This window comes from Hymenobacter endophyticus (assembly GCF_032464715.1).
In the GTDB taxonomy this organism is placed as follows: Bacteria; Bacteroidota; Bacteroidia; order Cytophagales; family Hymenobacteraceae; genus Hymenobacter; species Hymenobacter endophyticus.
Genome location: NZ_JAWDJT010000003.1, coordinates 1 through 56182, shown reverse-complemented (window position 1 = coordinate 56182; position 56182 = coordinate 1). Strand labels below are relative to the sequence as shown.

Below are 56182 nucleotides of genomic sequence, written 5' to 3'. Positions count from 1 at the left end.
ATACACCGGGGCCAGGTGGGCCGAGCTGAAATACTCCCCGGCCAGTTGCCCGTTGGCATCGAGCACACTGCGCAGGGGCCGGGAAATGCCGTCGGCCTCGGAGCCCGTGCTGGCCCAGCGCCAGCCCAGCAGCCCCAGCACGGCGGCCGTGCCCCCCACCAGGAATGAGCGGCGGGAACGGCGGCGTACTTCAGCCAGAGCGGCGTCATCGGCGGGGATAAGCGGTTTTTCGGGCATGTTAGCGGACATGGGGAGTAGTAGCAGTGGGGTCAGCAACAGGCGCAACGGGAGCGGCGGAAGGTGGAATGTCGACGACCTCCACACCGGCCACCATGGAACGGAAATTGTTCCAGCCGGCCCGCGCTACCTGGGCCACGTGCACCAGGAAAAACAGCACGTAGCCAATAGTGAGAATGAAATGTTCGGCCCGGGCCCACTCGTAGCCCCCGAGGGCGGTGGTCAGCCAGGCCAGCTGCGTGGGTTTGTAGATGACGGCCCCCGTCAGCAAAGAGCCAGCCCCCATCAGCACGACGGCGGTATAGGCAATTTGCTGGGCAGCGTTGTACTTGCGCGCCGGCAGCGGCTGCTTGCGCAAACCCAGGTCGTGGAGGACTACCTGCCCGGCTTCCCGCCAGGCGTGGCGGCCCGGCACCAGGGCCCGCCACTCCCCCGAAACCAGCGTGTAGCCCACGTACAGCAGGCCGTTGAGCATGAACACCCACATCAGCACGAAGTGCCAGGCCATGCCCTTGGCCAGCTTGTAGGGCATGTCGAAGGCCTCGTAAAACGACTGGGGAAAAAACTTCAGCAGCGTAGTGCTGCCCCAGCCCACCCGGTACACGTCGTTGGCCCAGTAAATCCAGAGGCCGCTCCAAATCATCAGGGCCAGCACCGGAAAATTGATCCAGTGAAACCAGCGGATGGCCAGCGGGTGCTTTTCGTACAAATACTTCATGAGGCTACCTACGAGAGAATGAGGGTGAGCAGGTTGACGGGCGAGGGCGGCAGCTGGTAAACAAGCTAACGGGCCCGTGGGTTGGCGGGCCCGTCTATGTTACCGTAGTATTACGTCTTTATCTTGCGAGGCCTAATAAGGGCCCTATCGTTCTGCTTTTTACTACTGCCATGACTTCCTTTCTACCTGCTACTGTTGGTTTTGTGCGCCGCCACGCGCTTGTTGCTCTGCTGAGCATGAGCTCCGCCCTGCCCCTGGCCGCTCAGGTACAACCCGCCGCGCCTACTGCCCCAGCCGATACAACCCGCAAGTACGAAAACCCCGGCGACCTACCCACCATCGTAAAAAAGCCCTGGTATAAGGGCAAGCTGGTGACGGCCACCATCGTACCGGCCGTGCTTATTGGCTACGGGGTTTCCACCATCAACGGCAACGGCTTTTACAGCAGCTACGACGCCCGCCGCGACATCCAGCGCAACTTTTCTGGCTTTCATACCAAGGTTGATGACTACCTGATTCTGGCCCCCTACGCGGAATTGGGCCTAGTGGCCCTGGCCGGCGTAGAGTCGCGCAACGACCGGCTGAACACGCTGCTGGTTATCGGCAAGTCGGAGCTGATTTTCGGGGCCCTGACTTACGCGCTCAAAAACACGACCAAGGTGCTCCGGCCCGATGGCAGCACCCGCAACTCCTTCCCTTCGGGCCACACGGCCCAGGCGTTTCTGGCCGCCAGCATCGTGCACACCGAGTTTCGGGATAAAAGCCAGTGGTACGGCGTGGGGGCTTACACCATTGCTACCAGTGTAGCCGCCCTGCGCATGCTCAACGACCGGCACTGGCAGTCGGATGTTGTGGCCGGGGCGGGAATTGGCATTCTGTCGGCTCACCTGGGCTACCTGTCCCACCGTAACCGCTGGGGCCGCAAACCGCGCCTCAAGGGTGTCAGCGCCGCCCCCATGGCCTGGCCCGGGGGCACTGCCGGCCTCACTGTTACCTGGCGGCCCGAGTAGCCCTGTTGGCCCAGATGGTGCCCCTCAGTGGCCCCGGGCCAGCAAAGCAATGCCGACCACTATGCACAGCAGCCCCAGCGCCTGCGGCCAGGCCAGCGTTTCGCGCAGGATTACCAGGCCCAGCACGGCCGTGAGCAGCACCGAGCCGCCCACGATGACCGGCGTACCCACCGACGACGACACGCCCCGGCTGAATACCACGAACGTTAGGATTTCGGCCAGGCCCACGCCGGCTCCGGCCAGCATGGCCAGCCCTACCCCTTTAGAGCTGAGTTCCAGGGGCTGCCCTTTCAGGCGCAGCAGCAGCAGCCACACACCGCCCAGGGCTGCCGCCACCAGCTGCAGAATCACCGCTCCCGCCGCCGCCGAGATATGACCGGCGGCCAGCTTGATAAAGAAATTGTAGCCCGCCAGGCAGAGCGCCGTTAGCAGGGCCAAGGCCAGCCAGTGCATTTTTATTCGGCTGCTAAGCGGGCCAGCAGATCCTCCTGCAGCTGTTGCCACTGCGGATAATCGGTCAGCTTGGCCCGCTCCTCCTGCAGCTCCGACTTGCGCACCACGGCTTCCACGGCTTCCACCGCCAGGTCGGCTAGGTCGTCGTCCACTTCCATGCCGTTCACGGCCAGCAGCAGGCCCGGCAGAAAATCAGCGGCCGGATGGCCCAAGATGGCGGCCACGATTTCGGCGGCGGCTAAAGCTTCGGCGGCTTCGGGTAGCTCCAGGTGGTCCTCCGATTCGGCGGCGGTGGCCAAGGCCTCATACAGGATGGCCTCGTTGGGGTCTTGGCGGAAGTTTTCGGCGAAATCCGCCGCGTCGTCATTGTCGAAGTTATGGTAGTCCCAGGTGCTCATGTGGTGTGGGGTGATGGTGAGAGGGTGAGTAGCAGACGCAGAAACGGCTGATTTGTTTGGTAGCAACGCCGCGCACCGGCTACCGGCCAGCGCCGGGAGTTGAATCCGGCGAGATATGCTGCAGTTTCCGTAGCAGTTGTTCTTCGGTGTCGCGCAGGTAGCGGGCGGCATACACGTTGCCACCCACTTGCACCAGCAATGGCAGCAGCAGCAGCAACGACCACCAGAACCAGCGAGCTGAGCCCGGGGCTACAGCGCGTTGGCGCTGCCGCCACGCCCAAAGCCAACCGCCCAGAAAAAGTCCGCCGCACACCGCCGGCACCAGCACTTCCCAAATGGTCGCATCGGCACCGGGAATACCGGGAGGTAAAGCAGACAAAGGGGGGTAAATAGTCCAGCCTATCTCTCCGTTCAGCAACAACAACCAATACGGCTTGCCCAGCACCAGCCAGGAAATTACCAGCAGCAGCAAACCGCACCAGCCCGCGCCCAACGCGAAACACCAGCTCCGGCGCCAGCTGTTCCCCGCTTGTATTACCTCCATCCTATTTAAACTTCTCCTTCAGCAGCTCAATCTCAATGGCCGGGGAAATCTTCTCGTAGAGGATGTGGTAGGCGGCAGAGGTGATGGGCATGGATACCTGCAGCTTGCGGTTAAGCTCGTAGATGCTTTTCACGGCGTAGTAGCCCTCGGCCACCATGTTCATTTCCAGCTGGGCCGATTTTACGGAGTAGCCCCGCCCCACCATGCTGCCGAAGGTGCGGTTGCGCGAGAACTGGGAATAGGCCGTTACCAGCAAATCACCCAGGTAGGCGGAGGCCGACAGGTCGCGGGGCTGGGGGTTGAGGGCGTGCACGAAGCGGCGCATTTCCTGCACGGCGTTGCTCACCAGCACCGCCTGAAAATTGTCGCCGTAGCCCAGGCCGTGGGCGATGCCGCCGGTGAGGGCAATGATGTTCTTCATCACGGCGCAGTACTCAATGCCGTCGAGGTCTTCGGCGGGGTTGGCTTTCACGTAGCGGTTGCGCAGCAGGCGACTGAATTCCTCGGCCAGGTCGGCATCCGGGGAGCCGATGGTCAGGTAGCTTTGCTTTTCCAGGGCCACCTCCTCGGCGTGGCAGGGCCCGGCCACTACGCCTAGGCGGGTGTGCGGGAGCCGGAACCGCTCGGCTACGTAGTCGGTCACCAGTACGTTTTTGCCCGGAATCATGCCTTTGATAGCCGAAATAACCCGCTTGTTCTTCAGCTCGTCGCGGCCCAGCTTATCCAGGGTACTTTGCACGAAGGCGGCGGGCACGGCCAGCACCAGCCAGTCGGCCTCGCGCACGGCCTCGTCCAGGTCGGTGGTGGGCAGCACCCGGCTCAGGTCGTGGGCCACGGAGCTGAGGTAGCGCGGGTTGTGGCGGGTGCGCAGCAGGTGCTGCACGTCGTCCTTGCTGCGCATCCACCAATGCACGCGGCTGCCGTTTTCGGAGAGGATTTTGGTTAGCGCGGTGGCCCAGGAGCCGCCGCCGAGCATGGCTATTTTTTCCAAGGGTGGGAAACGGTGAGGTAGTGAAGTGGTGAGATGGTGAGTCTGACGTTCAGATGGCGCTAACGGCACAGGTTTGCGTGGTGTCGGACCCTAGGTTCTCAACCACATCAAACTCACCATTTCACCACTTCACTAACTCGCCTTCCCGTCAATCTTAGCCAAAAAAAACGGAAGGCCGCCGCTAACGGGTGTTAGCGGCGGCCTTCCGGGCTGGTTAGCAACTCAAAATGAGCAACTAACTCAGGTGTAGTTATTCTTCCTCGGTGGGCGCGTCCTCCTTCATGGCGGCCTTGTCCAGGGTTTTGGCGTCTTTCACCACCACCAGGGCACCGTCCTTCAGGGTTTTGGAAACGGCCCGGAACGGCCCGCTCACCACCTGGTCGCCGGCCTGAATGCCGCTCAGGATTTCCATGTTCTGGAAGTCGCTGATGCCGGTTTTGACGGGCGTCATCACGGCCTTGCCGTTGCGGATCAGGAACACCACTTCCTGCACGGGGGCTTTAATGCCGGCAGCCTCGGGCTTATCGGGCTGGGCGCCGCTGCCCCGGCTCACGCGCACGGCGGGGGTGTTCTTCTTATCCTCGGTTTTGGTGCTGTCGGAGCGGGTGGTTACGGCGGCCAGGGGCACGCTCAGCACGTTGGCTTTGCGGTTGGTAATCACATCTACGGAGGCCGTCATGCCCGGGCGGAAGGGCACCACGCTGCGGCCCTGCACCGTGCGAATCAGCTGGCGGTACGACTCGGGCAGCAGGCGGATGCGCACCTCAAACTCGGTTACGGCTTCGGCCGTGAGGGCATCCTTGGCCGTGTTGGCAATGGCCGTTACCACGCCCCGGAACTTCTGGTCCTTGCTGGCGTAGCTGTCCACTTCCACGTCGGCCGAGTCGCCCAGGGTCACGTTGATGATGTCGTTTTCGTTCACACTCACCCGCACCTCCATGTTGTTGAGGTTGGCAATGCGCATGATTTCGGTGCCCGCCATCTGGGAAGTACCCACTACCCGCTCGCCCTTCTTCACGTTGAGCTTGCTCACGGTACCGCTTACCGGGGCGTAAATCGTGGTTTTATCGAGGTTGCGGCGGGCATCATCGAGGCCGGCCTGGGCGCTGCGCACGCTGCTCTGGGCTGCCCGGATACTCTGGCGGGCCGAGTTGATTTCCTCCTGGGAGGCATCGTAGGCGGCTTTGCTGGCCTCGTAATCTGACTGCGAAATCACCTTCTGCTTGTACAAAGAGGCGTTGCGGCGGTAGGTCAGCTCGGTCTGGCGGGCGCTGGCAATCAGCTGCTGGAGGCGGGCCTGGCTCTGGCCTACGTTGGCCTGCTGGGTACCCACCACGGCGCTTTGCTGGCTGACCACGGCTTGGTAGTTGTCGGGGCGGATGCGCAACAGCAGCTGGCCCTTCTTCACGGAGTCGCCTTCCTGCACGTACAGCTCGGTGATTTCGCCCGATACGTCGGGGGAAATCTTTACCTCGGTTTCGGGCTGCACCTTGCCCGAGGCGCTTACTTTCTCCACAATGGTAGCCGGCGTGGCCTTGGCCGCCAGCACCTCGGTGCCGGCCGGCTTACCTACCCATCCCTGTTTTTTGGCTACTACAAATCCAACCAGCAGCACCACCAGCAGGGCCAGCAGTATGTAGAGGGTACGGTTATTTTTCATGTTGGTCTGGTAACGTCTTATGCAACTAGAAGACAGCTTCTTAGTTACCGCTTCTTCACTCTCTCAATGAAGTAAAGATCGGCTAACTGAGACTGGAGAAACTACAAGGAAATGGGGCGACCCTGGTAAAAATCCAGCACTTTGCGGCGGAAGATAAACTCGTACTTGGCCTGTATCATGGTGGACTCGGCGGCGGTGAGGTTATTCTTGGCAATGTTGAACTCGGTGCCGTTGAGCAGGCCGTTGTTGAAGCGGATTTCGGCGTTGCGGTAGGCCGTGGTGAGGGCCTCCACCTGCCGCCGGGCCGAGAGGTAGCGCCGCTGGGCGGCAATGGCATCGGCGTAGGCCTGCTGAATGTTCTGGCGAACCGTCAGGCGGGTTTGCTCGGCGCGCAGCTCCTGCTGCTGAATGTTGATTTGGGCGCGTTGCACGGAAGTGCGTACCTGCAGGCCATTGAAAATGGGAATCTGCAGGGAAAATTGCAGATTTTTGCCTAGGTTATCCTTCAATTGGGAGGAGAAACCCGACGGCAGCAGCTCCGGAATAGCCTGCTTGGGCTGCAGCAAAAAGTACTGGGATGGAATAGGCTGCCCGCCCACGCCCGGCTGAAACACCGGCACGGCCACGGCCTCCGTAGAGTCGCCGTTGAATACCCGCGCTAAGCGGGAAGAAGAGAAACCCGTAAAAATCCCCGCCCCGAAGGCCAAACGCGGGTAGTAAGCGCCCCGGGCAATATCCAGGCTGCGGGAGGCCGAGCGCACGCGCAGGTCGGCGGCCTTGATTTCGGGCAGCAGGCTTTGGGCCGTTTGGTAGGTACCGTCGGGGTCAGCCGTCAGCAGGGGCTCGTCATCGGGGTCAGCCAGGGCCGGCACCTCAATGGTGAGGCCCGTGGGCGAAGGCAGATTCAATAGCTGAGCAAGCGAGAGGCGGGCCAGGTCGCGCTGGTTCTGGGCCGTAATAACGTTGAGCTCATCCGAAGCCTGTTGGGCCTGGATGTCCAGCAGGTTGCTTTCCGGAATAGAGCCGGCCTTCAGTAGCTTCTGGGTACGCTCCACCTGACTGCGCGTGCTGCTTACCCGCACCTCATTGGCCCGCACCAGCTCCTCGGATAGCACCAGCTGCAGAAACGCGGAGGCCACATTCAATGATAAATCGTTGCGGGACTTCTCGATATCCAGGAGGCTGGCTTCCGAATCGAGAATGTTGCGCTTGACCGTGTTACGCAGCTGAAACCCCGAAAACAGCGTCACCTGGGAGTTGGCCGAGAAGTTGTTGGACCGGATGGTCTGGCTCACAAAGTCGTTGGTGAGCGGGTCAAGGCTGGTGCCGTAGTTCCAGGCCTGGGTGCCCGAGAGGTTGGCCGAGGGCAGCAGGGCCGCCCGGCTCTGGCGCAGGGTGGCATTCTGGAGCTCCGCCGTGAGCTGCTGCCCGCGTACCGTCAGGTTGTTTTGCAGGGCATAGTCGATGGCGCGTTGCAGTGACCAGGGGCCGGAGGGCGCGGCGGCGGGCAAGGCGCCGGCCGGGGGTTGGGCCGGCGCCTGCTGGGCCCGTAGCGGCCCAGCCGCCAACAGGCCCACGCCAAGCAGCAGCCAAGATGTACACTTCATAGGGAAAGAGTTGAGGGCTGACGGACACTACCGGCGCACCGGGCATTTCAGCGGAGCGCGGTGGCCGAGGCCACCAAAGGTATCGGATGGCGCGAACCCGCAAAATCACAAATCAACAAACCGTGCAAAATCCGCCGTTAACCGGGCCGGTTCCGCCGTTAGTCGATGGTGGGAATGTAGGTAACCCGGTGTACCCAGCGCAACTGCCGCAGGTAATCCAGGGTAATATCGCGCAGGCCCGAGTCCACCTCAATGAATTGCCGGGCCGCGTCGTTTTTGCCTTTCCGCGACACGAACATGGTAGCAATGTTGCAGTCGTCGTGGGCAATTACGCTGGCAATGAAGGCAATGGAGCCCGGCACGTCGTCGGCATCAATGATGAGTGTGTGCAGGGAGGCCGAGAAATCGGCCGGAAAGCCGTCCACCTCCACAATGCGGATGACTCCCCCGCCCCGGCTCTGCCCGATTACCTCCACCGCCTGGCCCGTGCGCTCGTCGCGCAGCTGCAGCTTAATGGTGTTGGGGTGCATGGTGGAGGCATTGCCCACGCCCTGAAACGTGTACTGCAAACCGGCCTCCCTGGCGTGGTCGAAGGCTTCCCGGATGCGCACATCATCGGTGGGCATGCCCAACAGGCCGGCCACAATGGCGCGGTCGGAGCCGTGGCCCTCGTAGGTGCGGGCAAAGGAGTTGTAGAAGGTGATGGTGGCGTGGGTGGGCACGCTGCCCAGAATACGGATGGCGGCCCGCGCAATGCGGACTACCCCGGCCGTGTGCGAGGAGCTGGGCCCGATCATCACCGGCCCTATCATGTCGAAAATGCTGGATTTTTCTGCCATAAGCAGGGTAAAGGTAAGGAAAGTGGTGAGCTGAAAAATAGATGCTCATCGAAGCCAATTCGTTGCCTGAAGCAGCTTTATCCGCTTGCGGCTCTCCACTTGCGCCCCTTTTCCCATCTTTGCACCTTGTAGCACCCACTACCTTCCTTTCCGCCCCTGCCGCATGATAACTCCCGAATTTCAACCCTCGCCGGCCGTGCTGGAGCAGCTGCAGCGCCTGCAGCAGCGCTACGCCGCCGACGACCAGGACCTGGCCGCCTACCTGGAAGGCCTCTACCACACCCGCTACCTGGGCTACTGGGACTATATTCAGCTGGAAACCCTGCTGAGCCTGCAGCGCCCCCTTACCACCATCCCCGACGAGCGAATTTTCATCATCTACCACCAGATTACGGAGCTGTACTTCAAGCTCTGCCTCTGCGAGTATGAGCAGCTGGGCGACCTGGCCGCGCCCACCGTGGAGGAAGTCACGCGCCGGGTGGGCCGCATCAACCGCTACTTCGAAAACCTCATCGACTCGTTTGACGTGATGGTGGACGGCATGGACAAGCAGCAGTTTCTGGAGTTCCGGATGGCGCTGATGCCGGCCTCGGGGTTCCAGAGCGTGCAGTACCGCATGATTGAGCTGGCCAGTACGGCTCTCAGCAACCTGGTGCCCGAGGAGCAGCGCCGCCTGCTGGGCGAGGCCGCCGCCCACGATGAACTGTTGGGCTGCATCTACTGGAAATCGGGGGCCACGGTGGTAGAAACCGGGGCCAAAGCCCTTACCCTGACGGAATTCGAGAAGAAGTACGCCGACCGGCTGCTAGCCCACGCCCGCGAGTACGAGCACCGCAACCTCTGGGCCGTGGTGCAGCGCCTGCCCGCCGGCCCCGAGGGCCAGGAAAACCCGCGCCTGCTGCGCCAGCTCAAGCAACTGGATGTAAACGTGAACGTGAACTGGCCCCTGATGCACTACAAATCGGCGGTGCGCTACCTGGAGCGCCACCCCGATTCCATTGCCGCCACCGGGGGAACCAACTGGCAGCAGTACCTGCCTCCCAAGTTTCAGCGCCGCATCTTCTACCCCCAGCTCTGGACCGCGCAGGAACTGGCCGACTGGGGCAAAGGCTGGGTGGAAAGCGTGCTGGGCGGCGGGTAAGCGGCTAAGTGCCTATCGAATTACAGTGTATTAGCCGATTATGAAAATAGCATGGGTTGCGGCGGCCAGCAGCTTATTACTGCTGGCCCACACACCGGGTAGTGGGCAGGTACGGCCTTACAAAATTTACCAAGTCAAGCACGAGGATGGCCGAGTGTTTATTGTAGGGGAGAATTACGGTCCGGTTCCCTTTTCTGTTATTCTGCGGGTTAAGCTGGTATCCATGCGCAGCTCAGTGCCGCTGCCAGCCCGCGTAGCCTTGCCGCCTGATGCCGCGCCCCATGTTCTGGTTACTCTAACGCCGGAAAAGGCCGATTTTTCTTACCGCTACTCCACGCAAGGTGATGTTGGCGTGTATACCGGCCAGGTACCGGATAGCCTCCGAAACTGCCCGTTGCCATTCCAGGCGGCGGCCGATACCATCCGGCCCCGCGAGAAGGCCCCGCACCAGTACGCTTTTGCACTTCCCAACGGTACACCTATTGTGGCAGTCCGGGCCGGCACCGTGGCCTATGTGCGTCAGGACCAGAAGAATGCCCGATCCAACGAGAAGGGCAATACGGTCTTCATCTATCACTCCGATGGCACCTACGGCAGTTACTCCAACCTAGCCCAGCACGGCGCTACGGTACAGGTTGGGCAGGCCGTGCAACCCGGCCAAGTCATTGGCCGCTTCGGTGGCAATAAATACGAAACCAATTTCTGGTTTACGCTCGTGTACCTCACTCCAACCGGCGTAGCGGGCAGCCCAATCCTATTCCAGCGCCGTGAGACCCAGCCATGACGTTGCTGGCTATGAATGCTAACTGAATGATGTATTATAGCCAGCGGCTATCCTATTGAATTCTTCTGTCTCTTCCGGGACTATTTCACCACGAAGCTGACCTGCGTTTTTTCCCAGGCCAGGGTGACCTGCCCGGCATTAGTAGCGTTGATGGTAAACCGCTCTAACGGCTGGGGGCTAGAAGCGGGCATAGCCTTCACGCGCAGCACATCGTCGGCAGCCTCGTATTCATACGCTCCCCATTGGGTGGCCGTTTTGTTGAAAATGATGGTCCAGTCTTTTTCCGTGGGGATGGTGAACAGGGCGTACTTGCCGGCGGGTAGAGACTGGCCCTGCACGGTTACGGGCTGATTTACCTCAAACGTAGTAGCCTCGTTGGCCCCCGTGCGCCACACCTGCCCGTAGGGCACCAGGCCCCCAAATACTTTGCGTTCCTTGGCGGAGGGCCGACTGTAGCGGATAACCAGTTGTGCGCCACCGGGCAGCGAGGCCGCTACCGTGGCCGGTGGGCTGGGCCGCGTGGGAGCCTGCTGGGGTTTGTCCGGCTCTGAACAGGCGGCTAGTGGCACCAAAAGCGCCAGCAGCACACGAACAGAAAGCTGGCTAAGCCGAGTAAACAAAAAGGGCATATAGCGCGGTAAAGAGAGGAGGTACTTTTCTGCCCAGATAGGGGCAATAAACTTCTTCCTCAATAATTATACCCTAAGTTGCGCGTTAGGTTGCCTGTGGCCTGCAACTTTCACCCGGAGCTAGGGCTCCTGCTCGTGCACCTTCTACAGTATTGCCACCGAAACCGACTCTTTCTATGATGACTTCCAGGATTTTCACCCTTCGTTTGCTGCTGGCGGCTCCTTTGCTTGCCGGGTTAGGCGGCTGTCTTTCTCAAAGTGATGAGGCTGAATGCAGCCAGGAGGCGGTGGGCTCCGTTTCGCAGGTAACCGGCCCGAGAACCGGTACGGTAGGCACGCCGGTACCGGTTTCCTACACGGTAAGTATCCCCAGCAGCTGCGGAAAATTCAAGGAGCTGCGGGAGCAGAAAGACGGCAATAAAACCTTCCTGGTGCCCACGGTGCGCTACGAGGGCTGCGTATGTGCCCAAACAGTAGCTGATTACCAAGGCACCTATCAGTTTGTAGCCACGCAGCCCGGCACCTACGTGCTGCTGTTTCCCAATGCCACCAAAGCCCTGACCGATACCATTACTATTCAGTAGCGGCGTGGGCTTCTTCCTGGCTGATGCGCGAGGTTGTGCGCGTATCGGCCATGCGCCAGTACACCAGCAGGGAGGCGGCGGCGCAGGCCGTTACGTACCAGTAAAACCAATGCTCCACGCCCTTGTTCTTGGCCAGCAGCGCCAGGTACTCGGCCGTACCCCCGAATATAGCCACCGTGAGGGCATACGGCAGCCCCACCCCCAGCGCCCGGATTTCCGTGGGGAACAACTCGGCCTTCACCACGGCATTGATGGAGGTGTAGCCGCTCATAATGAGCATGGCCAGCAGCAGGTAGCCGAAGGCCGCCCCCACGCTGCCCGGCTGCGCCAGGGCCGTGAGCAGTGGCACGGTGGCCAGCGTGGCCCCCACTCCAAAAAACAGCAGCACCGGCCGCCGCCCAATCCGGTCCGATAAGGCGCCCATCAGCGGCTGCAGCAGCATGGCCACGCCCAGCGCCCCGAACGAGACGAGCGTAGCCTGGTCTTTGCTGAAGCCGGCCGTATTCACCAGAAACTTCTGCACGTAGGTAGTGAAGGTATAGAACACCACTGTGCCGCCCATGGTAAGGCCTACCACCGTGAGCACCTCACGCGGGTGCTGCAGCAAAATTCGCAGCTGGCTGGGTTTTTCGGCCGAGGGCGGCGTGGCTTCCTGGCGGTTGAAGGCATCGGTTTCCTCCATGGTGCGGCGCAGGTACAGGGCCACCAGCGCCGCCAGCGCCCCAATGGCAAACGGTATCCGCCAGCCCCATTCGGCCAGCTCCGCAGGGGTTAGGGCCTGCTGCAAACCCAGCTGCACCAGCAAAGCCAGCAGCTGCCCGGCAATGAGGGTTACGTACTGAAAGCTGGAAAAAAAGCCCCGGTTGCGGGCATCGGCCATTTCGCTGAGGTAGGTAGCGGAGGTACCGTACTCCCCGCCCACGCTCAGGCCCTGCAGCAGGCGGGCCAGCACCAGCAAGGCCGGTGCGGCCACCCCAATTTTGCTGTAGGGCGGCGTAAGGGCAATGAGCAAGGAGCCTCCGCACATGAGCAGCACCGAGGCCAGCAGCGCCGCCTTGCGCCCGGCCCGGTCGGCGTAAATACCCATCAGCCACCCGCCCAGGGGCCGCATCAGAAACCCCACCGCAAAAATGGCCGCCGAGTTGAGCAGTTGGGCCGTCAGGTCGCCTTTGGGGAAGAAGGCCGGCGCAAAGTACAAGGCAAAGGCCGAGTACACGTACCAGTCGTACCATTCCACCAGGTTGCCCACCGAGCCGCTGAAAATGGACCGGATGCGGGATGACATAGTGCGAGGCGCGGAGGGCTGGGGCATATACCGGGGCGTGAGAAAAGTAAGAGGATGAGGCCGCATCACCGGTTGGTTGGCCGGACAGGCAGCGCAGCCTAGGGCAAGACTGGCTCCTGTTTGGGCCCCAGTTGGGCAGTTTCGGCAGCAACTACCACAAAGCCGTACCCAAATACAAATAGGTTCAGGCTGATTTGCAGGCTCAGAATATCCACCACTAGCATGGCCACGGCCTGGGTAAAGATAAATACCACCACGTAGGGGTTTCGGCGGGCGGCGGGCGGCGCCAGCGGCCAGAGCAGCACCGCTAGCCACAGTGCCAGCCCTACCACTCCTCCGCCCACCAGGGTACTCAGGTACTGGTTGTGCACATTCACCCGGTTTTCGGGCCGCAGCCCAAAGTCTCGCCAGCTGTACTGGTCGAGCATAGCGGCGTATGCATCGGCCGGCCCCACGCCCAACAGCCAGTTTTCCCGGATGATGGTCCCGGCAGTTTCCACGGCGGCCAGCCGCTGGGCCAGGGAGTACTCATTAATGTCCTGGCCCTGGGTGTACTGCGCCACATCATGCAGCGTGGCGCCCACCCGCTGCTGCACCGAGTTGAGGGTGCGGTAGGCCAGCCAGGGCACCAGCGCCACGCCCGCCAGCAGCAGCAGGCCGCCCACCAGGTTGCGGCGGAGCAGCAAACGCCCGGCCCAGGCCAGCAGCCCCGCGTACAGCACCAGCAGCCCCGTTCGGTAGGCCAGCACGTGCAGCGTGAGCCCTATAGCCACCGCCGCCAGCAGCAACGCCCCCCGCAGTACGCGCCCCGCCAACGGGCTACGCCGCAGCAGCAGCCCCCAGAAAAACGCCTGGGCCAGCATAATTCCGAAGGCAATGTGAAACGTACCCGTCACGGCCTGCATGTTCTGCCCCATTCGGATGGCCTCGTTGGCATGGGTGGGGTTGAGCAGGTATTGCAGCGTAGTAAAAAGTCCCACCCCGGCCACACTCAGCACAAACAGCGCGCCCACGGCCAGCCGCTGCGGGCGGCTCAGGGGCACGGCCAGCGTGAAAGCCAGGGGCACCGCCAGCCACGTCAGGCTCCGGTACAGCTCGTGGCGCCAGGTAGCCCACTGGCTGGTGTACAGGCCGCTCAGCACCAGAAACGCCACCAGCACCGCCGCCCGCAGGGCCGCCCCGTTGCGCCAGTAGCGAGGCAGGGCCTGCCGCAGCCCAGGGTTGGCCAGCACCGCCGCCAGCCCCACCAGGGGGCTCAGGGCAATCAGGGCCCGGAACGCCAGTAACCCGGCCACTCCTGCCCCGCAGGCCAGCCACAGCAAGTGCTGCGACAACCGTCCCGAGCGGTAATACCGGCCGCTGTTGAAGTCCTCAATAACCTGTTGCATACCGCAATATGTGCTAAACCTGCTTGGAAGGGGTGGTTAGGTACGGGCCGTTTCCAGCACGAGTTTACCCGTCAGCTCCACTACGGCTTCCATGGTTTCCATCCGCTTTTCGTACTCCACTAGCAGGTGGCCGCCGGTCAGCACCGTCAGGCTCTGGTTGAGCTGAGCCAGCTCGGCATAGGCGGCGGGGCGGCGGGCCGAGGGGGTTCCTTTCCGCAGGCCCCGCTGCCGGGCCCGCCAGCCCGCCAGCAGCATCCAGGGGTAGTAGAACGGCAGCAGCAGCAACGATGTGTAATTGACCTTCGAGGGGTGCACCTCCACTATCCGCAGCCCCGACAGCGCCGCCAACGCGCGCTGCTTGGTGAGGTTGGCAAAGAAGATATGGCCCAGATACACGTCATGTATCGTGCGGGCATTTTCCGAAGCCCACACGGAATCAACCTCGTTGGGGGGCATGAGCTTGTAGCCCTCACTTTCCAGCAGCAGATAACTCAGGCGGGTGCGCAGGTTGGAGTAGTTGGGCGTGGTGATGATAGCCCGCCCCCCCGGCCGCAGTACCCGGTTCAGCTCCTGAAACAGGTGCAGCTGGTTGGGCATGTGCTCAATACCCTCCTGGCAGATTACCACATCAAAGCTGGCATCGGCGAAGGGCAGCACCCCGTTCAGGTTGGCCTTCACGCACTCAATGGCCGGATACCGAAAAAACTCCGGGTACAAATCGGAGGCAGTAACGTGGGCCCCCAACTCCAGCAGCAGCTGGGCCGTGTCGCCGTTGCCGGCCGGTACATCCAGCACCCGCTTGCCCGCCAGGCTGGCCTGCCGCCGCCGCAACAGGCCGGTTACCAGGTGCTTAATATCCTTACTGCCTGTAAAAAACGGCCGTGCAATACGAATCATTCGGAAGCTATATGTGAGAGAATAAGCCCTAGCAGGGCACAAATGTAGAAGCATTGCCCGGATACTCGCATGGCGCTTCATTCCCGCTCTGTGGTTGAATCAGGCAATCTGTGCGTACTTTGCGGCCACGTTCTTTGCCTGTGTATTTCAGTCAGACGAGCGGTGAGGTGGCTTTTTCCTTTCAAGGGACAAGCCGACACAGGGAACCGGGTGCAACTCCCGGACAGACGCGCTACTGTAAGTGCCAGCGGCCCCGTTACCGGGCCACGGCGGCAGCCCCACGCAGCCCATTGCTCGCTTTGGCGGGTGAGAAGGGCGGGAGGCCGGGCATAAGTCAGGATACCTGCCCACTGCTTTCCATGATGAGGCCTCTTCGCGACCTGAGAGCCTTGTTGGGTGCTGCCACACCGGGCCAGCCGTGCGCTGGCCGGTCCCGCCGTGCAGGCCGGGCGCGGCCGAGCCGTGGGCAGACGAATCAGCAGGGCAATTAGCCATACCAGCGGGAAAAGGCACTCCGAAAATGCGGGCCGGGAAGGTACTTCCTTCATCCTTTTCCCCAGCAGTATGCTTACCCTCGACGAGAAAATCAGCCAGGCCGAAACCCGCATCTTCAAGGCCGTTTTCCCCAACACCACCAACCACTACGACACCCTGTTCGGGGGCACCACCCTGCACATGATGGATGAGGTGGCTTTCATTACGGCCACCCGCTTCAGCCGCCTGAAAATGGTCACCGTTTCCTCCGACAAAGTAGACTTTACCCACCCCATTCCGGGGGGTACGCTGGTGGAACTGATTGGCCGCGTGGAGCATGTAGGCACAACCAGCCTGAAGGTGCGCGTGGAGCTGTTTGTGGAACAGATGTACTCCGAAGACCGCCACCGCGCCGTGTCCGGACTGTTCACCTTCGTGGCCGTCAACGACCAGAAAAAGCCCATCCGTATTCTGCCCGCCGCGGTGGCTTCGGCTTAGCGCGGCAGGCAGCAGCCCCGGAACCTGAGGGCTGGCGGGAGCGTATGGAGCAGAAGTAAATGGGATATAACCAATATTTTTTCGAGTTATCCCGAACTATTCCGGTGAGCTGAGCGGTTTGCTTGCCACTCCCCGTTTCTTCTACTCTGTATGCCCAACGAGCAGCCCTCACCTCACCCCCTCAATGAGCGCCTGGAACAGTCATTCCGGGATGCTGACCAGGCCCGGGAAGAACTCACTGAGTCTCTGGCCAATTCCGTAGCGGCCAACTGCGACCTGCTGCACCACGGCTTGGTTGGCGCCAAAGGCCTGGAAGTGACCACCGAAATGTACCGCCATTTGCTGGCCCGGCTGTTGCGCCACTCCTCCGGCGAAGTGCGCAACCAGACACTGGCTCAGTTCAACGAGTCCATAGAAAAGTTCTGGCCCCGGGCCAAAGGCAGCACAAGCTCCTTCACCGCCGCCGACGACCATTAGGTAGCTCTGCGCTTGTTTGCAAGCCTCCCTTGCTCCTGTCAGGTTTCTTGCCTGGGTTAGGCGGCAGCGGGAGGCTTGCTGCGTATCTTTGCGGCACCTTGAGTACCCGTTTCGGTTCAAAGGCTAACTCCCTTTCACCTGTTGTGTATGACTTCCTCCCAGGAAATTGAGCTGCTTCTGACCCCGGAAGTAGCCTACGATGAACTGGCCCGCTACCGGGCCCTTCTTGACGCCGCCGGCCTCGTGCCCGGCCAGGCCGATTTCGTGCATCTGCGCAAACGCTCCGTGGATGCCCGCGGCCGGCAACCCCTGGTGCGCCTCCGCGCCGACATTTACCGCTCCGCCCCGCCCGCCGACTTATTCGGCCCGTGGTTCAGCTACCCCAGCGTGCAGCAGGCCACCCGCTCGGTGTTGATTGTGGGTGCCGGCCCGGCCGGATTGTTTGCGGCGTTGCGGGCCATTGAGCTGGGCATCAAGCCCATTGTACTGGAGCGCGGCAAAGATGTGCGCACCCGCCGCCGCGACCTGGCGGCGCTTAACAAGGAACACCTGGTGAACCCCGACAGCAACTACTGCTTCGGGGAAGGCGGGGCCGGCACCTACTCCGACGGCAAGCTCTACACCCGCTCCACCAAGCGCGGCGACATCCAGCGCATCCTGCGGATTTTGGTGCAGCACGGTGCCACCCCCGATATTCTGGTGGATGCTCACCCCCACATCGGCACCAACAAGCTGCCCTACGTGGTGGCCACCCTGCGTGACAGCGTGTTGGCCGCGGGCGGGGAAGTGCGGTTTGACACCCGCGTGGATGATTTGCTGCTGACCGGCCAGCACCTGCGCGGCGTGGTTACCAACACCGGTGAGGAGCTGACCGCCGACGCGGTGATTCTGGCCACCGGCCACTCGGCCCGCGACATCTACGAGCTACTGCACCGGCGCGGCGTGCTCATTGAGGCCAAGCCCTTTGCCCTGGGCGTGCGCGTGGAGCACCCCCAGCAGCTCATCGACCAGGCCCAGTACCGCCGCCAGGACCGGGGGCAGCTGCCAGCCGCATCCTACTCTTTGGTACACCAGACGCAGTGGCAGCAGCGGCAGCGGGGCGTGTTTTCATTCTGCATGTGCCCCGGCGGCTTTATCGTGCCCGCCGCTACGGCTCCCGGCGAGGTGGTGGTGAACGGCATGAGCCCCAGCCGCCGTGACTCGCGCTTTGCCAACTCCGGCATTGTGGCCGCCGTGGAGCTGGAGGATATGGACGTGCGCCAGTACGGCGCGCTGGCCGGTTTGCGGTTCCAGCAGGAAATTGAGCAGCGCGCCTGCCAGCTGGCCGGCAACACCCAGGTAGCGCCCGCCCAGTTGTTGGGCGACTTCCTGAAGAAAAAAGTATCCGCCGAGCTGCTGGAAACCAGCTACCAGCCCGGTCTCGTGTCGGTGCCAATGGACCAAGTGCTGGGCGCCGGCCTCGCGGAGCGGCTGCGCCAGGGCTTCCAGAACTTCGGGCGCAAAATTCCGGGCTACGCCAGCAATATGGCCCAGATTGTGGGCGTGGAAAGCCGCACCTCCTCCCCCGTGCGCATCCCCCGCGACCGGGACACGCTGCAACACCCCGAGGTGCGCGGGCTGTTCCCCTGCGGCGAAGGCGCGGGCTACGCCGGCGGCATTGTGTCGGCGGCTATGGATGGGGAGCGGTGCGCGGAGGCCGTACTGGCACAAGTGGCCGCGGGTTTGTAGTTATCCGCCGGGCGGTTTTACCGTATACAACAGGCGTACAACATTCGACTCCCACCTTTTTGCGGTTGATTGCTCCGGTTGTCAGCTCCCCTCCTAATATGAAAAAGACCCTTGTGCTGGGCGCTACCGATAACCCCGCCCGCTACGCTTACCGCGCCGTACATCAGCTCAAAAACCACGGCCATGAGGTTGTACCCGTAGGCATCCGCAAAGGCTCGGTAGCGGGCCTGGAAATCCGCAACGACCGGCCCACCGCCGAGGATGTGGACACCGTGACGCTCTACGTAGGCCCCCAGAACCAGCCCGCCTGGTACGACTACATTCTGGACCTGAACCCCAAGCGCATCATCTTCAACCCCGGCACCGAAAACCCGGAGCTGGAGGAACTGGCTCACCAGCGCGGCATCAAAACCGAAGAAGCCTGCACGCTGGTAATGCTGAGCGTGGGCCAGTACTAGCCGATTCACCACACACACACGAAAAAAGCCGCCGCGCCTCAAGGCACGGCGGCTTTTTTCATTGAAGCTGATTAGAAAGTCAATTGGACGTCATACTGAGTTTGTCGAAGCATCTTTACCGCTTCGATGAATGTGTCAAGCAAAGCGGTAGAGATGCTTCGACAAGCTCAGCATGACGTTTCAACAACTCAGGCGCGCTGAAAGCTACTCGGCGTTGCCGTACATATTGGACTCTCCACCGTCGATGGCAATGGTCTGGCCGCTCAGGTAGGAGGCGTCTTCACTCAGCAGAAACGCCACCACTTTGGCTACCTCCTCGGGCTGGCCCAGGCGGCGCGTGGGGTTATTGCTGGCATACTGGGCTTCGGCCTGCTTGGGGTCGGTGGGGTTTACCTGCTTGAAGGCCTCGGCCACCATGGGCGTGAGAATGGCCCCGGGCGCAATGGCATTGGTGGTAATACCGTAACGACCGTACTCGATGGCCGCATTCTTGGTCATGCCCGATACGGCGTGCTTGCTGGCCACATAGGGCATCTGGTTTATTACGCCCCGAATGCCGCCCACTGAGGCCACATTTACAATCCGGCCGCTGCCCTGGCGCTGCATCACGGGCAACACGTAGCGCAGGCCGTAGTACACGCCCAGCAGGTTGATGTCAATTACTTTTTTGAACACAGCCACGTCATACTCCGTGATGCTGGCCTGTTTTCCCTCAATACCCGCGTTGTTGTAGAACCCATCAATGCGGCCAAACTTATCCACGGCTTCCTGCACGTAGTTCTGCACGGCGGCCTCGTCGGATACGTCGGCTACCACCGTCAGAATCTCTACTTCCGGAAAGTCTTTGCTAATGGCCTGCTGGGCTTCCTGCAGGCTCTGCTCGTTATAGTCAACCAGAACCAGGTGGGCGCCTCGGTCGGCTAGTTCCTTGGCGGCAGCCAGGCCCAGGCCCATGGCAGCGCCGGTAATCACCATTACTTTTCCTTGCATCGTTTTCATAGCGAAGAAATTTATGTTGGTACACAGTATATACCGCTGAGCTTGCCAATTGTTAGCCTGGCCTCCGGTTTACTGCCGCAGGTTAGAGGCCCGCGGATTTTTTTATGTTGTCAGGCAACCCTCAGTATCTTCCGCCCATCTAGCCCCTCAAACGCCCTGCTTCTGACTGCACTTTACCCTTCCTTTCCGTGACTGAAGTAGAACTTATAGCCGCCTGCCGCGAGGGCAGTAGTAGGGCCCAAAAACTGCTGTATGAGCGGTTCGCGGGCCTGATGCTGTCTGTGTGCCTGCGTTACCTGCGGCGGCGCGAAGACGCAGAAGAAGCCCTGATTGTGGGCTTTACCAAAGTATTCCGGGCCCTGGACCAGTACCGGCATGAAGGCTCGTTTGAAGGCTGGATCCGGCGCATTGTGGTAAATGAGGCCCTGGGTATGCTGCGCCGCAAGGAGCCCCTGCACATGGCCATCGACGATTTAACCTACGACGTGCCCGCTACCGCCGCCGAGGCCGAAAGCCAGCTCAACGCCCAGGATATGCTGGCCCTGCTGGCCGAGTTGCCCGCCGGCTACCGCACCGTCTTCAACCTCTACGCGCTGGAAGGCTACACCCACCCCGAAATCGGCGAGCTGCTCGGTATTTCGGAAGGCACCAGCAAGTCGCAGCTCAGTAAGGCCCGAGCCATGCTCCAGCGCCGCCTGGCGGTAGCCGGGGCGCAGGCCCGGCCCACTCCTACCACCCTCTACAGCTACTAAGCCATGCACCCCGAAGATATTGACCAGCTGTTCCGCGAGAAGCTGGCGGATCACGCACCCACCCCGCCGGCCTTTTTGTGGGCCGAAATCGAAGCCGAAATTCAGCCCCGCAAGCGGCGGCCAATGATGTGGCTGGCCGCTGCTTCGGTAGCGCTGCTGGCCCTGCTGGGCGGCCTGTGGTGGACGCTGCAAAACGGCGCGGGCCTCCAGAATGGCCGCCCCGAGCTGGCCGCCACTGCCCCCCGCCGCCCCGCCGCTGCCACGCCTGAAAATATTTCACAGCCCCAGGCAACCCCCTCCCCGGCTTCTCCATCTAGCCCCTCAGAAGCCCCGGCCAACCAGCCGACTGCCGCAGTGGCCACTGCGGCGCCCGCCGCCAAAACCTCGTCCGTGGGTGTACAACCGGACCCGGTTTTGGCAGCCAGCCGGCCTAGCCGGCCTCGTGCTTCGGCCCAGCGCCAAAACGTGGCGCAGGTAGCCACCACGGCCCCCGCTCCAACCCGGCCATTGGGAACCACTCCTGAGCCCTCCGCTGCCGAGCGGGAGCTACCGCAGGAGCTCAGCCGCCCCACAGAGCTGCCCGCCCATACCGTGGCCCTCACCGGCCCTATTGAGGTGGAAGTTCGGCCCGCCGCCACTGCGGCTGCGCCCGTAGCTCCGGCTCACCGGCCCCGGTTGGTGGCTCTGCTTCGGCAGGCCCGCAATGTGGTGCAGGGTGAAAAGGTGAGCCTCACGGCCGCCGGCTTACCCGAAACGGTGACGGTGCAGGCCCGCCTGGCAGGCCACACCCTCACCAAAGTCATTCAACTCTAACTCTCCCCGCTTTCAGCGCCTTCTGTTATGAAACGCCTCCCCGTTCTCCTCACCGCCCTCCTGCTGGGTGCCGCGTCTGCCGCCCAAGCCTCCGACTTCACCCGTCTCACGCCCCCTCGCGCGACCAACGACGACACCATTGTGGTAAAGCTGCCCAACCAGGCCAGCATGACCCTGTTCGTGAAAAACAAAGCCCAGCTCCGGGAGCTGCGCCAGTACAAGCTGGACTCCCTGCTGGTACTGCTGGATGGCTACATCACCCAGGCCGAGGCCGCCGGCAAAAACTCTAAATCGGAGCAGGTAACCATGGAGTTCTACCCCGCTAAGGAGCAGCCCGGCAAGCAGGTACCCGAGCAGATCCGCATCACGGTGCGCAACCAAGGCCCCGGCGCGAAAACCAAATCGGCCGACCATGTGGACGTGACGCTGGGCCGGGTGTTTGGGGTGACCGTGGACGAAAGCACCGACGGCGGCTCCGACCGGGTATCGGTGCGGGTGGGCGCTACGGCCGCCTCCGACTCCATCCGCAATGCCCAGCGCCAAGCCAAGCGGGAGGAGTACCAGAACCGCGCCGTGCACAGCAACTTCAACATCGACCTGGGCCTGAACGCGCTGGTTGACAAGGGCGCTGATGCCAACGGCGTAACGCCCGAGCTGCGGCCCATTGCCTCCCGCTACGTCAGCCTCAACTGGCACTACGATATCCGCCTCGGCGAAAAAGGCTCGGTGCTGTACCTGCGCACCGGCCCCGAGCTGGCCTTCAACAACTACATGCTGGATGGTAACTACCAGTTCACCAACACCAACGGCGTCACCACGCTCAGCAAGGCCGAAGCCGGCCGCAGCCTGGAGAAAAGCAAGCTGGCCGTTACCAGCATCAACCTGCCCCTGATGCCCATGCTCAACTTCCAGGACAAGAAGGGCAAAAACGCCTTCCGCATCGGGGCCGGCGGGTTTGTGGGCTACCGCCTGGGCTCCCACACCAAGCTGAAATACGAGCAGGACGGTAACACTAAAAAGGATAAAGACCGGGGCAGCTACAACCTGGAGGACTTCCAGTACGGCGTGCAGGGCCTCGTCGGCATCCGCGGCATCAACCTGTTTGCCAAATACAACCTCAACGACACGTTCAAGAACAACCGCGGCCCCCAAGCCCAGACGTTCAGCTTCGGGCTTTCATTACTGACCAGATAGTACCTCAATTTCAGGGACCGGGAAAACGGATATGTACGTTTTCCCGGTCCCTGATTTTTTTATTAAAACGTTACCGCCACACGCTATTATCTGGCAAGCTCAGCTATGAAAAATATATTCTTAATGATATTTTTCGGGCTATTAAGCACTGAGCCCCTATTCGCTCAGAACACAAAACCAACCAGTGCAGCCATTATAGCAGATGATATAGCAACTATCATTAGAAAAAATTCTCTATTCTCTGACTCGCTTAACTGGCCCATTCTCATTGAAGAAGCCAGAAATATATCCATAAAAATCAATACACCTGAAGACACTAAGCTCATATATGATTTCTTTACTGATAAATTACGCGAGAAGGGAGATAATCATTCCTTTTTTATAACTGGTAATCAGATAGCAAAAATCACTACCCAATCTGATGCACTACAACCACAAGGCAGATATTTGGGCAATGGTATAGGCTATATAAAAGTCCCTGCATGTTTTAATTTCGATAAAGACAAAGACAGAAAATTTGCCAATAACATTCGCCTGGAGATTAAGAAGATTGATACAGAAAATACCATTGCAAGTTGGATTGTCGACTTACGCCAGAATACCGGGGGAAATATGTGGCCCATGCTGGCCGGTTTGAATGCCCTAACAAAAGATGGAGTTGCCGGCTACTTTGTAACGCCCCAGGGAAAGAGAAGTTGGAAAGTTGAGAATGGAATAGCGTGGGGAGCCGGAACAATTGACAAATACAAAATAAAGAATCCGAATGCAAGAATAGTGGTGCTTATTGACTCACTAACAGGCAGCTCCGGTGAAATGACAGCCATATCGTTTAGCGGGCTACCAAACGTGAAGTTCTTTGGTACCCAGTCGGCCGGTTACACCACTGCAAATAGTGGATTCAAATTATCTAATGGCGACCAACTCTACCTGGCAACAGGTGCCGCCGCAGATCGAAATCATAAAATCTTTACAGGCAAAATAACTCCGGATTTCTTAGTAAAGCTAGGCAATGATGGAGAAGACACAGTGCTAGATAAAGCTCTGCAGTGGCTGCGGTAATATTCACCATCCTATTGCCTCAAGTGCAGGACTCCGTTTATCACAACGAAAAAGCATTGGTAAGAATAACTTGCTTCATAAGCTATTCTTACCAATGCTTTTTTATTTTTTTGCGCCGGTATTTTAACTATTCCGATAAAAATTATCCAGCAGAATGGCCGCCGACACGGCTACGTTCAGGCTTTCGGCCTGGCCCCGGCCGGGGATGTGCAGGCGCTGGGTGAGGCAAGCTTCCACGGGCGGCGTGAGGCCGTGACTTTCGCTGCCCATGATGAGTACGCCCGTGGGGCGCAGCGTGAGGCGGTGCACGTTGTCGCCGTGCAGGTCGGCGCCGTACACGGGCAGCTCCGGCGGGAGGCTGCCGAGCCACTCGGGCAGGTTGCGCTGCCACACCGGCACCCGCGTGAAGGAGCCCATGGTAGCGGCCACGGTTTTGGGAGCCCAAGGGTCGGCGCAGGTATCGGAGCACACCACCCCGGCCAGCCCGTACCAGTCGGCCAGACGGATGAGGGTGCCCACGTTGCCGGGGTCACGCACTTCATCCAGGGCCAGCAGCAGTGCCTGCCGGGGCAGCGGCAGCGGTTTTTCGGGGGGCAGCTGGGCCACGGCCAGGGCGGTATTGTTGGTGCTGAGCGTGCCCAGGCGGGTCAGCTCCTCCCCCGAAACCACGTCAACGGGCACCCCGGCGGGCAGCTCCGCCCGGATTTTCTCCTCGAATTCGGCCGTGAGGATGAGCCGTTCCGTTAGAATCCCGGAACTTAGCAGCTCCCGGACGCTTTTGCCCCCTTCAACCAGAAAGGCATTATGGCGGGTCCGGTACTTCTTCAGGTGCAGCGCGTGCACGTATTTCGCTACTGCTTTTGAAACCATATTCGCAATTGAACGAGAAGGCCCCACGGGGCCGGTTTTCAGATACATGTATGTCCCGACTAGGACTGGGGGCCGTGCTGCTGGCCGGCGGCCTGAGCGCCTGCTCGCCTACGCGGCTACTGCTGCCCGGGCAACGCCTGCTCAGCCGCGTCAAGATTGAAGGCACGGACCAGGCCGACGCGGCCCGCCTGCAGACGCTGGTGCAACAGAAGCCCAACAGCACCTTCCCCTTGCCAAAGGTAGCCATCTACCAGCTAGGACGCTCGTTTTATAACCGGGAACGAATTCAGCAGAAGCTGGACGAGGACCGCACCAAGTACGACCAGCTCATCAAGGCAGCCGCCACCGACTCGGCGGAGGCGGGCAAGCTGCTCACCAAGCGGGAACGGCACACCCGCCGCCACCAGCTGGCCCTGGACAAAGGCAACGCCATTATGCGCCTGGGCGAGGCTCCGGTGATTTACGATTCCTCCCTGACAGCCACTTCGGTAAAGCAGCTGGGCATATTTCTGAAGTCCAAGGGCTTTTTCCGCAGCGCCGTTGCCGTTACCGATACGGTACTCACAGAGCGGTTTGCGCCCTTCCGCATTTTCGCCCTCAAGTCGCCGTTCCACGCGGATTCTCAGCGCGTGACGGTGACGTACCGCATTCAGGAGGGCCCGGCCTTCCACTACTCCCAGCTGGACTATGACATTGCCGACACCGCCATAGCCCGGCGGGTGCTGGCCAGCCAGCCCGAGAGCCAGCTGCGGGTTGGGCAGCAGTACGATGAAGAAGTCATTGGATCGGAGCGCAACCGCATTGAAACCCTGCTGAAGAACCAGGGGTACTTTGATTTCCGGGAGCAGTACATTACCCTAGAGGCCGATACCAGCTTCGCGCCGACCACCGTGCGCCTGCGCACCATCATCAGCAAGCCCGCCCGGGGGGAACAACACCGGCTCTACACCATTCGGGGCGTCAATTTTATCACGGATGCGGGCCTGGTCCGGTTTGGCCTGCAGCGCGACACGCTGGTGCGCGACTCGGTGAACTACCTGGCCTACAAGCACCGCTTCAGCACCCGCGCCCTCGACCGGAAGCTGCTGGTACGGCCCGGCCAGCCCTATAGCCTGGCCAAAACCCAGCAAACCCAGCGCCAGTTGAGCAGCCTGGATATGTTCCGGTTTAGTACCCTCACCTACCGGCGCGTGCGGGGCAGTGAGGCCCCCGCCGACTCGGCCAAGGGCTTACTGGATGCCACCGTGAATGCCTCGCCCGCCAAGAAATTCCAGGAAACCACTGAGTTTGGGGGTACCTACGTGGCCGAAAAGGTAGGCCCCTTTGGCAACGTACGCTTGAAAGTTCGTAACGTATTTGGTGGGGCCGAGGTGCTGGAATTTGGGGTACGGGCCGGTTTCGAGGGGCAGTATAACCTTACTGGGCTTACCCAGGGCGACGTGGGCTCCAGAAATCTGCGAAGCCAGTTGACCACCCAGCTCGGAGCGAATGTAAACCTGGTGCTGCCCCGGTTCCTGGTACCCTGGCAAGGTGGCCGCTACTTTGCCCGGTACAATCCGCGCACGCGTTTCAACACTGCCTACACCTACGTGAAGCGGCCTGAATACACGCGCACCAACCTGGAAGGCACCCTGGATTACCTCTGGCAGCCCTCTACCTACGCCCAGATAGTGCTTACCCCAGTCGATGTAAGCGTTATCCGGACGGCCTCCATCGACCCGGCTTTCCGGGATACCCTGGAGCAGTTGCGCATCAACCAAGGCTCTCCGCTGTACCGCAGCTTTGATAACCTGTTCATTCCCAGCTTCAACGCCACATACTTATACAACTCCAACAACTTCACCCAAACGCTCAACGCGCAGTACCTGCGGCTGTTTGTAGAATTCGGGGGGCTTACCCGCGGGCTGTATCAGAAAGAGCCCCTCACCAGCTACCGCGACGATTTGCGCAGCAACCGGCTGAAAGTGTATGACTTCGGGAAGATAACCGTGGATTACCGGCGCTATTACAAGCTTACGCCCAGCACGTATTTCGTGTACCGGCTGGCGGGGGGCGTAGCCACGGCCTTGTCCAGCACCAGGCTCACTACCGTAAACAAGGATGGGTCGGAGGCGGTGACGGAAACGCTGTACCTGATTCCGTACGATAAATCCTTATTTGCTGGTGGCAGCACCAGTGTGCGGGCCTGGAAACCGCGGCGCCTGGGCCCCGGCTCGTACGCGACTACCCGTATTCCCAGAAACTCAACTACCCCCGTGCGCGACTACAATACCGAGCAGCCGGGCGAGGTACTACTGGAAGGCAACGTGGAGTACCGCTTCCCGATTTATAGCTTCATCAAAGGGGCCCTTTTTACCGACTTTGGCAACCTCTGGACGCTCCGCAACGACCCACGCCCGGGGGCTGAGTTTAAGCTAAACCAGTTTTACCGGCAGTTTGCGGTGGGCTCAGGCATTGGGTTTCGGTTTGATTTCGACTTCCTGATTCTGCGCCTCGACGTGGCTACTAAAGTGTACGATCCTTCCGCCATCGGCAGCAACTGGGTTATCCGCAAGTTCAGCTTCCGCGAAGATCAGTCAGCCTTCAACCTGGGTATCGGCTATCCATTCTAGGCAAGTAGTAAACTTGTGAATGGTGAAAGCGTGACAACCTGAAGCAGAAAGAAAATGCCCCGGCAGAGTTGCCGGGGCGTTTTGCGTTTTGGGGTGAAACTGTTTTTCACCACTTCATCATTCACCATTTCACTGCCTAATACCCCAGCAGATCCTGCAAAGCGGCCAGCACCTTGTCGGAGTTGGGCAGCATCTGCTTTTCCAGCTCCACGTTGAGGGCAATGGCGGGCAGGTTGGCGGCCCCGAGCGTGAATACCGGGGCATCGAGCTGCCGGAAGCAGTGGCGCTGGATGCGGCCGGCCAGGCTTTCGGCAAAGGAGTTCATGAGCGGTTCTTCGGTGAGCACCAGGGCCTTACCGTGGCGGCACACGGCAGCCTGCACGGCTTCCCAGTCGAGGGGGTTGAGGGTGCGCAAGTCCAGGATTTCGACCTGACCGGGCAGTTGGCGGCTGGCGGTTTTGGCCCAGTGTACGCCCATACCGTAGGTGATGACCACACAGGTTTCGCCGTTGCGCAGCTTGGTGGCATCGGCTGGCTGGGCCACGGCGGCTTTGCCCAGGGGCAGCACGTAGCCGGCGGCCGGCTCCACGGTTTTAGCATCTTCGGTACCGGCTACCTTGCTCCAGTACAGGCCCTTATGCTCCAGCAACACTACCGGGTTGGGGTCGAGGAAGGCGGCGCGCAGCAGGCCTTTCATATCGGCGGCGTTGCTGGGGTACACCACCTTAATGCCCCGGATGGTAAGCAACGTGCTTTCTATGGAGCCCGAGTGGTAGGGCCCGCCCCCGCCGTACGCGCCCACCGGCACCCGAATCAGGCTTTGCACCGGAAACTGCCCGTTGGAGAGGTAACAGGATTTGCTGAGCTCCTCTACCAGCTGGTTGAGAGCGGGCCAGATGTAGTCGGCAAACTGAATTTCAACGATGGCCTTGGCGCCCACGGCACTCATGCCGACGGTGCTGCCCACAATATAGGCTTCCTGAATGGGCGTGTTGAACACCCGGGCGTCGCCGTACTTTTTGGCCAGCAGGGCCGCCTCCCGGAACACCCCGCCCAGCTCCCCGCCCACGTCCTGGCCATAGAACAGGGCTTCCGGAAACTCGCGCAGAATATCGTCCACGGCGTGCAGGGCGGCATCCACCATCAGGGCCTTGTCGGCCCCGGCAGGGCTTCGCTCCCCGGCTTCCTCCGTCACGGCGGGCGGGGCAAACTCGTGGTCCTGGAAGGTGGTCGGGTCGGGGTTGGGCGCAGCCAGGGCCCGCTCGTAGTCCTGCTGCACGGTGGCGCGGGCCTGGGTCGCCAGCTGCTGCAATTCCTCTTCGGCGAAACCCAGCTCCAGCAGTTGCTGGTGAAAGCGGGGCAAGGGGTCCTGCAGCGTGTGCTGAGCCAAGTTGTCGCCGCGGTACCATTCCCGGCGCACCCCGCTGGTATGGTGGCCCAGCAGGGGGCATTTGGCGTGCACCAGCACCGGGCCGCGCCGCTGGCGCACATGCTCGGCGGCCTGCTGCATGCCGGCGTAGCTAGCCAGGAAATCGGCTCCATCAAACTGCAAACGGTGCAGCCCTTTGAAGCCGGCGGCAAACTCGTAGGCATCCATGGCGCGCATTTCGCGGCTGGTAGCCGAAATTCCCCAGTCGTTATCCTGCACCAGATAGATAATGGGCAATTGGTGCAGCACAGCCATTTGCAGGGCCTCGGCCACTTCTCCTTCCGTCATGGCCCCGTCGCCAATGGAGCAGAGCACAAGTGGCTTCTTCTGGGAATTAGTAATTAGTAATGAAGAATTACTAATTGGCTGTTCATCATTACCTAAACCTGTCTCCGCTGGCGAATTACTAATTACTAATTGCTCATTGCTACTTGACAGCCCCTGCCCTTCCAAATACTTGATGCCGTGCGCCACGCCGGTGGCCGGAATGGCCTGCATGCCGGTGGCGGAGCTTTGGTGCGGGATGGTCGGGAAGCCGGCCCGACGCAGGGAAGGGTGGCTATAGTACGTGCGGCCGCCCGAAAACGGGTCGTCGCGCTTGGCCATGAGCTGGAGCATCAGCTCGTAGGGCTGCAGGCCTATGCCCAGCAGCAGGGCGTCGTCGCGGTAGTAGGGCGCGGCATAATCCTGGGGGCCCAGAAAGCAGGCGGCGGCCAGCTGAATGGCCTCGTGGCCCCGGGCAGTGGCGTGCACGTAGCGGGCCGTTACGGCTTTGTTTTCTTCGTAGAGGCGGGCCATTTCATCGGCCGTGCGCATCAGGAGGTATGCCCGGCGCAGAGTGGCCGCATCGGGGCGTGTACTATGGGCTTCAGTTTCGAGAGCAGCGGTAGTTTCAGCAGTCATGGGTGGGTGGTGAGTGCGGGGCGAAGGTACACAAAGGCTGTGATGAGGGGAAACAGCCCGCAACCGGCAGGAGTTTGATTACCTGGAAAAGGGGGCGGCACTCTCCCGGCAGCAGGGCAAGTAGCCGTTGCGCCACCTGCCCCGTCACATTCCTGCCCAACCTTCCGGCGGGTTGCATAGCTTTGCCGCATGCTCTCAACCCTACGCTACTCCCCTGCCACCAACGCCGATATTCCAGCCCTCACCCGCCTCGTCAACTGCGCCTACCGGGGCGAAGCCTCCGAGCAGGGCTGGACTACCGAAGCTCACCTGCTAGCCGGTCAGCGCACCGACGAGGACGATTTGCGGGACCATTTGCAAGCGCCCGGCGCCACTTTCCTACTGGCTCGCACGGCTACACAGGAGGTAATAGGCAGCGTGTTTCTGCAGCAGCAAGGGCCCGATTTGTACTTGGGCATGCTGTCCGTGGAGCCCACTCTGCAAGCGCAGGGCCTGGGCCGGCAACTGGTGACGGCCGCCGAAGCCCACGCCCGACAACTGGGCTGCACGGGCATCCGCATTACCGTTATTTCGGTGCGCCACGAGCTGCTGGCTTGGTACGAGCGGCTAGGCTTCCGCCGCACCGGCGCCACCGTGGACTTCCCCACCGATACCCGCTTCGGCATCCCGCGCCAGACGGAGCCACTGGTGCTACTAGTGCTGCGGAAGGAACTGTAGGATGCTCTTTTCTTGAAAAGAAACACTTGTCATTCCGAACGAAGTGAGGAATCTGGGTTGACTTAGCATAGGCTGACTCAGATTCCTCACTTCGTTCGGAATGACAACGCAAGGCTATTCAGAAGTCTACCACAATCAATATGCCGTCATGCCGAGCGGAGCGGAGCGCAGCATGACGTGCTTGTTTCAGTCAAACGCCCACCACGCGTCCCGCTTTGGTGGGGTGCCCAGCGTGTAGGCTTCACCGATGCGCGGCACCGTGACGGGCAGGCCAGCGGAATCAGCAGCTTGGAGCACGAGTTGAACCGGCTCATTCCAGGGGTGGTAGGCCAGCGTGAACTTGGCCCAGTGTACCGGCAGCAGCAGTTTTGCACCCAGGTCCTGGGCGGCCTGGACGGTTTCCTCGGGCAGGCAGTGAATGGCCTGCCAGCTCAGGTTGTACTGCCCGTTTTCGAGCAGGGCCACATCAAAGGGCCCGTACTGCTCGCCAATAGCCCGGAAATGCGGGCCGTACCCACTGTCGCCACCTAGAAACAATCGGTATTCATTCAGTTGCAGCACATAGGAAGCCCACAGGGTACGCTGCGGCTTTAGGCTCCGGCCCGACATGTGCTGGGCCGGGGTGGCCGTGAGCTGCACACCGGGCACCGGCTCGGTGGTTTCGTGCCAGTTCAGTTCCGTGAGCTGCTCAGGCGCGTAGCCCCAGGCCCCCAGGTGGCCGCTCACGCCCAGCGGCGTAACTACGTGCTTCACTTTGCCGCGCAGCTGAGTCACCGTGGCGTAATCGAGGTGGTCGTAGTGGTCGTGGGTGAGCACCAGCACATCAATGGGCGGCAGGTCGGCCACGGTATAGGCATCGGCCCCGGCATAGGCGCGCACCGCAAACGATACCGGCGAGGCCGCCCCGCTGAACACCGGGTCAACCAGAATATTGAGCCCCCGGGCCTGAATCAGGTAGGAGGAGTGGCCGAACCAGATGATGGTAGGCAGTTCGGTGGTCGGGTGGTGCAAATCGGTTTGCACCGTGGGCAGCGGGCGGGACGGCGTAACGGTGCGGGGCTTGCGCAGAAAATCGAGCAGCATTTTGCGCATGGGCGCTTCACCGACGCTGAACTTCACCCCGCCCAGGTTCTGGAAACGGCCATTCTGGTAATTGGTGAGGCTGGCAAAGCGGCGCTGTAATTCGATGGCGGGATTTTTCCCGAGGATGTGGAGCATACAAGTACATCGGCCAAACCGGGCCGGTTATGACAGCAGACGCAAAGCCGGCCCATTTACTTTACCCAAGGTGGCACGATGATGGCGGCACTGCGTCGCAACCGGAATTATCTACCTTTGCGGTTTACCTCACCGCCCCACTTTCTACCGCTGGCGGTAGGCGCATCAGTCCAATTTGCTTGGACTCCTGCCCTGTACTTCGGCGGCCCCGTTGCATGCAAGTTCCCGCGCTTTCCCCCTTCCCCGTTCCCACGCCTCACGCCCGCTTCCGCGACACGGTGGAAGCCTGGATGCGCCAGTTTCAGGACTGGCTCTGCCAGCAGTTGGAAGCTACCGACGGTACCGGCCGTTTCCGCGAGGATGCCTGGCAGCACCACAGCGGGGGTGGCGGCCGCAGCCGGGTACTCACCGAGGGCACCATCATTGAGAAAGGCGGGGTGAACTTCTCGGGCGTGGAAGGCCAGATGAGCGAGCAGGCGGCCCGCGTACTGCTCATGCCCGACCCGAACTACTTCGCCACCGGCGTATCGGTGGTGCAGCACCCGCGCAGCCCCCGCGTGCCCATCTCCCACATGAACGTGCGCTACTTTGAGGCCGGCAACGGCGAGGCCTGGTTCGGCGGGGGCCTGGATTTGACGCCCATTTACGTGGATGTGGAGCAGGCCCGCTGGTTTCATGAGCAGATTGCCGAGGTGTGCCAGCGCCATAACCCGGCGTACTACGAGCGGTTCAAGCAGTGGGCTGATGAGTATTTCTACATCCCGCACCGCCAGGAAACCCGGGGCATCGGCGGCATCTTCTTTGACCGGCTCATCGTGGGCAAGGAAGCTGACGCCGAGAGTCTGTTCGCCTTCGTGCGCGCCGTGGCCGAGGTGTACGGCCGCACCTACACCACCCTGCTGCGCCACAACGCCGATTTACCCCACACCGAGCCGCAGAAACAGTGGCAGCTGGTGCGCCGGGGCCGCTACGCCGAGTTCAACCTGGCCATTGACCGGGGCACCCGTTTCGGGCTGGAAACCGGGGGCCGCACCGAGAGCATCCTCATGAGCCTGCCGCCCCAGTGCGAGTGGCACTACAACCTGCAGCCCCAGCCCGGCTCCCCGGAGTTCGATACCCAGCAGTGGCTGCGCAAGGGCGTCGACTGGCTCAGCGCCCAACCCACTGCCGCGTGCTAGAGGAACTGCAAGCCCTGGACCGTTGGCTGCTGGTAGCGGCCAACGCCCACCACACGCCCAAGCTGGATGCGTGGATGGTGTTCTTCACCGAGCGCCTGGTGTGGTTTCCGGCCTACTTCGTACTACTGGTGGTGCTGGTGTACCTGTACGGCCGCCGCGCCCGCCTGCTTATTCCGCTGCTGGGCCTGAGCGTGGCTTTGGCCGACAGCATTTCCAGCCGCTTCTTCAAGCCCTATTTCGCCCGCCTGCGTCCCTGCCACGACCCTGACCTTTCGGCCACCCTGAACTTGGTGAACGGCTGCGGGGGCCAGTTCGGCTTTATTTCCTCGCACGCGGCCAACGCCTTTGCCCTGGCCGTATTCGTGGCCCTGGTGCTGCCCCGCCGCTACCGCGTGGCCAAATGGCTGCTGTTCGGGTGGGCCGTGCTGGTGAGTTACAGCCGCATGTATCTGGCCGCCCACTTCCCCTCCGACGTGCTGGCCGGCGCCTTGCTCGGCTCTGGTCTGGCCTGGCTCTGCGCCTGGGCGTATCAGCGGCTGGCAGTGCGGTGGTTTGGCTCGGCGGAACCGGCAGTGGTGTAAAGCTTAGTGTATTTTATTCCACACCGCATCCCCTGTTTTTTCCAGGTCGCCGGTGTCCGTGTTGGTCAGGATAATGACCGTGGTGGTAAAGTCGGGGGTGGTCAGCAACAAGGAGTTAAAACCGTCGATGCTACCGCGCCGCTCAAGCATTGTTTGCTTCAATGATTTATTATTGAGGTAGAATCCGACGGTAGGATACCCCCGGGTATATTCAATAAAGGCTGGTTGCTGAGGTTTAATAAGAAACTGGGCGGTTACCTGGGGCCGGAGGAGCCGGTTGGTCCTCAACGCTTCCACCAACATGCGCAGGTCGTCCACCGTTGAGTAGATGGCGCCGGCACCCGCGTAGTTTGATAGGTAGCGCGTGTCGTTGTAAAGCGTATCATTGGGAGTACCCACTCCAAAGCTATAATTGTGGTAGCCATACGCCAGGTTGCGAATAACGTGTGCTTCCTGCACCACACCCGTATTTTTCAGCTTCAGCGGTTGAATAATGGCCTCCTGCAACAGCCGTGCGTACGATTTTCCGGTAACCACTTCCAGCACTCGGGTCAGCAGAATGTAGTCGACATTATTGTAGTGAAAACCCGCGCTGCCCGGCTTTTCATCTACGGCCACATACTTCCGCACAAACTCGGCTGTCGATACGGGCATAGCATACGCGCTAACGGGCTCACTGCGCAAGCCGGAATAATGCGTCAAAAGTGCCAGAAGGGTTATGTCCCGGCAGTCGGGCGGCAGTTCCGGCAGGTAAGCCGTCACCTTATCAGTCAGCTTTAACCTGCCCTGCTGTTGTAGTTGCAGCGCCAGCACGGCGGTGAACGTCTTGGTCAGAGAAGCTACCGGAAACCGGGTACTATCGGAAACAGGCACAGAAAACTGCCGGTTGGCATAGCCCCGGTTAATCCGCGCCACCACCTTGCCGTCGTGGATTACCAGGGCTGCTCCGCTAAAATGCCCCGCGTTGGCCTCAGCCACCAACAACCGCTCAATGGGGTGCTGGGCCTTCAATAGTTGGGGCAGAGATAGTAAAATCAATAGAAAATAGCGCATAGCTTACTGGTTTCTAGCAATTTATTACCTGCCTGTTACCACCTTATTATTCTGCCTGTCATCGTAATATTTTCATCGGTGGTGGCCCCTGCTGCCGGTATTTCTCTATAGCCTCGTTCCAAAAGCTCATCATGCCACTGTCGATAGGAACCGGCCGCTCAGTCAGCGCATCTACAAACGCAGGCTCCGAAGCACTGAGGATATCCGATACCTCGAACGTGCCACTGGAGATTCGATAATTTTCTTCCAGAAAATACTGCATCACCCAGAAGGCATCTTCCGCCGTCAGGTCTGTTTGAGTGAACCGAACCTCTTCCATTACTTCCCCAGCAGCTTGGCCACGTACTTGCCCACGATGTCGAACTCCAGGTTTACTTGGTGGCCGGGGCGCAGGTCCTGGAAGGTGGTGTGCTCGTAGGTGTAGGGGATGATGGCCACGGAAAAGCCGTCGTCGGTGCTGTTGAAGCAGGTGAGGCTGGTGCCGTTGATGCAGATAGAGCCTTTCTCCACCGTTACGCGGCCGGGGCCGGGCGCGTGACGGAAGCGGTAGAGCCAGCTGCCATTCTGATCCTCCACCGACTCGCACTCGGCCGTGAGGTCCACGTGGCCCTGCACGATGTGGCCGTCGAAGCGGCCGTTAGCGGCCAGGCACCGCTCCAGGTTCACGCGGCGGCCGGGGGCCCAGGCGTTCAGGTTGGTTTTTTGCAGCGTCTCGTCGATGGCCGTAACCACGTGGGTGCCGGCCATGCCGTCCACGGCCACTACCGTCAGGCACACGCCGTCGTGGGCCACGCTCTGGTCGATTTTCAACTCCTGGGCGAAGCTGGATTGTACGGTGAAGTGAATGTTGGTGCCTTCGCGGCGCACATCCGTGATGGTGCCAAGGGTTTCAATGATGCCGGTAAACACAACTGTTGAATTATGAGTGATGAGTGATGAGTGATGAATTAACCTCTGAAGCGCGCCGCAGTTTGCCGCCGGCTCCAATGCATAATTCAGCATTCATCTCTCAGAATTAACCTCTACTTACCCCGCCCCTCAATGATGATTTTGAGCGTGTAGAGTAGCACCCGAAAGTCCATGGCCAGGCTCATGTTTTCGATGTAGAGAATGTCGAATTTGAGGCGCTCTACCATCTGGGCTACGGTTTCGGCGTAGCCGTATTTTACCTGACCGAGGCTGGTGAGGCCGGGCCGTACGCGGTGCAGGTGGCGGTAATGGGGCGCAATCTGCAGGATCTGGTCGATGAAGAAGCGGCGCTCCGGGCGGGGCCCCACAATGCTCATGTCGCCCTTGATGACGTTCCAGAACTGGGGCAGCTCATCCAGGCGCACTTTGCGCATGAAGCGGCCCCAGGGCGTGATGCGCGGGTCGTGGTCGGAGCTGAGGGCGGGGCCCTGCTGCTCGGCATCCGTGTACATGGAGCGGAACTTGTAGATGCGGAACGGCTGCTCCCCGCGCCCGATGCGCTCCTGGGAGTAGAACACCGGCCCCGGCGAGGACAGCTTCACCATAACGGCTGTGAAGGCGTACACCGGCCAGGCCAGCAGCAGAAACAGGCAGGACGCCACCACGTCAATCAGGCGCTTGAGTACTTTCTGCCAGAGCGGCAGCAGATCCTGCTTGATTTCGATGAGGGGTGTGCCAAATACGTGGCTCACCTTCACCGAGCCCAGCAGCATCTGGTAGAGGTCGGGCAGGATGCTCACGCGCGCCGGCGTGCCGGCCAGCAGCGTCAGAATTTCCTCAATGGTACGGTGCTCACTGGGCTCAATGGCAATGATGACCTGCTCAATGTGCAGGGCCCTGATCAGGGCCGGCAGGCGGCGGAACGGGCCTCGGGCGGGCAGCTCAGCGGCCAGTTCCTCATCCACGGTTTCACCCAGGGGCGTGAAGCCTACCAGTTTCAGCCCCAAATGGCGGCCGGTACGGTGCAACTCCCGGCTGGTGTCGCGGGCCAGGGCCCCGGAGCCCACCAGTAGCGTGTTAAAGCTGATGACTCCGCCCCGCACCAGCTGCTGCACGCTGCTCACGGCCCAGAGCCGCAGCACGGCCGTAAGCGAGAAATGCAGCAGGAAATAGGCCGTAATGGTTTTGTAATAGCTGTGGTAGTTCTGCACGCCCTGGTCGTCGAGCAGCAGCACGAAGAAAATGAGAATGGCCCCGAGAATGGATACCCGCCCCAACCGAATCAACTCGGCCAGACGCGACTTGCGAAAAATATCGTTGTACTCGCCCAGCAGCGCATACAAACCAGTCCAGAAAGAGGCAATCATCAGGGCTGAGCCGGAGAGGAAGGCGGCATCGGCGGCGAAGTGGTAATCGGCACTGATTTCGCGCAGCAGGTACTTACGCAGCAGAAAAAAACATACCCACGCCAACAGGGCCGCGCCAAAATCGGCGGCTATCAGCTTCAGTTTTTGGAGAGTACGAATCAAGAGCAGATGAACTAACCGGCCGGGCCGGTACCTGGGGTGATTTTGTGCGCCCCGCGCCGTAGTTTTACGCTTCGGGAAGGGCTGCGCCGGCCCGTTGGGGCCGTTTTGGCAGCTGCGCAAAGGTAGGAAAACCCCGCAATCCGGCACCCGGCTCCGGTTTCCAATTGTTTCGTCCGTTTTTTCTCCGCTCTGCTACCCATGTCTGCCGATACCTACCGCCACCGAGGAATGCGCCGCGCCCTGGTGGAGGAGCTGCGCCGCAAAGGCATCCGCGACGAGCGGGTGCTGACGGCCATCGGCACGGTGCCACGCCACCTGTTTTTCGAGTCGGCTTTCCAGCCCCACGCCTACCAGGACAAGGCTTTCCCCATTGGCGAGGGCCAGACGATTTCCCAGCCTTACACCGTAGCCTACCAGACCGAGCTGTTGCAGGTGCAGCCCACCGACCAGGTGCTGGAAATCGGGACGGGCTCGGGCTACCAGTGCAGCGTGCTGCTGGAGCTGACGCCCCACGTGTGCAGCATCGAGTACAACCAGGTGCTGTTTGAGCGTACGGCCCGGCACCTGGCGGGTCTGGGCCGCACCCCGCGCCTGTTCTGCGGCGACGGGTCGTTGGGTTTGCCCCAGCACGCCCCTTTTGATAAGATTCTGGTGACGGCCGGCTCACCCACCCTGCCCCGCCCCCTGCTGCGGCAGCTGCGCGTGGGTGGGGCCCTGGTAATACCGGTGGGCGATGAAACCAGCCAGCGGATGATGCGGGTGGTGCGCGAAAGTGAGACGGAGTTTTCCCGCCAGGAGCTGGAGGAGTTTCGGTTTGTGCCCTTGCTGGGGCAGGCTGGCTGGGGCGCGGGGTAAAACGGTGAATCAATGCGGGGTCAAACGGTGAATCAATGTAGTAGTGAGCCGATTGGTTGGTAACTTAACCCCGCTAAACCGGTGCACTTCATAGCGCCCCGGAGCACACGACTATCATTAGACTAATCCGTCGTCAAGCAAAGCAAGTGTCACCTGCTTTGGGCGTGCTTTTTCCAGCAATTATATGGGCAAAAAACTACTCCTCTCTCTTTTCTGGGTTCTGGCTTTCAGCTGCCTGTACTCCGTACCCGTGGGCGCGCAGGCCAGACGGTCCGCCGGCATTTGCGGCTTCGATAGTCTGCAGCAGATACTCTTCCGGCGCAACCCCGGCAGTGAGCAGGCCTACCGGGCTTTTCTGCAGCAGAGCAACGAACTGGCTCAGCAAACCAGCTTCCGGAACGCCACCGCGGCCCGCACGCCCCCCGATATAACAGTGCCGGTGGTAGTGCACATTATTCATACGGGCACAGCCAACAACATCACCGATGCCCAGGTACTGGATGCTATCCGTATTGCCAACGAGGATTACAGCAAAACCAACTCGGATACGGCTGACGTAATTCCGGCCTTCAGGGCCATTCATGCCAATATTGGTTTTCGGTTTCGGCTGGCCCAGCGCGACCCCAGCGGCAACTGCACCACCGGTATTACCCGCACGTATTCAACCCAAACGCTGGTTGGCGACAACAACGTGAAGAACCTCATCCGTTGGGACCCGAACCGCTACCTGAACGTGTGGGTGTGCGAAAACGCCAATGGAAGCGGGGGCTACGCCTATCTGCCCTGCACGGGAAGCTACGGCCTGGATGGCATAGTGGTCCGGAATGCGCAGTTCGGCAGCATCGGTACATCGGCCAACCGTCCTGAGCGCGCCCGGCGCACCTTCACCCATGAAATTGCGCATTATTTTGGCGTGCCGCACACCTGGGGCAACTCTAACACGGCGGGCCTGCCCAGCAACTGCGGCATTGATGACGGTATTCTGGACACGCCCAATACCATTGGCTCCTCTACAACGGTGTGTGACCTGGCCGATGCTCCCTGCGGCGTGCTGGCCAACGTGCAGAACCATATGGACTATGCCCAGTGCACCAAAATGTTTACGCTGGGCCAGCGGGCCGTTATGCGCAACTCACTTAACCTGAGCTGCCGCTCGCAGCTTGTTTCGGTTGCCAACCTGCAGTTCACTGGTACCAACGACGGGTACCAGAGTGGGCCTTGTCCGCCCGTTGCCCAGCTCTCGGCCAGCACGCAGGTGTTTTGCGCGGGAGGCACTACCCGCTTCACCGATTTTACCAGTGTTTCGCCGGATGCGGCGTACCAGCGCCGCTGGGTTTTTGTGGGGGGTGAGCCGGCTACCAGCACCGAAGCCGCGCCTACGGTACGATACAGCACGCCGGGCTTATACCCGGTTTCCTTGTCGGTCACAACTGCGGCCGGTACCAGCACCACCACCCGCCTCCAGTTTATACAGGTGCTCAGCGCGGCTTCGGTACGCCCTCTTCCGCTGCAGGAGTCGTTTGAAAATCCTGCATTCATGGAGAATAACACCGCCTGGCAGCTCACCTCCAGCGCCGGAGCGCCCACTCCTACCTGGGAACGACAAACAACTGCCACTCCTAGTCATGGCCAAGCCAGCCTGGTAGTCCGGAACGCCGATATTCCCGCCGGAACGGGCAGTTACCTGCACGTTCCGGCGCTGGATGTGGCGGCATTGGCCGGGCCACTAACCATGCAGTTCGACTATGCCTACGCCCGACGTACAGCAGTAGCATCTGAGGCCCTATCCGTCACCTTCTCCACTGACTGCGGAGCCAACTGGTCGTACCCTCTTACGCTGAGTACCGAGGAGCTTAATACGCAGGGCAGCAAGCTGCTGCCGGCTTTTGCGCCCGCCAGCGCCGCCGACTGGCGCACCTATTCGCTTGCGCTGCCCGCAGCGTTTGTGCAGGCTGGCGACGCCTTCCGGATTCGGCTGTATGCGCTGAGCGGCGGCGGTAACTCGCTGTACCTCGACAACTTTCGGCTGAGCGGCACCATCACCCCGAATCGGGCAGCCATTGAGCGGAGCGTAAGAGTTTTTCCAAATCCGGCCACCCACGAAACCACGGTAGCCTTTCAACTCCCCGTAACGGCCCGGGTCCAGATTCAGGTAGTGGATATGCTCGGCCGGCCCCTTTCCAGCTTGCCTAGTACCACGTACGGAGCGGGCTTGCATCAGGTACCGCTTCCCAACGCGCATCACCTTAGCCCCGGCGTTTACGTAGTGCAGCTTCGGCTAAACAATGACGTTTTTCAGTCCCGACTACTCGTACAGTAAGTTCCGCACTCTACCCGAAATGCCTGTAAAAGCCCAGACGATGATGTATCGTTTGGGCTTTTTTTGGGTTCAATGACTGCGGGCACAGTTACCAGTCGGGGCCCGCGAAGTACCTTTGCACTCCATATTCAGCTAACCATCCAGTACATGCTGCGCAAACAAAAGTCCGTAAAAGACTCCTTCGTCCGAATGACGGAATTGGTACTCCCCAATGACACCAACACGCTTAATAACCTGATGGGGGGCCGTATGATGCACCTGATGGACGTGTGCGCCGCCATTTCAGCCCAGCGCCACTCCAACCGCATCGTGGTAACGGCCTCCGTGGACAACGTCTCGTTCCGGGAAGGCATCAAGCTGGGCAGCGTAGTCACGCTGGAGTCGCAGGTGACGCGCTCCTTCAGCTCCAGTATGGAAGTGCACATCAACGTGTGGGCTGAGGATATTCCCAGCGGTACCAAAATCAAGAGCAACGAGGCCTTCCTCACCTTCGTGGCCGTGGACCAGTCGGGCCGGCCGATTGACGTACCGGAAGCCACCCCCGAAACGCCCGAGGAAGTAGCCCTGTATGATGGTGCTCTGCGCCGCCGCCAGCTGCGCCTGGTGCTGGGTGGGCGCATGGCCCCCCACGAAGCCACAGAATTGAAAGCCCTCTTTGGCGAGTTGGAATAAATAAAGCCACTCAAGCCCACGGCGCGGCTGCCGCCAACTGTAGCCGCGCCGCGGGCCACCAGGTTTTTTTACTGGCTCCTATTTCTTTTCCCTGATGGATACCGCTGCCAACCTCGCCTTCTTCCAGACCTTCTACACCGGAGCAGCCTTATACGTGCTGCCGGAAGCTGCTGCCCCGGAAGTTGCGCCGGCAGCGGAACCCATAAAAGCCGCACTGGAGCAGCAGCGGGCCTCAACCCCAGCGCCCGAGACACCGGCACCAAGGCCCGCTGTAGAGCCCGTAACTGCGGCTCCAGTGCCTCCAACACCGACTACCGTGCCGGTACAACCTGCACCGTCGGTAGCACCGCCACTGCCTGCGCCTGCCGCTCCCGCCCACGTACCGGCGCCTCTTGTGGCGGCCCCGCCGCTGGTAACTCCGGCCTCCGCTCCCTCAGCTCAGGCGCTGGGCACTTTGCCGCTGGCGCCGTTGCCGGCGGCGGCGGCGGCCCCGGCTGGCCGGGTGCAGCCCACGCCTACCCAGTCGCCGGTAGCGCATATTCCGTTCAGCACGTTGGGCAGCAACCCGCACGGATTGGTGCTGCTGGTGCGGGTTTCGCCCGAGCAGTTCCGCAAGCTGCCGCGCAATGTATTCCTTAACAACCTACTCAAGGCCCTGCGCCTGGTGATGGAAGACGTGGTACTGGTGAACGTGGAGCACGAAAAATACCCAGTGGCCCTGTGCAGTCTGCGCCGGGAGCTGGCAGCCCGGCAGATTCTGGCTTTCGGCAAAAACCTGCTCGACGTGGCCGTGTACACCACCCAGCCCTACGAGCCGGTACTGCTCTACGGCGACACGGCCTTCCTCGGAGCCGGAGAAATTGATATGCTGGAGTACGACGCCGGCCGCAAAAAGCAGCTCTGGCAAGCCGTACAGCGCATGTTTCTGAGTTAGTTGTCAGTTGTCAGTTGTCAGTTGTCAGTTGTCAGTTGTCAGTTGTCAGTTGTCAGTTGCGTACTGGCTGGGAAAAGAAGAGTTACAAAAAAGCCCGCTATTCGCGGGCTTTTTTACTTCGGTCAGACAACTAACAACGAGCAACTAACAACTCTACCTCAGCACCGAGGCCAGTTTAGCTTCCAGGGCTTCGCCGCGCAGGTTTTTGCCGATGATACGACCCTGGGGGTCGAGCAGAATGGAGGCGGGAATAGACTTGATGCCGTAGGTCTGGCCGGCAGCGGATTCCCAGCCTTTCAGGTCCGAAACGTGCTTCCAGATGAGGCCATCGGCTTCAATGGCTTTCAGCCACTTGGCGCGGTCCTGGTCGAAGCTCACGCCGTAGATTTCGAAGCCCTTGCCTTTGTACTTGTTGTAGGCCTTCACCACGTTGGGATTTTCGCGGCGGCAGGGGCCGCACCAGCTCGCCCAAAAGTCGATGAGCACGTATTTACCGCGCAGGCTGGTGAGCGGCAGGGCCTTGCCATCGGGGGCCGAGAGGCTGATTTCGGGGGCCGTGGTACCCAGGGCCGTAGCGCGCAGGGGCTCCAGGCGGGCCACCAGGGCCTTGGTGTAGCGGGAGTTGGGCTGGCTAGCTTTCAGCTGGTTGGCCACTGAGTCGGCCAGGGTGAAGTTCTCGTCGGGGTTCAGCACCGTGCTCAGCACAAACGCCGACACCACCGAGTTAGGCTGCTGGCGCACCAGCCGGGCTACTTCCCGTTGTCCCTGGCCCTGCAGGGCCTCAGCCTTGCGCTGAATGATCTGCATGGAATCCTGGCGGCCGGCCTGGGCGGCGCGGGTGTAGCGCTGTTCCAGTAGCGGCATAGCCTGCTGCATCTGCTGCTGGCTGGTTTGCAGGGTCTGGTTGATGTTCTTGAGCAGCTCTGAGTCCGGGGAGCCTTTCACGGTGTACGTGGTGGGCAGTTGATTGGCGTCGCCGGTCAGCTCCACGCGGCTGCCGTTGCTGAGCACCACCAGGGCTTGGCTCTGGTCGGAGGTTTTCACCTGGTACAGGCCCGGCTCGGGCACGGAGCCCGTAAACTTGAACTGGCCCTTCTCATCTACCGTGGCCGTATCCCGGGACACAAATTGGGTTTCACCCAGCTCAGCCAGGTATACCTTACTACCCGCAGCGGCATTTTGCAGTTGGCCGCTGAGCTGGTAGCCCGCCGCGCCATCGGTGCTGCCCGTGGTGGGCGTGGTATTCTTGTTGCAGGCGTTGGCCATGCCCAGCAGGGCACCCAGGTAGAGCAGGCTCTTCATTTTATGCATCATTCGGAAAGCAAAACCGACCAGCGGCCGGCAGTATTGGCAAAAGACGGTAAAACCGGGCGCAAGTTGCCGATTTTGCCCGGAATTGCGCTGCCTGCCTCAACCATACCGGCCGGCCCCTGGTTCCCGGCTGGCTCCGGGCACATGCAGCACGGTAGGCTACGGCACCGGGAGGGCCCGCGCTTCTGCTAGGCCCCGCCCCGCAGGCGGTGGGCCAACTACCCTATTTAGTCCAGCGGAATGTATTCCGAAATCTTCTGGCCCAGGGCCCGGCCGCGCAGGTTGGTGGCCAGCACGCGGCCCTCGGGGTCGAGCAGCACCGAGTACGGAATGGCGCGCACCCCGTAGGCCCGGGCCGCCGCGCTCTGCCACCCCCGTAAGTCCGAGACGTGGTACCAGGTCAGCTCGTCGGCGGCAATGGCCTGGTGCCAGCGCGCCCGGCTGTCGTCCAGCGAAACGCTCACCATTTCCAAGCCCCGCGAGTGAAACTGCCCGTAGATTTTGCGCAGGTTGGGGCTTTCCGCCCGGCAGGGCCCGCACCATGAGGCCCAGAAATCCACCAGCACGTACTTACCGCGCAGGCTGCTGAGCCGAAACCGGGAGCCGTCGGCGGCGGGCAGGTCGATTTCCGGGGCCAGTGCCGCCCGGGGCACTTTGGCAACGGCCCCGGAATCCGGCCGGGCCGCCACCGGCGCGGTAGCGGGGCGCTGGCAGCCGCCCAGCAGCGCGGCAACCAGCAGTAAAGTCAGGGGGCGCATAGTAATCCGGGCGGTAAAGCACATACGCATGGCTGGCGGCAACAGGTGAGGGCAAAAGAAAACCCTCCAACCGCAAAGCTGAAGGGTTTTCTCACACATATTTTCTCACACATAAAATGCGGTTTACGCATCCAGCTGCTGGCGCAGCAGCTGGTTGGCCATTTTGGGGTCGGCTTTGCCGCCGGTGAGCTTCATCAGCTCACCCATGAACATGCCGGTCAGGCTCTTTTTGCCGGCGCGGTACTCGGCCACTTTGGCCGGGTTGGCATCCAGCACCTGCTGAATCATGGCTTCCAGCGCGCCGGCCTCCTGGGGTTGCTGCAACAGGCCCTGGGCCTCGGCGGCAGCGGCGGCCGTTTGCTTGGGGTTATCCAGCAGGTACGGGAACAGCTGCTTGCTGGCCACCGAGTGGCCGATTTTGCTCTCGTCGATGAGGCCGATGATGTCGGCCAGGTGCTGGGGCGTGAGCGGAAACTGGTCTAGGGTGAGGGCCCGCTCGTTGAGGTAGGCTTTCACGGGGCCGGTTACCCAGTTGGCGGCGGCTTTGGCGTTGGGCGTCAGGCGGGTCAGCTCATCGAAGAACAGGGCCACGTCTTTGTCGGCCGTGAGCACGTTGGCGTCGTAGTCGGAGAGGCCCAGCTCGCCGGTGAAGCGGGCGTAGAGCTGCTGGGGCAGCGCTGGCAGCTCGGCCTGTACGCGGTGCAGCCACTCGTCGGAGATGATAACGGGCGGCAGATCGGGCTCCGGGAAGTAGCGGTAGTCGTTGAGGGTTTCCTTGCTGCGCTGCCCGCTGGTGGTGCCGGTAGTGGCATCGAAGCCCCGGGTTTCGGAGTCGATTTCGCCCCCGGCTTCCAGAATGGCAATCTGCCGCTCAATTTCGTGCTCAATGGCGCGCTGCACGTTGCGGAAGGAGTTCATGTTCTTCACCTCCACCTTGGTACCGAACTTCTCAGCGCCTTGCAGCATCACCGAAATGTTGGCGTCGCAGCGCAAGGAGCCTTCCTCCATGTTGCCGTCGCAGATGCCCAGGTACTCCACCAGCTTCTTGATTTCGGCCAGGTAGGCGTAGGCTTCCTCGGAGTTGCGGATGTCGGGCTCCGACACGATTTCGATGAGCGGCACGCCGGCCCGGTTCAGGTCCACCAGGGTTTCGGTTTCGCCGGCCAGGTGCATGCTTTTGCCCGCGTCTTCCTCCATGTGGATGCGGGTAACGCCAATTTTGCGGATTTCCCCGCCGGTCAGCCGGATATCCACGTGCCCGTCGTGGCAGATGGGCGTTTTATCCTGGGTAATCTGGTAGCCCTTGGGCAGGTCGGGGTAGAAGTAGTTCTTGCGCGCAAACAGGTTGTCGCGGCGGATATGGCAGTTGGTGGCCAGGCCCATTTTCATGGCGTACTCCACGGCCGAGTAGTTCACGCGCGGCAGCGTGCCGGGGTGACCCAGGGTGATGACGCTCAGGTTGTTATTGGGCAGAGCGCCGTACTCGTTTTCATCGGCGGAGTACATTTTGCTGCGGGTAAGCAGCTGGGCGTGTACTTCGAGGCCGATAACGGGCTGGTATTTGGATTTGATGCTGTCGTCCATTGAATCACAGATTCGCGCTGATTGTACTGAGGGCGCTGATTTCCGGTGCAAGGTAGCGAGGATACGCAAGTTTCTTGGTGCCGGTGTGCCCGCTCGGGGCAAGGCAGGCGGCGCATGTAGGGTCGGGCCGGTCTGCTGGGTAATGCCCACCGGAATCAGTCCCGATAGAAATAAATCCACCAGAACGAAAAGGAGGTGGCGCATAGCCGTCAGGATGAAGGCAACAGGCGGCGGATGAAGTGCTGCCTGGGCTGGCCCAGGCCAGCCCAGGCAGCTCCGAAGACCCTATTTAATCCTGAACGTCACCGGAATTGTGTAGTAAACGGCCACTGGCTCCCCCTCTAACTGACCGGGTGTAAACGGCTTGAGCTTCCTCACGGACTGCACGGCGGCATCCTGCAAATATGCGTAGGTGCGTTTCAGGTACGGTTTCGTTTCAGCGGGCAAAGGAGTTGGCTGAATATCTTCTAGTTGTCCGGTTTTCGATACGATAAACTTGATCAGCACCACCCCTTCTACCCCGGCCCGCAACGCTCCGGCCGGGTAGCGGGTATTCATGGCCACATCCCGCAGGAGTACGTCCAGGCCACCCGGATAGGCGGGCATTACCTGGTACGGCACGTAGGGTATTGGTTGCCCGTCGGGCCCGAAACACTCCCCCGTGGTGGGCTGGTCCGGCAGCACCTGCTCGCGGCGTCGGAGTACGCCAGAGGGGTAGTACGTGAGCCGCTGGCCCTGCACCTTGCCCTGCACGTAGCTTTCCTGCAGGCGCATCTGTCCGCTCTCAAAGTACTCCAGATAGGCCCCATGCTTCAACCGGGACTTTAGGTTCAGAAACGCCTCAAACGAATACAGCTTACCGCTGGGCAGATAATAAATTCGCTCAGTGCCCCGCAGGCTGTCAATCAGCACGGTTTCGCGGCGGTAGGCCGCCCCTTCCGCCGAGTCCTGGCGGCGGTGACTCTTATCTTGATACGCAATGCGGCGCGTGATTTTGGCACTGTCTGGCAGAGTGGTAGCTTCCGCAGTACCAGAAATACAGATTCCGAGTCCAAGAAAAAAATAGTGCATACCTGTAAACTAAGGTGGCTATAACGGATAGGGTCCGGCTGCAACCGGCAGCCCAAAGCTACTGGTTACAACCGGACCCTCTACTCCCGAATCAATGTATTTTACTGACTACTACCCGGCCAACTTCTCTCCTACCAGCGCCTCAGCTTTACCAATAGCGGCACCCAAACCAGCAGCATTCTTGCCACCCGCCGTGGCGAAGAACGGCTGGCCGCCGCCCCCGCCCTGGATTTCCTTGGCCAGTTCGCGCACCAGCGTGCTGGCGTTGAGCTTGCCGGCTTTGGCCAGCTCGTCGTCGAGCATCACAGCCAGCTGGGGCTTGTCGTCGATTTCGGCGCCGAGCACGGCTACCAGGTTGGGCACCTGCTGGCGAAGCTGGAAAGCCAGGGTTTTGAGGCCGTCGGCGGAAGTGGCCTGCACCTGGGCGGCCAGGAAGTTTACGCTGCCGAGCGACTTCACCTGGCTCACCAGCTGCTCGCGCTGCTGGTTGATGCTCTGCTGGGCAAACTGCTCAATCTGCTTGCGCAGGCCGCCAATTTCCTCAGTTTGCTTCTCGAGGCTGGTCAGCAGGTGTTGGGGGTTGCCCAGGGCCTCGCGCACCTGCGTGAGCAGGTCCATCTGCTGGTCTACGTAGGCTTCGGCGGCTTCGGCGGTTACGGCCTCAATACGGCGCACGCCCGCGCCCACGGCGCTTTCCGAGGTGATTTTGAAGTAGCCGATGCTGCCGGTGTTCTGCACGTGCAGGCCGCCGCAAAGCTCCACCGAGTAGTCCTTATCGAAGGTAATCACGCGCACGAAGTCGCCGTATTTCTCCCCGAACAGGGCCATGGCACCCAGCGTTTTGGCCTCGGCGATGGGCACGTTGCGGCGCTCATCCAGCGGAATCTGCTGGCGGATGCGGCGGTTTACCAGTTGCTCAATTTCGCGCAGCTGCTCGTCGGTTACTTTGGTGAAGTGGGAGAAGTCGAAGCGCAGCAGCTTATCGTTCACTAAGGAGCCTTTCTGTTGCACGTGCCCGCCCAGCACCTGGCGCAAGGCGGCCTGCAGCAAGTGCGTAGCCGTGTGGTTGTTGCGCACCAGATTGCGCCGGGCCGCATCAGGGCGGGCGAGGAACTCCTCAGTCAACTCCTGGGGTAGCTCCAGGGTGGTGTGAATGATGAGGTCGTTTTCCTTTTTAGTGTCAATCACGCGCACCTTGCTCAGCGGCGACTCCAGGTAGCCCGTGTCGCCAATCTGCCCGCCCGACTCGGCGTAGAACGGCGTCTGGTCGAGCACTAGCTGGTACTCGGTTTTGCCCTTCTTGTCGATTTTGCGGTAGCGCAGCAGGCGGGCCGTAGCCTCGTCCTGGTCGTAGCCCACAAATACGTTGGGCGCATCGTGCTCCGTTACGGTTACCCAGTCGCTCTGCTCGGTTTCCTGGGCGTTGCGGCTGCGGTTTTTCTGCTGCTCCAGCTCCTTCTTGAAGCCTTCCTCATCCACTGTCAGGCCCTTTTCGCGGGCAATGAGGGCAGTGAGGTCCAGCGGGAAGCCAAAGGTGTCGCTCAGCTCGAAGGCAGTTTTGCCATCGATGCGGTTGCCGTTCTGGCGGGCGGTTTCTTCAAGGGCGTCGAGGCGGCGCAGGCCGGTTTCCAGGGTTTTAAGGAAGGCAATTTCCTCCTCCTCAATCACGCGCTGCACAAAGGCCGTCTGGGCTTTCAGCTCGGGGAAGATGCCGGCCATCTGGTCGGCCAGCACGGGCACCAGCTTGTAGAGAAACGGCTGCTTCTGGCCCAGCGAGGAAAACGCGTAACGCACGGCCCGGCGCAGGATGCGCCGAATCACGTAGCCGGCCTTCACGTTGGAGGGCAGCTGCCCGTCGGCAATGGTGAAGGCAATGGTGCGGATGTGGTCGGCAATAACGCGGATGGCAATGTCCGTTTTCTCGTTTTCGGTGGCCGGCTGGTCGTTCACGGTGGCCGGGGCGGTGCCGTGGTACTCCTTGCCTACCTCCTTGGCAATGAACTGGATAAGCGGCTGAAATACGTCGGTGTCGTAGTTCGACTTCACGCCCGACACGGCCATCATCAGGCGCTCGAAGCCCATGCCGGTGTCCACGCTCTGCTCGGGCAGTTTGATGAGGGACTTATCGGCCAGGCGCTGGAACTCCATGAACACGTTGTTCCAGATTTCCACCACCTGCGGATGGTCGGCGTTTACCAGCTCGCGGCCGGGCTTGGCTGCCCGCTCCTCCTCGGAGCGCAGGTCGATGTGGATTTCGGTGCAGGGGCCGCAGGGGCCGGTGTCGCCCATCTCCCAGAAGTTGTCCTTCTTGTTGCCGGGCAGAATCCGGTCGTCGGTGGTGTATTGGCGCCACAGGTCCTGGGTTTCGGTGTCGGCGGCGGTGCCGTCGGCTTGGTCGCCCTCGAAATAGGTCACGTAGAGGCGGTCCTTTTCCAGCTTGAACACGTCGGTGAGCAGCTCCCAGGCCCAGGCAATGGCGTCCTTCTTGAAGTAGTCGCCAAACGACCAGTTGCCGAGCATCTCGAACATGGTGTGGTGGTAGGTGTCGTAGCCTACCTCTTCCAGGTCGTTGTGCTTACCGCTCACGCGCAGGCACTTCTGGGTGTCGGCTATGCGCTTGAAGGGCGCGGGCTTGTTGCCCAGGAAGTAATCCTTGAACGGGGCCATGCCCGAGTTGATGAACAGCAGCGTGGGGTCGTCCTTCACCACAATGGGAGCCGAGGGCACGATGTGGTGGCCTTTGGAAGCGAAGAAGTCCAGGAATTGCTGGCGGACGTGCGAGGCGGTGGGCAGTGACATAGGAGTAGCGCGAAGCTCCGCTTCGCGACGCGTGAGGGTTCGTAGAAATTGGCGGCTGCCGGGATTTTGGCTATTTTTCGCAGCTACATTTACCTGCGGTAGCGGCAAAGGTAGCCGACCTGACGTTGAAACCGAAACCACGGCTCCTGAATGCCAATCTTCCGCTGGCCGTCATGCTGAGCGGAGCCGAAGTATCTCTACCGATTCGTTGCTATTACACGGAGTAGCCAGCAGTAGAGATGCTTCGGCTCCGCTCAGCATGACGTTCTGTAGTACTTCAATATCCCCTTTCCCATGCCCTACAAAGAGCGCGACATCGAGAAGCAGTATTACACCATCGGCGAAGTGGCCGCACAATTCAACGTCGCGCCCTCGCTGATTCGCTTCTGGGAAACGGAGTTTGAGGAGCTGCGCCCCCGCAAAAGCAAGAAGGGTAACCGCCTCTACACCCCCCAGGACATCGACACGTTCCGCAGCATCTACCACCTGGTGAAGGAGCGCGGCTACACCATCCCCGGGGCCCGCGACATGCTCAAGCAGAAAGGCCCCCAGCTCAAGGAGAAAATCGACGTAGTGCAAAGCCTAGAGCGCATCCGCAAGTTCATGGTGACGATGAAGAAGGAACTGGATGCCATTGGGAAGGCCCAGCAGCAGGGGTAGTTCAGCACCGCCAATTATATTACTCGATTTTCGGCTTGTGAATCTTTCTCATTTACTGTTGCTGATGACGGCGCTACTGGCCGGCTACTGTTCATCTAGCCGTAGCGGAGTGGTTTCGTCGGTTTCGCAAACGTTTACCCGCCAGGCTTATGCTGTATCGGCGCGGCCTACAGCATTTGAAACCTGCTTCTTTCCCGGCGCCAAAATCCGACAAGACAGTACCACGCTAAGGTTTTCTCGCTCTTACTTAGGATGCCTGCCAATTTCTTCGGGGCGAATTGTGGCTACTGATCCGGTTTCTATGAGCCAGAAGCCTTTTACTACCGCATTTCCCAAAGGTCGATTTCCGGTGGAATTAGCCGTAGCTCATTTTGGCAACGACGAGCGGGTAGCTTTTGCGCGCATTCTGTTTTCTTCAGAGCCGGTAGCTAAATGGGAAATGGCCCTGTTAACCGGTCAAGAGCCACTACCAATGAGCGGAGAAACCTACTACGGTTATCCGGTTGATGGCGGAACGGGTATGTTCATTGACGCTTCCCACGTCTCTGGATTGGAAAGGTTCCTATCCACAGACGCGACAAATTTTAACAAGGTGTTTATCAGCAGCTTTCGAGACGGAAAAGCTGGACTGCTGTACGCCGCACAGGGCGACACGCTGGCGACCTTCTTAACGGGCCTGGGCGACGGACACTACGCCACCTACGTTGGATTTGACGCTCAGCACCAGCCTTGCCGCTTGCTAACAGATTTTCAGTTGGTTGATTGGAAATAATATATTTCGCTTGTATGTCTATTTTACCTTTTGATGATACCCTCCTCCATGAAGTCGCCCTGACGCTGTTTTCCGGCGTGGGGCCGCAGCTGACGCGGCAGCTGATGAGCTACGGGGGCTCGGCGCGGAACGTGCTGCACCTGCCGCCGGGCAAGCTGCTGAAGATTCCGGGTGTGGGGCCGGCTACGGTGAAGGTGCTCACGGGCCCGGAGCGTACCGCCGCGCTGAAACAGGCCGAGGAATCGGTGCGCAAGGCGGAGAAGGAAGGCGTGCAACTGCTGTTCTACACCAGCAAGCAGTTTCCGGCCCGGCTCAAGCAGATTCCCGACGCCCCCGCCCTGCTCTACTACCAGGGCACCGCCGACCTCAACCAGCCCAAAACCCTGGCCCTGGTAGGCACCCGCCAGGCCACCGACTACGGCCGGGAGCAAACCGAGCGGCTCATCAAAGGCGTTGCCAGCCACCGCCCCCTCATTGTCAGCGGCTTGGCCTACGGCATCGACATTGTGGCCCACCGCGCCGCCTTGCAGGAGGGCCTGGAAACCGTGGGCGTCATGGCTACCGGCCTCGATGTTATCTACCCCCACGCCCACCGCAAAACTGCCGAGAAAATGCTCAGCCAGGGCGGTCTGCTCACGGAATTCCCCTTCGGCACCCCACCCGACAAATACAACTTCCCCGCCCGTAACCGCATTATTGCCGGCCTTTCCGATGGCACCGTGGTAGTGGAAGCGGCCCGCAAAGGCGGGGCCCTGATTACGGCCGACTTGGCCCTGGACTATAACCGGGAAGTGCTGGCCGTACCCGGCCCGCTGGGCTCCGTAGCGTCGGAGGGCTGCCACGACTTTATCAAAACCAGCCGCGCCGCCCTCTACGCCGAGCCCGCCGATATTGAGCAGGCCCTGAACTGGGACCTGGCCCTGCACCTGCAAGGCAAGCCCACAGCCCTCTCTACCTTCGACGCCGACGATTTCACCGCCGAGGAGTTTCAACTGATTACCGTGCTGCTCACGGCTCCCAACCGGGAAGAGCACCTCGATAACCTGGCCTGGAAAGCCCAGCTGCCGGTGCATACGGTAGCTTCCCTCCTGCTAGGGCTGGAATTCCGAGGCGTTGTGAAGGCTCTGCCGGGCAAGCGTTTCGGGCTGATTTAGTACCGGGTTGTTGCAAATATGGGTCTGTTCGCCTCTTAACACGCGCAACGTTAGAAAGGAACGGTCTTTTGAATGAAAGATCGACAAAACGCGAGTACGCGCTGCTCCACGCTCTAAAGGCTTGGGCTAAGACATCAGTGAGTATTAATCAAAAATCGTGGAACACCAAAATGTTCCACGGGGAACGTTCCTCGCTATTTGCCCCTATGCGTTGAAATAAGTAAGTTTTTAAAGCAGTATCTGCCTAAAAAACTGCTTGCCTTAAGCTGGTTTTCATTCTTACAATACCTGCTTGTGTCCCTCCTGCTGAAATTTTCCGGCCGGTATTACCGTAAAGTAAAAAGCTCTTACAACTGAGAGTTTAGGGCCTTTTTCGGACAATGGTCATGCTTAAAGAGTAAGATTGGCAGGAGCCGACCCACCATCCGTTCTGCGTTCGACCTGGGCCTGCTTTCTTTGCGGGCATGATGCTTCTCTACAACGGCTATTTACTGCCTGAAGTCGGGTTTTCGCTGCCCCTACCTAACCGGGGGCTGTTTTTTAACGACGGGTTCTTCGAAACGATGGTGTGGACCGATGAGCAGGTACATTATGCCCGTTTTCATGTGGCTCGAATGCAACGGGCTGCTGCAGCTCTTAAGCTGGAAGTGCCCGCCGCGCTGGCTAGCTCCGCTGCGCTGCAGGCCACGGTGCGCCACTTGGTAGCGGCCTGTGAGCCCAGTAATACCGGCCACCGCGTGCGGTTGCAGCTGTGGCGAAGCGGCGGCGGCCTATATACGCCTACTACCACGGCCGCAGAGTGGCTGATGACGCAACAGCCGTTTCAAGCCATGAATGCTCCTATACGCCACTGCGGTATTGCCCAACGTGTGCGCACCCACCCCTCACCAGTTTCCTTTTGCAAAGGCCCCAACGCGCTGACCTACGTGCTGGCGGCTCAGGAGCGGCAGCAGCGCGGCTTGGATGAGCTAGTTATCGTATCGCAGGAAGGCTATGTGGCCGAAACGGTAGCGGCCTCTATTGCCTGGATTAAAGGAAACACCGTGTACTCCCCCGCTGAATCAACGGGCTGCGTAGCTGGCACCCGGCTGGCCCATTTGCGAGAGGCAGTCGGGCCAGCAGGACTCAACTGGGAGTTGGGAAATTTCAGGCCCGAGGAAATGCTGCAGGCCGAAGCGGTATTTACGGCAAATATTGCGGGTATCCGGGCAGTTGCTCAGATCGAAGGGGTTGATTTTTTCTCGGAGCAGCATCCTCTACTACAGCAACTCCGGGCATTGGACGACGGCGGCAACTTTGCCTAACTAAGCATTAGCGCAATATGGGGATACTTGCTTCTTAGAGTGCTGTAACGGTGCACCGGCAACGAAGCTGAAACCAGCTCTCGAAAAACTCAGTCAGGTCGGCCTCGGTTACGTTGTTCTGCTCAAGCACTGTGGCACGGTCCTGGTGCGTGGAGTCTAAGGAGTATAAGGCTATCCAGGCACGATGCCGGCGGTTTAATAAAGTGGGTACAGCTGTGGACATGAGCGGAGCGTATGAGTAATATCATACCTCAGCTACGGAACTCCGTTGATTATTGGATTTTATATAGCCAGCTAGGATTTTTAGTTTCCCAAACTGGCAAACTTTCCTACTCTTCTATCATATTTCGGCGCACCTGCATCTTGAACCAGCTTTCCTGGTATTCTGTCAAATCCGATTCCGTAATATTATTCTGCTCTAGCACCTCGTTGCGCTTGCTGGAGGCTATTTGCAGGGAGTATAGAGCAATCCAGGCCCGGTGTTGGCGTGAGAGGCTGGAACTGGTAGAAACGGCGGCAGACATGGCAGTATTGGTTTTCTGCAGTTATCTACGGCATACGTCCAATTCGCGGATTTAGGTTTTCTCAAATTGGTGCTGATTATTTTTCGATGCCGGAACTTTTTTTGCAGTTGAACTATGCCAATCTGCTCATTTAGAGTCAGCTAGTGGCTCTGCTATTAGGTGCAGTAAGCGGTAGGATAATCAAGCTCAACAGGGTGTCTACACCGCTACTGGCGCCTTGATAGCCGGCCACGGGTTGTAGTTTTCCAGACGAAAATCCTCGTACTGAAAGCCGAAAATATCCGCTACCGTCGGGTTCAGATGCATCTGGGGCAGCGGGCGGGACTCCCGGGTAAGCTGCAGGCGGGCCTGCTCCAGGTGGTTGCTGTACAGGTGGGTGTCACCGCCGGTCCAGATGAACTCGCCGGGCTGCAGGCCAGTTACCTGGGCCATCATGAGGGTGAGCAATGCGTAGCTGGCAATGTTGAAGGGCACACCCAGAAACACGTCGGCGGAGCGCTGGTAGAGCTGGCAGCTGAGCTTACCGTCGGCCACGTAGAACTGGAACAGGGCATGGCAGGGCGTCAGGCGCATCAGCGGCAGTTCGGCCACGTTCCAGGCCGACACCACCATGCGGCGCGAATCGGGCTGGGTGCGCAGCAGGTGCACCATCTGCGCAATCTGGTCGATGCTCTGGCCGTCGGGCGTGGCCCAGCTGCGCCACTGCTTGCCGTAGATGGGGCCCAGGTCACCGTTCTTATCGGCCCATTCCCGCCAGATGGTCACCCCCACATCTTCCAGCGACTGGTTGCTGGTGTCGCCGCGCAGAAACCACAGCAGCTCGTGGATAATGCTTTTCAGGTGCACCTTCTTGGTGGTCACCAGCGGGAAGCCCTGCTGCAAGTCAAACCGCATCTGGTAGCCAAACACTGAGAGCGTACCGGTGCCGGTACGGTCAGTTTTTTGGGTGCCGTTGTCGAGGATGTGCTGCAGAAGGGTGTGGTACTGGTGCATGAGGAAGGAATAAGCGGGTCGAAGGTCAAAAGTACAGAAACTGCCGCAGGCGCAATAGTCAGGCAGCCATTCATTGCCCCTCCTTAATTCGGCTAATCCGGCAAAATACTCAGCCGCTTGCTCGTTTCGGAGCGGGGCTTTATCGGCCGGTACCGCTCCGCCAGAAGCAGCCACCGGTACGTTTCAGCCAATACCTCCCCACTCGCTTCTGCCAACCCGGCGGCGAGTAACCTCCAGCCTGCATCAGCGTGCCGGAGCTTTCGGCTTACCGGATTTGGGGAAAGTTTCTCTAACGCCCCCTTTGGTCAGCACTAGGGCAGTTACTTTACCGGATTTTGCTGGCAGAAATTCCACGGTGCGGTCGGGGTTTTGCTGACTGAAAAACCTAGTGGGAGTTTCCGCGACCAGCGGCGTTTCCAAGTTCTGAAGGTAGAGGTGGCCCTTGACGTACAGAATGTGGTGAGGGCCGTACTGCCCGGCGTAGGCGGGCGGCACAGGCGGCGCGGCCGGCAGTGCGCGGTGCTCATAGGGCACTTCCACTGGTTTGCCAAACAGTATTCCCGCCAGTCCATAACTGATTATGTGCGACTCAGCCTGGTTGTTTGAAAGGACGATGACGACGACTTCGTCCTGGGGGTAGCGGTCCAGCGTCGTCATGGCCCCGAAGTAGCCGCCGCTATGGGTGAGCAGGTGGTGCCTGTGGCTATAGTAGGGGTCGATGAATACGCCGTAGCCGTAGCGGTCCAGGAAACCGGTGCCCCCGTATGCTTGGTTGTGCGGGGTGTTCATGAGCGCCAGCGAAGCCGGCGAAAGCAGCGTGGCTGAGCGCAGCGCTTGGCTGAACCGGAGCAGGTCGCCGGCGGTGGCATACAGCCCATCGTGGCCCACGTTCAGTTCCCAGTTGATGTAGGGGTTCTTCACCAGCACTGCGCCTTCCCGGTAGTACAGCCGGGCCAGGCCGGACACCAGCGCGGTGTTGCTCATCAGGCCCGACTGGTGTAGGCCGGCCACGTTGAGAATATAGCGCTGCAGGTAGGTGCCATAGCGGAGGCCCGAGGCTTTTTCGATGACCAAGCCCAGCAGAAAGTAGCCTACGTTGCTGTAGCCGATGCGGGCCCCCGGAGCAAACTGCACGGGCTGCCGCCGGATGAAAGCCAGGGCCGAATCCGTGGTTGCGTCCGTATGCACCAAGTATAGCTCCTCAAAATCTAGCGCCAGTCCGGCCGTGTGCGTCAGCAGCTGGTGCAGCGTAATGCCATTCCCGTTGGGCACTCCCGGCACGTATTGACTGAGCTTATCGGTGAGGCGCAGCTGGCCGCGCTCAGCCAGTTGCAGCACCGCAATGGCCGTAAATTGCTTGGTGATGGAAGCCAGCGCAAACCGGGTGTCGGGGGTGTTGGGCACCTGCCACTCGGCATCGGCCAGACCATAGGCCTGGTGCAGCAGCACCGAGTCGTGGCGCGTAACCAGCACTACCCCGGCAAACTGATTGACGGCCTGCTGCCCCTGCATATAGGCTGCTAGCTGCCGGGTCACGCCGGATTGGGCCTCGCTACTGCCAACCCGTCCCAGGCTCAGCAGCAACAGGAGTGAAACGATTAGGCGCATGAGGCTGGGGTAGTGCAGTTGGCAATGATTTTCTGCAGGGTGGCATGAAACTGGGTTAGCTCCGTTTCGGTGAGGCCCTGCAGGGCGGTTTGCTGGTTCAGGGCAATGGTGGAGGTCAGCTGCCCTAGGAAGTGTTAACAGTAGGGGGTATGTTTGAGCATGGACTATTTGTTGACGGATGCGCAGTGGGCGCGGATTGTGCCGCTGCTGCCGGGCCGGGAAGGGACGAAAGGTGGCCGGGGCCAAG

Annotated in this window: 53 protein-coding genes and 1 riboswitch (1 of these 54 cut by a window edge); of the genes, 24 read left to right on the top strand and 29 right to left on the bottom strand. The window is 60.6% G+C overall.

Translation table 11 applies throughout. From position 1 onward, the window contains the following. Both ROI90_RS06630 and ROI90_RS06625 read right to left on the bottom strand, forming a co-directional pair. Nucleotides 1–249 carry the 5' portion of a molybdopterin-dependent oxidoreductase gene (locus tag ROI90_RS06630; RefSeq protein WP_315997552.1) on the bottom strand. Its footprint begins 525 nt before the window's first position, so 249 of the gene's 774 nt are visible here — the first part of the coding sequence; it begins with the start codon at nt 247–249; its stop codon lies off the left edge, out of view. Then, nucleotides 239–955 carry a cytochrome b/b6 domain-containing protein gene (locus ROI90_RS06625; protein ID WP_315997551.1) on the bottom strand — a complete coding sequence of 239 codons (717 nt, stop codon included), beginning with the start codon at nt 953–955 and terminating at the stop codon, nt 239–241. Before ROI90_RS06625 ends, ROI90_RS06630 begins: the two co-directional genes overlap by 11 nt. A 170-nt stretch (nt 956–1125) precedes the next feature. Here ROI90_RS06625 and ROI90_RS06620 point away from each other — a divergent pair, with 170 nt between their 5' ends. Then, nucleotides 1126–1965, top strand: coding sequence for a phosphatase PAP2 family protein (locus tag ROI90_RS06620; protein ID WP_315997550.1), 840 nt, complete (start codon nt 1126–1128; stop codon nt 1963–1965). 24 nt (nt 1966–1989) lie between these two features. On the opposite strand, the gene ROI90_RS06615 is transcribed toward ROI90_RS06620, so the two are convergent. The 7 genes from ROI90_RS06615 to sdaAB all read right to left on the bottom strand — a co-directional run bounded on the left by ROI90_RS06615 (nt 1990) and on the right by sdaAB (nt 8457). After that, a complete protein-coding gene (locus tag ROI90_RS06615; protein ID WP_315997549.1) occupies nt 1990–2418 on the bottom strand; it encodes an EamA family transporter in 429 nt (142 codons plus the stop codon). Between the two features lie 2 nt (nt 2419–2420). Next, complete coding sequence (locus ROI90_RS06610) at nt 2421–2816, bottom strand: DUF4259 domain-containing protein (RefSeq protein WP_315997548.1); 396 nt, start codon at nt 2814–2816, stop codon at nt 2421–2423. Nucleotides 2817–2895: 79 nt separating this feature from the next. Beyond that, complete coding sequence (locus tag ROI90_RS06605) at nt 2896–3195, bottom strand: hypothetical protein (RefSeq protein ID WP_315997547.1); 300 nt, start codon at nt 3193–3195, stop codon at nt 2896–2898. Between the two features lie 166 nt (nt 3196–3361). Beyond that, nucleotides 3362–4351 (bottom strand): NAD(P)H-dependent glycerol-3-phosphate dehydrogenase, encoded by a 990-nt coding sequence (locus tag ROI90_RS06600; protein WP_315997546.1) that lies wholly within the window; start codon nt 4349–4351, stop codon nt 3362–3364. Between the two features lie 250 nt (nt 4352–4601). Further along, nucleotides 4602–6011 (bottom strand): efflux RND transporter periplasmic adaptor subunit, encoded by a 1410-nt coding sequence (locus tag ROI90_RS06595; RefSeq protein WP_315997545.1) that lies wholly within the window; start codon nt 6009–6011, stop codon nt 4602–4604. A gap of 101 nt (nt 6012–6112) precedes the next feature. Then, the gene (locus ROI90_RS06590; protein ID WP_315997544.1) at nt 6113–7618 is read right to left on the bottom strand and encodes a TolC family protein; all 1506 of its coding nucleotides are present in this window, start codon (nt 7616–7618) and stop codon (nt 6113–6115) included. A gap of 158 nt (nt 7619–7776) precedes the next feature. Continuing rightward, the gene (gene sdaAB / locus ROI90_RS06585; protein WP_315997543.1) at nt 7777–8457 is read right to left on the bottom strand and encodes an L-serine ammonia-lyase, iron-sulfur-dependent subunit beta; all 681 of its coding nucleotides are present in this window, start codon (nt 8455–8457) and stop codon (nt 7777–7779) included. A 163-nt stretch (nt 8458–8620) separates the two neighbouring features. Here sdaAB and ROI90_RS06580 point away from each other — a divergent pair, with 163 nt between their 5' ends. Together ROI90_RS06580 and ROI90_RS06575 are read left to right on the top strand one after the other, a co-directional pair. Then, entirely contained in the window at nt 8621–9598 is a 978-nt protein-coding gene (locus ROI90_RS06580) for a tryptophan 2,3-dioxygenase family protein (RefSeq protein WP_315997542.1), read from the top strand. 40 nt (nt 9599–9638) lie between these two features. Then, on the top strand, nt 9639–10382 hold the full coding sequence (locus ROI90_RS06575) for a M23 family metallopeptidase (RefSeq protein ID WP_315997541.1): 744 nt from the start codon (nt 9639–9641) through the stop codon (nt 10380–10382). An 80-nt stretch (nt 10383–10462) separates the two neighbouring features. On the opposite strand, the gene ROI90_RS06570 is transcribed toward ROI90_RS06575, so the two are convergent. Next, nucleotides 10463–11011, bottom strand: coding sequence for a DUF2911 domain-containing protein (locus ROI90_RS06570; RefSeq protein ID WP_315997540.1), 549 nt, complete (start codon nt 11009–11011; stop codon nt 10463–10465). 176 nt (nt 11012–11187) lie between these two features. Between ROI90_RS06570 and ROI90_RS06565 the strand changes: the two genes are divergently transcribed. Further along, nucleotides 11188–11595, top strand: coding sequence for a hypothetical protein (locus tag ROI90_RS06565; RefSeq protein ID WP_315997539.1), 408 nt, complete (start codon nt 11188–11190; stop codon nt 11593–11595). Here ROI90_RS06565 and ROI90_RS06560 read toward each other — a convergent pair. The 3 genes from ROI90_RS06560 to ROI90_RS06550 form a co-directional block, all read right to left on the bottom strand. Then, nucleotides 11585–12907, bottom strand: coding sequence for an MFS transporter (locus ROI90_RS06560; protein ID WP_315997538.1), 1323 nt, complete (start codon nt 12905–12907; stop codon nt 11585–11587). The two genes, ROI90_RS06565 and ROI90_RS06560, sit on opposite strands and share 11 nt — an antisense overlap. A 71-nt stretch (nt 12908–12978) precedes the next feature. Beyond that, nucleotides 12979–14268 carry an O-antigen ligase family protein gene (locus ROI90_RS06555; RefSeq protein WP_315997537.1) on the bottom strand — a complete coding sequence of 430 codons (1290 nt, stop codon included), beginning with the start codon at nt 14266–14268 and terminating at the stop codon, nt 12979–12981. A 36-nt stretch (nt 14269–14304) separates the two neighbouring features. After that, on the bottom strand, nt 14305–15165 hold the full coding sequence (locus ROI90_RS06550; RefSeq protein WP_315997536.1) for a class I SAM-dependent methyltransferase: 861 nt from the start codon (nt 15163–15165) through the stop codon (nt 14305–14307). A gap of 147 nt (nt 15166–15312) precedes the next feature. Continuing rightward, nucleotides 15313–15530: riboswitch (cobalamin riboswitch) on the top strand. A 199-nt stretch (nt 15531–15729) separates the two neighbouring features. On the opposite strand from ROI90_RS06550, the gene ROI90_RS06545 reads away from it, so the two are divergent. The 4 genes from ROI90_RS06545 (at nt 15730) to ROI90_RS06530 (ending at nt 18800) form a co-directional block, all read left to right on the top strand. Further along, on the top strand, nt 15730–16137 hold the full coding sequence (locus ROI90_RS06545; RefSeq protein WP_315997535.1) for an acyl-CoA thioesterase: 408 nt from the start codon (nt 15730–15732) through the stop codon (nt 16135–16137). Nucleotides 16138–16287: 150 nt separating this feature from the next. Beyond that, nucleotides 16288–16614: a hypothetical protein gene (locus ROI90_RS06540; protein WP_315997534.1), complete on the top strand. Its 327-nt coding sequence runs from the start codon at nt 16288–16290 to the stop codon at nt 16612–16614. Nucleotides 16615–16761: 147 nt separating this feature from the next. Further along, nucleotides 16762–18342 (top strand): NAD(P)/FAD-dependent oxidoreductase, encoded by a 1581-nt coding sequence (locus tag ROI90_RS06535; RefSeq protein WP_315997533.1) that lies wholly within the window; start codon nt 16762–16764, stop codon nt 18340–18342. A gap of 98 nt (nt 18343–18440) precedes the next feature. After that, nucleotides 18441–18800, top strand: a complete 360-nt coding sequence (locus ROI90_RS06530) for a CoA-binding protein (RefSeq protein WP_315997532.1) — start codon at nt 18441–18443, stop codon at nt 18798–18800. A gap of 204 nt (nt 18801–19004) precedes the next feature. On the opposite strand, the gene ROI90_RS06525 is transcribed toward ROI90_RS06530, so the two are convergent. Further along, nucleotides 19005–19799, bottom strand: a complete 795-nt coding sequence (locus tag ROI90_RS06525; protein WP_315997531.1) for a glucose 1-dehydrogenase — start codon at nt 19797–19799, stop codon at nt 19005–19007. A 188-nt stretch (nt 19800–19987) separates the two neighbouring features. Between ROI90_RS06525 and ROI90_RS06520 the strand changes: the two genes are divergently transcribed. The 4 genes from ROI90_RS06520 (at nt 19988) to ROI90_RS06505 (ending at nt 23617) form a co-directional block, all read left to right on the top strand. Continuing rightward, nucleotides 19988–20551, top strand: a complete 564-nt coding sequence (locus ROI90_RS06520; protein WP_315997530.1) for an RNA polymerase sigma factor — start codon at nt 19988–19990, stop codon at nt 20549–20551. A 3-nt stretch (nt 20552–20554) separates the two neighbouring features. Further along, on the top strand, nt 20555–21364 hold the full coding sequence (locus ROI90_RS06515) for a hypothetical protein (RefSeq protein ID WP_315997529.1): 810 nt from the start codon (nt 20555–20557) through the stop codon (nt 21362–21364). A gap of 27 nt (nt 21365–21391) precedes the next feature. Beyond that, nucleotides 21392–22558: an outer membrane beta-barrel protein gene (locus ROI90_RS06510; protein WP_315997528.1), complete on the top strand. Its 1167-nt coding sequence runs from the start codon at nt 21392–21394 to the stop codon at nt 22556–22558. A gap of 105 nt (nt 22559–22663) precedes the next feature. Continuing rightward, nucleotides 22664–23617: a S41 family peptidase gene (locus ROI90_RS06505; RefSeq protein ID WP_315997527.1), complete on the top strand. Its 954-nt coding sequence runs from the start codon at nt 22664–22666 to the stop codon at nt 23615–23617. A gap of 123 nt (nt 23618–23740) precedes the next feature. On the opposite strand, the gene ROI90_RS06500 is transcribed toward ROI90_RS06505, so the two are convergent. Then, nucleotides 23741–24487 (bottom strand): RNA methyltransferase, encoded by a 747-nt coding sequence (locus ROI90_RS06500; protein ID WP_315997526.1) that lies wholly within the window; start codon nt 24485–24487, stop codon nt 23741–23743. Between the two features lie 50 nt (nt 24488–24537). Here ROI90_RS06500 and tamL point away from each other — a divergent pair, with 50 nt between their 5' ends. Further along, nucleotides 24538–27099, top strand: a complete 2562-nt coding sequence (gene tamL, locus ROI90_RS06495; RefSeq protein ID WP_315997525.1) for a translocation and assembly module lipoprotein TamL — start codon at nt 24538–24540, stop codon at nt 27097–27099. A 136-nt stretch (nt 27100–27235) separates the two neighbouring features. Here the strand turns inward: tamL and ROI90_RS06490 are convergent, their stop codons facing one another. After that, nucleotides 27236–29431, bottom strand: a complete 2196-nt coding sequence (locus ROI90_RS06490) for an alpha-ketoacid dehydrogenase subunit alpha/beta (protein WP_315997524.1) — start codon at nt 29429–29431, stop codon at nt 27236–27238. A 189-nt stretch (nt 29432–29620) separates the two neighbouring features. Here ROI90_RS06490 and ROI90_RS06485 point away from each other — a divergent pair, with 189 nt between their 5' ends. Continuing rightward, entirely contained in the window at nt 29621–30148 is a 528-nt protein-coding gene (locus tag ROI90_RS06485; protein ID WP_315997523.1) for a GNAT family N-acetyltransferase, read from the top strand. 186 nt (nt 30149–30334) lie between these two features. Here the strand turns inward: ROI90_RS06485 and ROI90_RS06480 are convergent, their stop codons facing one another. Continuing rightward, nucleotides 30335–31366, bottom strand: coding sequence for an MBL fold metallo-hydrolase (locus ROI90_RS06480; RefSeq protein WP_315997522.1), 1032 nt, complete (start codon nt 31364–31366; stop codon nt 30335–30337). A 215-nt stretch (nt 31367–31581) separates the two neighbouring features. Between ROI90_RS06480 and hemF the strand changes: the two genes are divergently transcribed. Further along, the gene (gene hemF / locus ROI90_RS06475) at nt 31582–32544 is read left to right on the top strand and encodes an oxygen-dependent coproporphyrinogen oxidase (RefSeq protein WP_315997521.1); all 963 of its coding nucleotides are present in this window, start codon (nt 31582–31584) and stop codon (nt 32542–32544) included. Then, entirely contained in the window at nt 32538–33125 is a 588-nt protein-coding gene (locus ROI90_RS06470; protein ID WP_315997520.1) for a phosphatase PAP2 family protein, read from the top strand. Before hemF ends, ROI90_RS06470 begins: the two co-directional genes overlap by 7 nt. 3 nt (nt 33126–33128) lie before the next feature. Here ROI90_RS06470 and ROI90_RS06465 read toward each other — a convergent pair whose 3' ends face one another. From ROI90_RS06465 to ROI90_RS06450, 4 genes are all read right to left on the bottom strand, one after another. After that, entirely contained in the window at nt 33129–34178 is a 1050-nt protein-coding gene (locus ROI90_RS06465) for a serine hydrolase domain-containing protein (RefSeq protein WP_315997519.1), read from the bottom strand. 58 nt (nt 34179–34236) lie between these two features. Then, complete coding sequence (locus ROI90_RS06460; RefSeq protein WP_315997518.1) at nt 34237–34497, bottom strand: hypothetical protein; 261 nt, start codon at nt 34495–34497, stop codon at nt 34237–34239. Then, complete coding sequence (locus ROI90_RS06455; protein ID WP_315997517.1) at nt 34497–35087, bottom strand: riboflavin synthase; 591 nt, start codon at nt 35085–35087, stop codon at nt 34497–34499. The genes ROI90_RS06460 and ROI90_RS06455 overlap by 1 nt, the downstream gene beginning before the upstream one ends. Nucleotides 35088–35200: 113 nt before the next feature. Continuing rightward, a complete protein-coding gene (locus ROI90_RS06450) occupies nt 35201–36616 on the bottom strand; it encodes a sugar transferase (RefSeq protein WP_315997516.1) in 1416 nt (471 codons plus the stop codon). 198 nt (nt 36617–36814) lie between these two features. On the opposite strand from ROI90_RS06450, the gene ROI90_RS06445 reads away from it, so the two are divergent. The 4 genes from ROI90_RS06445 to ROI90_RS06430 all read left to right on the top strand — a co-directional run bounded on the left by ROI90_RS06445 (nt 36815) and on the right by ROI90_RS06430 (nt 41397). Next, complete coding sequence (locus ROI90_RS06445) at nt 36815–37471, top strand: protein-L-isoaspartate(D-aspartate) O-methyltransferase (RefSeq protein ID WP_315997515.1); 657 nt, start codon at nt 36815–36817, stop codon at nt 37469–37471. A gap of 184 nt (nt 37472–37655) precedes the next feature. Then, nucleotides 37656–39791, top strand: coding sequence for a M43 family zinc metalloprotease (locus ROI90_RS06440; RefSeq protein WP_315997514.1), 2136 nt, complete (start codon nt 37656–37658; stop codon nt 39789–39791). 147 nt (nt 39792–39938) lie between these two features. Further along, the gene (locus ROI90_RS06435; protein WP_125429520.1) at nt 39939–40463 is read left to right on the top strand and encodes an acyl-CoA thioesterase; all 525 of its coding nucleotides are present in this window, start codon (nt 39939–39941) and stop codon (nt 40461–40463) included. Nucleotides 40464–40557: 94 nt separating this feature from the next. Then, the gene (locus ROI90_RS06430; protein ID WP_315997513.1) at nt 40558–41397 is read left to right on the top strand and encodes a hypothetical protein; all 840 of its coding nucleotides are present in this window, start codon (nt 40558–40560) and stop codon (nt 41395–41397) included. 153 nt (nt 41398–41550) lie between these two features. Here ROI90_RS06430 and ROI90_RS06425 read toward each other — a convergent pair whose 3' ends face one another. The 5 genes from ROI90_RS06425 to alaS form a co-directional block, all read right to left on the bottom strand. Further along, nucleotides 41551–42711: a TlpA disulfide reductase family protein gene (locus tag ROI90_RS06425; protein WP_315997512.1), complete on the bottom strand. Its 1161-nt coding sequence runs from the start codon at nt 42709–42711 to the stop codon at nt 41551–41553. Nucleotides 42712–42935: 224 nt separating this feature from the next. Next, nucleotides 42936–43466, bottom strand: a complete 531-nt coding sequence (locus ROI90_RS06420; protein WP_315997511.1) for a peroxiredoxin family protein — start codon at nt 43464–43466, stop codon at nt 42936–42938. A gap of 123 nt (nt 43467–43589) precedes the next feature. Next, a complete protein-coding gene (gatB, locus tag ROI90_RS06415) occupies nt 43590–45050 on the bottom strand; it encodes an Asp-tRNA(Asn)/Glu-tRNA(Gln) amidotransferase subunit GatB (RefSeq protein WP_315997510.1) in 1461 nt (486 codons plus the stop codon). Between the two features lie 285 nt (nt 45051–45335). After that, complete coding sequence (locus ROI90_RS06410; protein ID WP_315997509.1) at nt 45336–46121, bottom strand: TonB family protein; 786 nt, start codon at nt 46119–46121, stop codon at nt 45336–45338. A 111-nt stretch (nt 46122–46232) separates the two neighbouring features. Further along, nucleotides 46233–48920 (bottom strand): alanine--tRNA ligase, encoded by a 2688-nt coding sequence (alaS, locus tag ROI90_RS06405; RefSeq protein WP_315997508.1) that lies wholly within the window; start codon nt 48918–48920, stop codon nt 46233–46235. Nucleotides 48921–49214: 294 nt separating this feature from the next. On the opposite strand from alaS, the gene ROI90_RS06400 reads away from it, so the two are divergent. The 4 genes from ROI90_RS06400 to ROI90_RS06385 all read left to right on the top strand — a co-directional run bounded on the left by ROI90_RS06400 (nt 49215) and on the right by ROI90_RS06385 (nt 52810). Beyond that, a complete protein-coding gene (locus tag ROI90_RS06400; RefSeq protein WP_315997507.1) occupies nt 49215–49580 on the top strand; it encodes a MerR family transcriptional regulator in 366 nt (121 codons plus the stop codon). 64 nt (nt 49581–49644) lie between these two features. Beyond that, nucleotides 49645–50352: a DUF4241 domain-containing protein gene (locus tag ROI90_RS06395; RefSeq protein ID WP_315997506.1), complete on the top strand. Its 708-nt coding sequence runs from the start codon at nt 49645–49647 to the stop codon at nt 50350–50352. 14 nt (nt 50353–50366) lie between these two features. Next, entirely contained in the window at nt 50367–51506 is a 1140-nt protein-coding gene (gene dprA / locus ROI90_RS06390; RefSeq protein WP_315997505.1) for a DNA-processing protein DprA, read from the top strand. Nucleotides 51507–51970: 464 nt separating this feature from the next. Continuing rightward, nucleotides 51971–52810, top strand: coding sequence for an aminotransferase class IV (locus ROI90_RS06385; protein WP_315997504.1), 840 nt, complete (start codon nt 51971–51973; stop codon nt 52808–52810). 329 nt (nt 52811–53139) lie between these two features. Here the strand turns inward: ROI90_RS06385 and ROI90_RS06380 are convergent, their stop codons facing one another. The 3 genes from ROI90_RS06380 to ROI90_RS06370 form a co-directional block, all read right to left on the bottom strand. Next, nucleotides 53140–53334 carry a hypothetical protein gene (locus ROI90_RS06380; protein WP_315997503.1) on the bottom strand — a complete coding sequence of 65 codons (195 nt, stop codon included), beginning with the start codon at nt 53332–53334 and terminating at the stop codon, nt 53140–53142. A gap of 198 nt (nt 53335–53532) precedes the next feature. Then, entirely contained in the window at nt 53533–54327 is a 795-nt protein-coding gene (locus ROI90_RS06375; protein ID WP_315997502.1) for a thymidylate synthase, read from the bottom strand. Nucleotides 54328–54570: 243 nt separating this feature from the next. Then, nucleotides 54571–55935: a serine hydrolase domain-containing protein gene (locus ROI90_RS06370; RefSeq protein WP_315997501.1), complete on the bottom strand. Its 1365-nt coding sequence runs from the start codon at nt 55933–55935 to the stop codon at nt 54571–54573. Nucleotides 55936–56182: the final 247 nt, after the last annotated feature.

Bases quoted from the DNA above. Each gene is read 5' to 3' on its own strand.
- ROI90_RS06625 (WP_315997551.1), bottom strand. From the start codon at position 955: ATGAAGTATTTGTACGAAAAGCACCCGCTGGCCATCCGCTGGTTTCAC.
- ROI90_RS06620 (WP_315997550.1), top strand. From the start codon at position 1,126: ATGACTTCCTTTCTACCTGCTACTGTTGGTTTTGTGCGCCGCCACGCG.
- ROI90_RS06615 (WP_315997549.1), bottom strand. From the start codon at position 2,418: ATGCACTGGCTGGCCTTGGCCCTGCTAACGGCGCTCTGCCTGGCGGGC.
- ROI90_RS06610 (WP_315997548.1), bottom strand. From the start codon at position 2,816: ATGAGCACCTGGGACTACCATAACTTCGACAATGACGACGCGGCGGAT.
- ROI90_RS06595 (WP_315997545.1), bottom strand. From the start codon at position 6,011: ATGAAAAATAACCGTACCCTCTACATACTGCTGGCCCTGCTGGTGGTG.
- ROI90_RS06590 (WP_315997544.1), bottom strand. From the start codon at position 7,618: ATGAAGTGTACATCTTGGCTGCTGCTTGGCGTGGGCCTGTTGGCGGCT.
- sdaAB (WP_315997543.1), bottom strand. From the start codon at position 8,457: ATGGCAGAAAAATCCAGCATTTTCGACATGATAGGGCCGGTGATGATC.
- ROI90_RS06580 (WP_315997542.1), top strand. From the start codon at position 8,621: ATGATAACTCCCGAATTTCAACCCTCGCCGGCCGTGCTGGAGCAGCTG.
- ROI90_RS06575 (WP_315997541.1), top strand. From the start codon at position 9,639: ATGAAAATAGCATGGGTTGCGGCGGCCAGCAGCTTATTACTGCTGGCC.
- ROI90_RS06570 (WP_315997540.1), bottom strand. From the start codon at position 11,011: ATGCCCTTTTTGTTTACTCGGCTTAGCCAGCTTTCTGTTCGTGTGCTG.
- ROI90_RS06565 (WP_315997539.1), top strand. From the start codon at position 11,188: ATGATGACTTCCAGGATTTTCACCCTTCGTTTGCTGCTGGCGGCTCCT.
- ROI90_RS06560 (WP_315997538.1), bottom strand. From the start codon at position 12,907: ATGCCCCAGCCCTCCGCGCCTCGCACTATGTCATCCCGCATCCGGTCC.
- ROI90_RS06555 (WP_315997537.1), bottom strand. From the start codon at position 14,268: ATGCAACAGGTTATTGAGGACTTCAACAGCGGCCGGTATTACCGCTCG.
- ROI90_RS06550 (WP_315997536.1), bottom strand. From the start codon at position 15,165: ATGATTCGTATTGCACGGCCGTTTTTTACAGGCAGTAAGGATATTAAG.
- ROI90_RS06545 (WP_315997535.1), top strand. From the start codon at position 15,730: ATGCTTACCCTCGACGAGAAAATCAGCCAGGCCGAAACCCGCATCTTC.
- ROI90_RS06540 (WP_315997534.1), top strand. From the start codon at position 16,288: ATGCCCAACGAGCAGCCCTCACCTCACCCCCTCAATGAGCGCCTGGAA.
- ROI90_RS06535 (WP_315997533.1), top strand. From the start codon at position 16,762: ATGACTTCCTCCCAGGAAATTGAGCTGCTTCTGACCCCGGAAGTAGCC.
- ROI90_RS06530 (WP_315997532.1), top strand. From the start codon at position 18,441: ATGAAAAAGACCCTTGTGCTGGGCGCTACCGATAACCCCGCCCGCTAC.
- ROI90_RS06525 (WP_315997531.1), bottom strand. From the start codon at position 19,799: ATGAAAACGATGCAAGGAAAAGTAATGGTGATTACCGGCGCTGCCATG.
- ROI90_RS06515 (WP_315997529.1), top strand. From the start codon at position 20,555: ATGCACCCCGAAGATATTGACCAGCTGTTCCGCGAGAAGCTGGCGGAT.
- ROI90_RS06510 (WP_315997528.1), top strand. From the start codon at position 21,392: ATGAAACGCCTCCCCGTTCTCCTCACCGCCCTCCTGCTGGGTGCCGCG.
- ROI90_RS06505 (WP_315997527.1), top strand. From the start codon at position 22,664: ATGAAAAATATATTCTTAATGATATTTTTCGGGCTATTAAGCACTGAG.
- ROI90_RS06500 (WP_315997526.1), bottom strand. From the start codon at position 24,487: ATGGTTTCAAAAGCAGTAGCGAAATACGTGCACGCGCTGCACCTGAAG.
- tamL (WP_315997525.1), top strand. From the start codon at position 24,538: ATGTCCCGACTAGGACTGGGGGCCGTGCTGCTGGCCGGCGGCCTGAGC.
- ROI90_RS06490 (WP_315997524.1), bottom strand. From the start codon at position 29,431: ATGACTGCTGAAACTACCGCTGCTCTCGAAACTGAAGCCCATAGTACA.
- ROI90_RS06485 (WP_315997523.1), top strand. From the start codon at position 29,621: ATGCTCTCAACCCTACGCTACTCCCCTGCCACCAACGCCGATATTCCA.
- ROI90_RS06480 (WP_315997522.1), bottom strand. From the start codon at position 31,366: ATGCTCCACATCCTCGGGAAAAATCCCGCCATCGAATTACAGCGCCGC.
- hemF (WP_315997521.1), top strand. From the start codon at position 31,582: ATGCAAGTTCCCGCGCTTTCCCCCTTCCCCGTTCCCACGCCTCACGCC.
- ROI90_RS06465 (WP_315997519.1), bottom strand. From the start codon at position 34,178: ATGCGCTATTTTCTATTGATTTTACTATCTCTGCCCCAACTATTGAAG.
- ROI90_RS06460 (WP_315997518.1), bottom strand. From the start codon at position 34,497: ATGGAAGAGGTTCGGTTCACTCAAACAGACCTGACGGCGGAAGATGCC.
- ROI90_RS06445 (WP_315997515.1), top strand. From the start codon at position 36,815: ATGTCTGCCGATACCTACCGCCACCGAGGAATGCGCCGCGCCCTGGTG.
- ROI90_RS06440 (WP_315997514.1), top strand. From the start codon at position 37,656: ATGGGCAAAAAACTACTCCTCTCTCTTTTCTGGGTTCTGGCTTTCAGC.
- ROI90_RS06435 (WP_125429520.1), top strand. From the start codon at position 39,939: ATGCTGCGCAAACAAAAGTCCGTAAAAGACTCCTTCGTCCGAATGACG.
- ROI90_RS06430 (WP_315997513.1), top strand. From the start codon at position 40,558: ATGGATACCGCTGCCAACCTCGCCTTCTTCCAGACCTTCTACACCGGA.
- ROI90_RS06425 (WP_315997512.1), bottom strand. From the start codon at position 42,711: ATGATGCATAAAATGAAGAGCCTGCTCTACCTGGGTGCCCTGCTGGGC.
- ROI90_RS06420 (WP_315997511.1), bottom strand. From the start codon at position 43,466: ATGCGCCCCCTGACTTTACTGCTGGTTGCCGCGCTGCTGGGCGGCTGC.
- gatB (WP_315997510.1), bottom strand. From the start codon at position 45,050: ATGGACGACAGCATCAAATCCAAATACCAGCCCGTTATCGGCCTCGAA.
- ROI90_RS06410 (WP_315997509.1), bottom strand. From the start codon at position 46,121: ATGCACTATTTTTTTCTTGGACTCGGAATCTGTATTTCTGGTACTGCG.
- alaS (WP_315997508.1), bottom strand. From the start codon at position 48,920: ATGTCACTGCCCACCGCCTCGCACGTCCGCCAGCAATTCCTGGACTTC.
- ROI90_RS06400 (WP_315997507.1), top strand. From the start codon at position 49,215: ATGCCCTACAAAGAGCGCGACATCGAGAAGCAGTATTACACCATCGGC.
- ROI90_RS06395 (WP_315997506.1), top strand. From the start codon at position 49,645: ATGACGGCGCTACTGGCCGGCTACTGTTCATCTAGCCGTAGCGGAGTG.
- dprA (WP_315997505.1), top strand. From the start codon at position 50,367: ATGTCTATTTTACCTTTTGATGATACCCTCCTCCATGAAGTCGCCCTG.
- ROI90_RS06385 (WP_315997504.1), top strand. From the start codon at position 51,971: ATGATGCTTCTCTACAACGGCTATTTACTGCCTGAAGTCGGGTTTTCG.
- ROI90_RS06380 (WP_315997503.1), bottom strand. From the start codon at position 53,334: ATGTCTGCCGCCGTTTCTACCAGTTCCAGCCTCTCACGCCAACACCGG.
- ROI90_RS06375 (WP_315997502.1), bottom strand. From the start codon at position 54,327: ATGCACCAGTACCACACCCTTCTGCAGCACATCCTCGACAACGGCACC.
- ROI90_RS06370 (WP_315997501.1), bottom strand. From the start codon at position 55,935: ATGCGCCTAATCGTTTCACTCCTGTTGCTGCTGAGCCTGGGACGGGTT.